Origin of the sequence: Microcella alkalica (assembly GCF_014595885.1) — a bacterium.
GTDB lineage: Bacteria > Actinomycetota > Actinomycetes > Actinomycetales > Microbacteriaceae > Microcella > Microcella alkaliphila_B.
In genome coordinates this window covers 623,060-677,242 of sequence record NZ_JABUKC010000002.1, presented here as the reverse complement: position 1 = coordinate 677,242, position 54,183 = coordinate 623,060, and the positions used below count along the sequence as shown (strand labels likewise).

The 54,183-nt window shown below is 72.8% G+C and carries 57 protein-coding genes and 1 pseudogene (1 of these 58 running past the window's edge); 30 read left to right on the top strand and 28 right to left on the bottom strand.

All coding sequences use genetic code 11. The features are described from left to right. Positions 1-313: 313 nt before the first annotated feature. Positions 314-880: a LysR substrate-binding domain-containing protein gene (locus tag ID804_RS07740; RefSeq protein ID WP_169078661.1), complete on the bottom strand. Its 567-nt coding sequence runs from the start codon at positions 878-880 to the stop codon at positions 314-316. A 54-nt stretch (positions 881-934) separates the two neighbouring features. On the opposite strand from ID804_RS07740, the gene ID804_RS12200 reads away from it, so the two are divergent. After that, positions 935-1,348 carry a DUF5997 family protein gene (locus tag ID804_RS12200; protein ID WP_223159065.1) on the top strand — a complete coding sequence of 138 codons (414 nt, stop codon included), beginning with the start codon at positions 935-937 and terminating at the stop codon, positions 1,346-1,348. A 195-nt stretch (positions 1,349-1,543) separates the two neighbouring features. On the opposite strand, the pseudogene ID804_RS07735 reads toward ID804_RS12200, so the two are convergent. The 5 genes and pseudogenes from ID804_RS07735 to ID804_RS07715 all read right to left on the bottom strand — a co-directional run. Next, positions 1,544-1,987: pseudogene (locus tag ID804_RS07735) on the bottom strand (NAD(P)H-dependent oxidoreductase); the annotation flags it as partial. 13 nt (positions 1,988-2,000) lie between these two features. Continuing rightward, positions 2,001-2,963, bottom strand: coding sequence for a serine hydrolase domain-containing protein (locus ID804_RS07730; protein WP_169078659.1), 963 nt, complete (start codon positions 2,961-2,963; stop codon positions 2,001-2,003). A 73-nt stretch (positions 2,964-3,036) separates the two neighbouring features. Next, positions 3,037-3,591, bottom strand: coding sequence for a peptide-methionine (S)-S-oxide reductase MsrA (gene msrA / locus ID804_RS07725; RefSeq protein ID WP_188219178.1), 555 nt, complete (start codon positions 3,589-3,591; stop codon positions 3,037-3,039). Between the two features lie 2 nt (positions 3,592-3,593). Next, positions 3,594-4,058 carry a peptide-methionine (R)-S-oxide reductase MsrB gene (gene msrB, locus ID804_RS07720; RefSeq protein ID WP_169078657.1) on the bottom strand — a complete coding sequence of 155 codons (465 nt, stop codon included), beginning with the start codon at positions 4,056-4,058 and terminating at the stop codon, positions 3,594-3,596. Between the two features lie 126 nt (positions 4,059-4,184). Continuing rightward, positions 4,185-5,192, bottom strand: coding sequence for a DMT family transporter (locus ID804_RS07715; protein WP_169078655.1), 1,008 nt, complete (start codon positions 5,190-5,192; stop codon positions 4,185-4,187). A 94-nt stretch (positions 5,193-5,286) separates the two neighbouring features. Here ID804_RS07715 and ID804_RS07710 point away from each other — a divergent pair, with 94 nt between their 5' ends. Beyond that, positions 5,287-5,748 (top strand): VOC family protein, encoded by a 462-nt coding sequence (locus tag ID804_RS07710; protein WP_169078653.1) that lies wholly within the window; start codon positions 5,287-5,289, stop codon positions 5,746-5,748. Positions 5,749-5,758: 10 nt separating this feature from the next. Here ID804_RS07710 and ID804_RS07705 read toward each other — a convergent pair whose 3' ends face one another. Continuing rightward, a complete protein-coding gene (locus ID804_RS07705) occupies positions 5,759-6,352 on the bottom strand; it encodes a GNAT family N-acetyltransferase (RefSeq protein ID WP_169078651.1) in 594 nt (197 codons plus the stop codon). Between the two features lie 36 nt (positions 6,353-6,388). Then, the gene (locus ID804_RS07700) at positions 6,389-6,547 is read right to left on the bottom strand and encodes a hypothetical protein (protein ID WP_169078649.1); all 159 of its coding nucleotides are present in this window, start codon (positions 6,545-6,547) and stop codon (positions 6,389-6,391) included. A gap of 138 nt (positions 6,548-6,685) precedes the next feature. Between ID804_RS07700 and argG the strand changes: the two genes are divergently transcribed. Then, positions 6,686-8,128, top strand: a complete 1,443-nt coding sequence (gene argG, locus ID804_RS07695; protein WP_169078647.1) for an argininosuccinate synthase — start codon at positions 6,686-6,688, stop codon at positions 8,126-8,128. A gap of 69 nt (positions 8,129-8,197) precedes the next feature. Here the strand turns inward: argG and ID804_RS07690 are convergent, their stop codons facing one another. Next, positions 8,198-8,335: a hypothetical protein gene (locus ID804_RS07690; RefSeq protein WP_169078645.1), complete on the bottom strand. Its 138-nt coding sequence runs from the start codon at positions 8,333-8,335 to the stop codon at positions 8,198-8,200. Between the two features lie 224 nt (positions 8,336-8,559). Between ID804_RS07690 and ID804_RS07685 the strand changes: the two genes are divergently transcribed. Continuing rightward, entirely contained in the window at positions 8,560-9,033 is a 474-nt protein-coding gene (locus ID804_RS07685) for an alpha/beta fold hydrolase (protein ID WP_169078643.1), read from the top strand. Between the two features lie 37 nt (positions 9,034-9,070). Here the strand turns inward: ID804_RS07685 and ID804_RS07680 are convergent, their stop codons facing one another. Genes ID804_RS07680 through ID804_RS07670 form a run of 3 tightly spaced genes read right to left on the bottom strand, consistent with a single transcriptional unit; the run spans position 9,071 to position 11,364 of the window. After that, positions 9,071-9,241, bottom strand: a complete 171-nt coding sequence (locus ID804_RS07680; RefSeq protein ID WP_169078641.1) for a hypothetical protein — start codon at positions 9,239-9,241, stop codon at positions 9,071-9,073. Between the two features lie 8 nt (positions 9,242-9,249). Beyond that, the gene (locus ID804_RS07675) at positions 9,250-9,456 is read right to left on the bottom strand and encodes a hypothetical protein (protein ID WP_169078639.1); all 207 of its coding nucleotides are present in this window, start codon (positions 9,454-9,456) and stop codon (positions 9,250-9,252) included. Between the two features lie 42 nt (positions 9,457-9,498). Beyond that, entirely contained in the window at positions 9,499-11,364 is a 1,866-nt protein-coding gene (locus ID804_RS07670) for a DEAD/DEAH box helicase (RefSeq protein ID WP_169078637.1), read from the bottom strand. An 81-nt stretch (positions 11,365-11,445) separates the two neighbouring features. Here ID804_RS07670 and ID804_RS07665 point away from each other — a divergent pair, with 81 nt between their 5' ends. Genes ID804_RS07665 through rlmN form a run of 3 tightly spaced genes read left to right on the top strand, consistent with a single transcriptional unit; the run spans position 11,446 to position 13,599 of the window. Then, positions 11,446-11,817: an ArsR/SmtB family transcription factor gene (locus ID804_RS07665; protein WP_169078634.1), complete on the top strand. Its 372-nt coding sequence runs from the start codon at positions 11,446-11,448 to the stop codon at positions 11,815-11,817. A 40-nt stretch (positions 11,818-11,857) separates the two neighbouring features. Continuing rightward, positions 11,858-12,352 (top strand): SRPBCC family protein, encoded by a 495-nt coding sequence (locus tag ID804_RS07660; RefSeq protein ID WP_169078632.1) that lies wholly within the window; start codon positions 11,858-11,860, stop codon positions 12,350-12,352. Positions 12,353-12,372: 20 nt separating this feature from the next. Continuing rightward, positions 12,373-13,599, top strand: a complete 1,227-nt coding sequence (rlmN, locus tag ID804_RS07655; protein WP_169078630.1) for a dual-specificity RNA methyltransferase RlmN — start codon at positions 12,373-12,375, stop codon at positions 13,597-13,599. Between the two features lie 6 nt (positions 13,600-13,605). On the opposite strand, the gene ID804_RS07650 is transcribed toward rlmN, so the two are convergent. Beyond that, positions 13,606-14,055 carry a YciI family protein gene (locus ID804_RS07650; RefSeq protein WP_169078628.1) on the bottom strand — a complete coding sequence of 150 codons (450 nt, stop codon included), beginning with the start codon at positions 14,053-14,055 and terminating at the stop codon, positions 13,606-13,608. A 141-nt stretch (positions 14,056-14,196) separates the two neighbouring features. Between ID804_RS07650 and ID804_RS07645 the strand changes: the two genes are divergently transcribed. The 4 genes from ID804_RS07645 to ID804_RS07630 all read left to right on the top strand — a co-directional run bounded on the left by ID804_RS07645 (position 14,197) and on the right by ID804_RS07630 (position 18,018). Beyond that, entirely contained in the window at positions 14,197-14,535 is a 339-nt protein-coding gene (locus ID804_RS07645) for a hypothetical protein (RefSeq protein WP_169078626.1), read from the top strand. Between the two features lie 106 nt (positions 14,536-14,641). Continuing rightward, positions 14,642-15,790 (top strand): zinc-dependent alcohol dehydrogenase, encoded by a 1,149-nt coding sequence (locus tag ID804_RS07640; RefSeq protein WP_169078624.1) that lies wholly within the window; start codon positions 14,642-14,644, stop codon positions 15,788-15,790. A gap of 31 nt (positions 15,791-15,821) precedes the next feature. Beyond that, positions 15,822-16,385 carry a hypothetical protein gene (locus ID804_RS07635; RefSeq protein WP_169078622.1) on the top strand — a complete coding sequence of 188 codons (564 nt, stop codon included), beginning with the start codon at positions 15,822-15,824 and terminating at the stop codon, positions 16,383-16,385. Positions 16,386-16,560: 175 nt separating this feature from the next. Then, positions 16,561-18,018 carry a glyceraldehyde-3-phosphate dehydrogenase gene (locus tag ID804_RS07630; protein ID WP_169078620.1) on the top strand — a complete coding sequence of 486 codons (1,458 nt, stop codon included), beginning with the start codon at positions 16,561-16,563 and terminating at the stop codon, positions 18,016-18,018. Between the two features lie 464 nt (positions 18,019-18,482). Here the strand turns inward: ID804_RS07630 and ID804_RS07625 are convergent, their stop codons facing one another. Further along, the gene (locus ID804_RS07625; protein ID WP_169078618.1) at positions 18,483-19,646 is read right to left on the bottom strand and encodes an acyl-CoA dehydrogenase family protein; all 1,164 of its coding nucleotides are present in this window, start codon (positions 19,644-19,646) and stop codon (positions 18,483-18,485) included. 68 nt (positions 19,647-19,714) lie between these two features. Between ID804_RS07625 and ID804_RS07620 the strand changes: the two genes are divergently transcribed. Then, the gene (locus tag ID804_RS07620) at positions 19,715-20,896 is read left to right on the top strand and encodes a CaiB/BaiF CoA transferase family protein (RefSeq protein ID WP_169078616.1); all 1,182 of its coding nucleotides are present in this window, start codon (positions 19,715-19,717) and stop codon (positions 20,894-20,896) included. 117 nt (positions 20,897-21,013) lie between these two features. Beyond that, positions 21,014-22,384 carry an NAD-dependent succinate-semialdehyde dehydrogenase gene (locus ID804_RS07615; protein ID WP_169078614.1) on the top strand — a complete coding sequence of 457 codons (1,371 nt, stop codon included), beginning with the start codon at positions 21,014-21,016 and terminating at the stop codon, positions 22,382-22,384. Positions 22,385-22,462: 78 nt separating this feature from the next. On the opposite strand, the gene ID804_RS07610 is transcribed toward ID804_RS07615, so the two are convergent. Together ID804_RS07610 and ID804_RS07605 are read right to left on the bottom strand one after the other, a co-directional pair. Next, on the bottom strand, positions 22,463-23,851 hold the full coding sequence (locus ID804_RS07610; RefSeq protein ID WP_169078612.1) for an FtsX-like permease family protein: 1,389 nt from the start codon (positions 23,849-23,851) through the stop codon (positions 22,463-22,465). After that, positions 23,848-24,618 (bottom strand): ABC transporter ATP-binding protein, encoded by a 771-nt coding sequence (locus ID804_RS07605; RefSeq protein WP_169078610.1) that lies wholly within the window; start codon positions 24,616-24,618, stop codon positions 23,848-23,850. The genes ID804_RS07610 and ID804_RS07605 overlap by 4 nt, the downstream gene beginning before the upstream one ends. Positions 24,619-24,791: 173 nt before the next feature. Here ID804_RS07605 and ID804_RS07600 point away from each other — a divergent pair, with 173 nt between their 5' ends. Together ID804_RS07600 and ID804_RS07595 are read left to right on the top strand one after the other, a co-directional pair. Further along, entirely contained in the window at positions 24,792-26,072 is a 1,281-nt protein-coding gene (locus tag ID804_RS07600; RefSeq protein ID WP_169078608.1) for a sensor histidine kinase, read from the top strand. Then, the gene (locus tag ID804_RS07595) at positions 26,069-26,755 is read left to right on the top strand and encodes a response regulator (RefSeq protein WP_169078606.1); all 687 of its coding nucleotides are present in this window, start codon (positions 26,069-26,071) and stop codon (positions 26,753-26,755) included. Before ID804_RS07600 ends, ID804_RS07595 begins: the two co-directional genes overlap by 4 nt. Here the strand turns inward: ID804_RS07595 and ID804_RS07590 are convergent. Next, complete coding sequence (locus tag ID804_RS07590) at positions 26,716-27,603, bottom strand: EI24 domain-containing protein (RefSeq protein ID WP_317451219.1); 888 nt, start codon at positions 27,601-27,603, stop codon at positions 26,716-26,718. The genes ID804_RS07595 and ID804_RS07590 overlap by 40 nt on opposite strands. Before the next feature lie 80 nt (positions 27,604-27,683). On the opposite strand from ID804_RS07590, the gene ID804_RS07585 reads away from it, so the two are divergent. After that, positions 27,684-27,830: a flavodoxin domain-containing protein gene (locus ID804_RS07585; RefSeq protein ID WP_169078604.1), complete on the top strand. Its 147-nt coding sequence runs from the start codon at positions 27,684-27,686 to the stop codon at positions 27,828-27,830. A gap of 33 nt (positions 27,831-27,863) precedes the next feature. Here ID804_RS07585 and ID804_RS07580 read toward each other — a convergent pair whose 3' ends face one another. From ID804_RS07580 to ID804_RS07560, 5 genes are read right to left on the bottom strand one after another with little or no spacing between them, the layout of a single operon-like run. Then, a complete protein-coding gene (locus ID804_RS07580) occupies positions 27,864-29,225 on the bottom strand; it encodes an FAD-binding oxidoreductase (protein ID WP_317451218.1) in 1,362 nt (453 codons plus the stop codon). Next, complete coding sequence (locus ID804_RS07575; protein ID WP_169078602.1) at positions 29,222-29,917, bottom strand: hypothetical protein; 696 nt, start codon at positions 29,915-29,917, stop codon at positions 29,222-29,224. The genes ID804_RS07580 and ID804_RS07575 overlap by 4 nt, the downstream gene beginning before the upstream one ends. Before the next feature lie 9 nt (positions 29,918-29,926). Further along, positions 29,927-31,396, bottom strand: coding sequence for a glycosyltransferase family 2 protein (locus tag ID804_RS07570; RefSeq protein ID WP_169078600.1), 1,470 nt, complete (start codon positions 31,394-31,396; stop codon positions 29,927-29,929). Next, positions 31,393-32,235, bottom strand: a complete 843-nt coding sequence (locus ID804_RS07565) for a HEAT repeat domain-containing protein (RefSeq protein ID WP_169078598.1) — start codon at positions 32,233-32,235, stop codon at positions 31,393-31,395. The genes ID804_RS07570 and ID804_RS07565 overlap by 4 nt, the downstream gene beginning before the upstream one ends. Beyond that, entirely contained in the window at positions 32,232-32,603 is a 372-nt protein-coding gene (locus tag ID804_RS07560) for a response regulator transcription factor (RefSeq protein WP_169078595.1), read from the bottom strand. Before ID804_RS07560 ends, ID804_RS07565 begins: the two co-directional genes overlap by 4 nt. A 103-nt stretch (positions 32,604-32,706) precedes the next feature. On the opposite strand from ID804_RS07560, the gene ID804_RS07555 reads away from it, so the two are divergent. The 3 genes from ID804_RS07555 (at position 32,707) to ID804_RS07545 (ending at position 36,203) form a co-directional block, all read left to right on the top strand. Then, positions 32,707-34,737, top strand: coding sequence for an ATP-binding protein (locus ID804_RS07555; RefSeq protein WP_169078592.1), 2,031 nt, complete (start codon positions 32,707-32,709; stop codon positions 34,735-34,737). A 118-nt stretch (positions 34,738-34,855) separates the two neighbouring features. Continuing rightward, on the top strand, positions 34,856-35,149 hold the full coding sequence (locus ID804_RS07550) for a Fe-S cluster assembly protein HesB (protein WP_223158993.1): 294 nt from the start codon (positions 34,856-34,858) through the stop codon (positions 35,147-35,149). A gap of 97 nt (positions 35,150-35,246) precedes the next feature. Next, a complete protein-coding gene (locus ID804_RS07545; protein ID WP_169078591.1) occupies positions 35,247-36,203 on the top strand; it encodes an L-lactate dehydrogenase in 957 nt (318 codons plus the stop codon). Between the two features lie 22 nt (positions 36,204-36,225). Here the strand turns inward: ID804_RS07545 and ID804_RS07540 are convergent, their stop codons facing one another. Then, positions 36,226-36,609 carry an RNA-binding S4 domain-containing protein gene (locus tag ID804_RS07540; RefSeq protein ID WP_317451217.1) on the bottom strand — a complete coding sequence of 128 codons (384 nt, stop codon included), beginning with the start codon at positions 36,607-36,609 and terminating at the stop codon, positions 36,226-36,228. An 83-nt stretch (positions 36,610-36,692) separates the two neighbouring features. Here ID804_RS07540 and ID804_RS07535 point away from each other — a divergent pair, with 83 nt between their 5' ends. Then, on the top strand, positions 36,693-37,121 hold the full coding sequence (locus tag ID804_RS07535; protein ID WP_169078588.1) for a DUF6098 family protein: 429 nt from the start codon (positions 36,693-36,695) through the stop codon (positions 37,119-37,121). Between the two features lie 43 nt (positions 37,122-37,164). Here ID804_RS07535 and ID804_RS07530 read toward each other — a convergent pair whose 3' ends face one another. Next, the gene (locus tag ID804_RS07530) at positions 37,165-38,139 is read right to left on the bottom strand and encodes a DNA topoisomerase IB (RefSeq protein ID WP_169078586.1); all 975 of its coding nucleotides are present in this window, start codon (positions 38,137-38,139) and stop codon (positions 37,165-37,167) included. Positions 38,140-38,143: 4 nt separating this feature from the next. Next, on the bottom strand, positions 38,144-39,988 hold the full coding sequence (locus ID804_RS07525; RefSeq protein ID WP_396790176.1) for a glycoside hydrolase family 15 protein: 1,845 nt from the start codon (positions 39,986-39,988) through the stop codon (positions 38,144-38,146). A 40-nt stretch (positions 39,989-40,028) separates the two neighbouring features. On the opposite strand from ID804_RS07525, the gene ID804_RS07520 reads away from it, so the two are divergent. Both ID804_RS07520 and ID804_RS07515 read left to right on the top strand, forming a co-directional pair. Beyond that, positions 40,029-41,396, top strand: a complete 1,368-nt coding sequence (locus ID804_RS07520) for a glucose-6-phosphate dehydrogenase (protein WP_169078582.1) — start codon at positions 40,029-40,031, stop codon at positions 41,394-41,396. Positions 41,397-41,400: 4 nt separating this feature from the next. Beyond that, positions 41,401-42,159: an SDR family NAD(P)-dependent oxidoreductase gene (locus ID804_RS07515; protein ID WP_169078580.1), complete on the top strand. Its 759-nt coding sequence runs from the start codon at positions 41,401-41,403 to the stop codon at positions 42,157-42,159. Between the two features lie 7 nt (positions 42,160-42,166). Here the strand turns inward: ID804_RS07515 and ID804_RS07510 are convergent, their stop codons facing one another. Beyond that, positions 42,167-42,637, bottom strand: coding sequence for a hypothetical protein (locus ID804_RS07510; protein WP_169078578.1), 471 nt, complete (start codon positions 42,635-42,637; stop codon positions 42,167-42,169). Between the two features lie 70 nt (positions 42,638-42,707). On the opposite strand from ID804_RS07510, the gene ID804_RS07505 reads away from it, so the two are divergent. The 4 genes from ID804_RS07505 (at position 42,708) to ID804_RS07490 (ending at position 45,208) form a co-directional block, all read left to right on the top strand. After that, entirely contained in the window at positions 42,708-43,364 is a 657-nt protein-coding gene (locus ID804_RS07505) for a CDP-alcohol phosphatidyltransferase family protein (RefSeq protein WP_317451216.1), read from the top strand. Beyond that, a complete protein-coding gene (locus ID804_RS07500; protein ID WP_169078576.1) occupies positions 43,357-43,848 on the top strand; it encodes an FHA domain-containing protein in 492 nt (163 codons plus the stop codon). The genes ID804_RS07505 and ID804_RS07500 overlap by 8 nt, the downstream gene beginning before the upstream one ends. Beyond that, the gene (gene ftsR / locus ID804_RS07495; RefSeq protein ID WP_169078574.1) at positions 43,848-44,558 is read left to right on the top strand and encodes a transcriptional regulator FtsR; all 711 of its coding nucleotides are present in this window, start codon (positions 43,848-43,850) and stop codon (positions 44,556-44,558) included. The genes ID804_RS07500 and ftsR overlap by 1 nt, the downstream gene beginning before the upstream one ends. A 107-nt stretch (positions 44,559-44,665) precedes the next feature. Then, entirely contained in the window at positions 44,666-45,208 is a 543-nt protein-coding gene (locus tag ID804_RS07490; RefSeq protein WP_169078572.1) for a MerR family transcriptional regulator, read from the top strand. 100 nt (positions 45,209-45,308) lie between these two features. Here the strand turns inward: ID804_RS07490 and ID804_RS07485 are convergent, their stop codons facing one another. Beyond that, entirely contained in the window at positions 45,309-46,115 is an 807-nt protein-coding gene (locus tag ID804_RS07485) for a ParA family protein (RefSeq protein WP_169078570.1), read from the bottom strand. A 123-nt stretch (positions 46,116-46,238) separates the two neighbouring features. On the opposite strand from ID804_RS07485, the gene ID804_RS07480 reads away from it, so the two are divergent. The 3 genes from ID804_RS07480 to ID804_RS07470 all read left to right on the top strand — a co-directional run bounded on the left by ID804_RS07480 (position 46,239) and on the right by ID804_RS07470 (position 51,534). Next, positions 46,239-49,637, top strand: a complete 3,399-nt coding sequence (locus tag ID804_RS07480; protein ID WP_169078568.1) for a pyruvate carboxylase — start codon at positions 46,239-46,241, stop codon at positions 49,635-49,637. A gap of 78 nt (positions 49,638-49,715) precedes the next feature. Beyond that, positions 49,716-51,026: a MinD/ParA family ATP-binding protein gene (locus tag ID804_RS07475; protein WP_169078566.1), complete on the top strand. Its 1,311-nt coding sequence runs from the start codon at positions 49,716-49,718 to the stop codon at positions 51,024-51,026. Positions 51,027-51,036: 10 nt separating this feature from the next. After that, positions 51,037-51,534 carry a peptide deformylase gene (locus ID804_RS07470; protein ID WP_169078564.1) on the top strand — a complete coding sequence of 166 codons (498 nt, stop codon included), beginning with the start codon at positions 51,037-51,039 and terminating at the stop codon, positions 51,532-51,534. 124 nt (positions 51,535-51,658) lie between these two features. On the opposite strand, the gene ID804_RS07465 is transcribed toward ID804_RS07470, so the two are convergent. Beyond that, positions 51,659-53,485: an AMP-dependent synthetase/ligase gene (locus tag ID804_RS07465; protein WP_169078562.1), complete on the bottom strand. Its 1,827-nt coding sequence runs from the start codon at positions 53,483-53,485 to the stop codon at positions 51,659-51,661. 100 nt (positions 53,486-53,585) lie between these two features. On the opposite strand from ID804_RS07465, the gene ID804_RS07460 reads away from it, so the two are divergent. Continuing rightward, on the top strand, positions 53,586-54,183 hold the 5' portion of the coding sequence (locus ID804_RS07460) for an ROK family glucokinase (protein ID WP_169078560.1). 368 nt of this gene lie beyond the right edge of the window; the window shows 598 of its 966 coding nt (coding positions 1-598); it begins with the start codon at positions 53,586-53,588; the stop codon falls past the right edge of the window.

The window sequence follows — 54,183 nt, the reverse complement described above, 5'->3', positions numbered from 1 at the left end:
GCACCTGTGCGGCGGCGGCGGTGTTCCCACCGAGTTCGACCGTGAGCCCATGGATGTAGCCGATTGCCGGGCACACGCCCGATGTGCAGCCGCTCAGCCCAAGCGCCAGCACGAGACCGGCGGCGATGCTCGTTGCGCGTATGCGTGATTTCCTCATTGATGTCACCTCGCCCAGGTTACTCGTCTCGCTTCGCCAGGGCGCGGGGTGCACGCAGACACCGCGCGACTCCGTGGCGGCGTGCGCGGTCTCAACGGTCCCGAATGAGACGGCGCATGTGGAGGACGGCCGCCTTCAGGGGCATCGTCGCGTCCGTCACCGCGAGCTGTTCGCCGTGCGCCCCCGAACAATGCCGATGAACACCTCGCACAGTGGGTGAGCCTTCACCGTCGGCCAGACGAGCGACACCCCGGTGTCGGGTGCCCCGACGACCGGCCGCGCGACGACATCCTTCCGCGAGTGCACCCGTGCGACCGACTGCGGCATGACGGCGATGCCGACGTTCGCGGCCACGAGTTCGACAACGTCGGCGCCGGTGCCCTCGACGAGGTCGACCTCGAGCAGCGGCAGCCCCTCCACGTCGCGCAGCTCGTCGAGGGTGAGCCCGCCGATCTCGGCGACCTCCGACCCGCGGGGCGCCACCACGACGGGTGTCTCGCGATACAGCGGGATGGCGTGGAACTCGTCGTCTGCCGAGGTGTCGCGCAGCAGCGCCATGTGAGCGGTGCCGTCGGCGAGCGCACGCCGAGCATCCGCCTGCGTCATCGGCAGCAGTTCAAGGCGGCCGCCGGGGCGGCGCTCGCGCCAGATGCGCTCCCACTTGCCGGGGGTGACGCCGGGCACGAAGGCCACGCGCAGGGGTTCGGGGCGCGCATCGGGCATGGGGCCAGGCTACCGGCGGGCCGCGCGGGCGCCGCCGTCGCCTACGCTCGAGGCATGACCGACGAGCCCCGCGAAGACCGCCGCCAGCAGCCGAAGCCGAAGAAAGAGCAGCTGCTGAGCCCGAAGACGGCGGCCCAGAAGCTGGGCGTGTTCCTGCCGGCCACACCGGAGGAGTTCCGGGCGAACCCGATCTCGCGCACCGAGCTGCAGGCGATGCAGGATGCTCCGCCGCAGTGGCTCGTCACGCTGCGGCGTGAGGGCCCGCACCCGCGCGATGAGGTCTCGCGCCGCCTGGGCGTGTCGAACTCGGCGCTCGCCCGCGCCGGGGTGAGCGACTCGATGACGACGGCGGAGATCCGTGCCCTGCTCGACGAGATGCCCGAGTGGCTCGTGGAGGAGCGGGAGAAGAAGCAGCCGGGGTCGGGGCGCGCACCGGGCACCGCGGTGGGGGAGCGCCCGACCGCCTGACGTGGCGCTGCGCCACTCTGCGCGGCGCTGCGCCGCGAGCCCGATGCGGTGGGCGTCGGCGGTGACGTCGGCGAGCCACTGGCGCCGGGCATCCGCATCGGAGTCGGTGACGGTGCGCAGCACGCGACGTTCGGTGTGCGGCTCGCCGAGATAGTGGCCGACGCAGCGCGCCCAGATGCTCTGCAGCGGGTCGCCGAACAGGTCGTGCTCGCGGTCGGCGGGCGTGTCGGAGGTGTTGACGACGTAGAGGGCGCGCAACGGCAGCAGGCTCGTGGGTGCTCCGGCAGGGTCGTCGAGTGTGTAGGCGACGCCGGGGATGAGCACGCGGTCCATCCAGCCGGCCATCATCGCCGGCGGCTTGCCCCACCAGTTCGGATGCACGACGGCGAGCACGTCGGCGCTGGCGAGCTCGCTGCGGTGGCGCAGCACGAGATCGTCGCCGTCGGCCAGGTGCCCTGCGGGCGGGCGCGTCGTGTCAGCTTCGGCGGCCGTGAGCAGCGGGTCGAAGCCCTCGGCGTACAGGTCATGGGCGTCGACGTCGAGCCCGGCGGCCGCGAACCCGTCGGCGACGGCCTCGGCGAGCGCGTGCGTGAAGCTGCCGGGGCGGGGGTGAGCGACGACGACGAGGGCGCGGGGCATGGGGCCTTCCAGGTCAGGCGGCGGTGTGCTCGCGGAGCAGCGCGAACCCGGCCGGGTCGAGGAAGCGGTTGCGCGCCGACAGCACGATCACGCCGACGCTGGCGTCGCGGTCGAGGCCCATCCAGCTGCGGAACCCGCCGGTGGCCCCGTTGTGCCACGTGATCGTGCGACCGTGCTGGGTGGAGGTGAGCCAGCCTGATCCGATGCGGATGCCCGGCGAGAGGCTCGTCGTCGCGTCGAGTGCGCTAACCCCGGGGGCGGAGCCGTCGAGCGTTCGCGCGAGCAGCGAGCTCATCGTGCCGATGGTCGTCCGGATCCCGCCTGCCGGCGCGAGACCCTCACCCACCCATGGGTCGCGCGGGCGGCCCCGCCCGGTGGCCCCGGTGAGGCTCGTGGGTCGCAGCTCGGCGACGGTGGAGGGCGCCCACAGGTCGAGCGCGAAGGTGCGCGGCAGCAGGTCGGCGTAGCGTGCGCCGGCGGCCGCGGCGACGGCATGCCCGAGCAGCTGGAACCCGAGGTTCGAGTATCGACCGCGGGTACCGCCGAGCCTGATGTGGCGCACCTGCTCGAGCAGCTCAGCGAGCGAGTCGCCGTAGGGGTTCGCGCCGTGCCGCCACAAGGCCCAGGTGCGTCGCACGGGCTGCATGCGGGGTGGGAGGCGGGGGAGCCCGGAGCGGTGGGTGGCGAGCGACTCCAGGGTGAGGTCGGCGACCGGCCCGTGCCCCGCGAGGGGGAGCAGCTCGCCGAGGGCGGTGGTCGGTGCGACGCGGCCGTGCTCGACGGCGTCGCGGTAGAGCATCCCCGTGATCGGCTTCGAGAGGGAGCCGATCTCGAAGTCGGCGTCGGTCGAGGTGCCGATCGTCGCGGTCGAGGCACCGTGCGGCCCGACGAGCGCGACCGCTGCGACGGGGTGCGCCGGCCCGAGCAGTCGGGCGGCCGACGCCGCGAGGCTCTCGTCGCCCGACCAACCCGTCATGGATCGAGGCTAGTGGGCGCCGACGACGAAGGGCGAGGCGAGCATCCACTCGCCCCGCCCTCGTGATCGGCGCCTAGCTGGCCGCCGCCTCGTCGCGCCGCGGCAGCACCCAGTTCGGCCGCGGGTAGTGGCACGTGTAGCCGTTGGGGTGCTTGATCAGGTAGTCCTGGTGCTCCTCCTCGGCCTGCCAGAACGGGCCCGCCTGCTCGATCGTGGTGACGGCGGGGCCCGGCCAGCGGCGGGTGGCGTCGACGTCGGCGATGGTCTCTCGGGCGACGTGCTCCTGCTCGGGGGTGAGCGGGAAGATCGCCGAGCGGTAGCTGGAGCCGATGTCGTTGCCCTGGCGATCCTTCGTCGACGGGTCGTGGATCTGGAAGAAGAACGCCAGGATGTCGCGGTACGTCGTCACGGTCGGGTCGAAGACGATCTCGACCGCCTCGGCGTGGCCCGGGTGGTTGCGGTAGGTGGCGTGGTCGTTGCGGCCGCCCGTGTAGCCGACGCGCGTGCTGATGACGCCCGGCTGGCGGCGGATCAGATCCTCCATGCCCCAGAAGCAGCCGCCGGCGAGCACGGCCGTCTCGGTGCCGGGGGTGCGGGTGATCTCGCCCTTGTCGAGGTCGATGGTCATGGTCAGGCTCCGTTCGTGGGGGTGTCGATGATCTGGTCGCGGTACTCGCCGTAACCCTCGGCCTCGAGCTGGTCGACGGGGATGAACCGCAGCGCGGCCGAGTTCATGCAGTAGCGCAGGCCGCCGGCATCGCGCGGGCCGTCGTCGAAGACGTGCCCGAGGTGGCTGTCGGCGTGCGCCGAGCGCACCTCGGTGCGGGTCATCCAGAGGGTGCGGTCGGTCTTGGTGGTGACTGCGTCGGCGCTGATCGGCCTCGTAAAGCTGGGCCACCCGGTGCCGCTGTCGTACTTGTCGCGGCTCGAGAACAGCGGCTCGCCCGAGACGACGTCGACGTAGAGGCCCTCGGCCTTGTTGTCCCAGTACTCGTTGCGGAACGCCGGCTCGGTGCCGTCATTCTGCGTGACCTTGCGCTGCATCGGGGTGAGGCGGGCGATCGCCTCGGGGGTGGCGCGGTACTCGCGGGTCATGGCGGCTCCTTCGTGCGGGTGACGCGGGCGGCGACGCTGGAGTGCGGCGCCACCAGGGTCAACACTGCTCGGCGCTCCTGCGTTCCCGCCGCGCCGAGCCTGAACGGCTGCCGGGCGGCGCGCCGGCTACCGCACGATCGGCTCGGTGGGCGGCACCGGCTCGTCGAGCGCCTCATCGAGCGTCGGATGCCCGGTGCCGGTCGACGGCGCGGCCCCGGCAGCGGCATCCACCGCCTGATCGTCGGCCCCGGCCTGCTCGGCGGTGCGAGCCGCGCGCGGGTCGGGACGCGTCACGAGCGCGCAGCCGGCGAGGATCGCGACGAAGCCGACGAGGGTCCAGACGGTGATCTGCTCGCCGAGGAAGAGCGCGCCAGCGACGACCGCGACGGCCGGGTTGACGTAGGTGATCGCCGACATGCGGATCGGCCCGACCTCGGCGACGAGCGCGAACATCAGCAGGAAGGCGACCGCGCTGCACAGCACGGCGAGCACGATGACCGACACGATCGTCATCGTCGACGGCATGACCGTCGGCCAGCCGCCCGTGATCGCGACGACCGGCACGTAGGCGAGGGCGCTGACGCCGAGGGCGCAGGCGATGACTCCGACACCGGGCAGGTCGTGCAGGTGCCGGGCGAGGATCGCGGGCCCGATCGCGTAGCCGACGACCGCGACGGCGAGCTCAGCGACCGCGAACAGGTCGCTGCCGCCGACGTCGAGGCCCACGATCGCGGCGACGCCGGCCATGCCGAGTACGACCCCGATGAGGTTGACGCCGGTGAGCCGATCGCGTCGGCCGCCGAGGAAGGCCACCGCCATCGCCACGAGGGGGATGCTCGCCAGCAGCAGCCCGACCGTCGAGCTCGGCAGCGTGCGCTCGGCGGCGTTGATGAAGTACCAGGCGAGCACGATCTCGAACAGGGCGAAGGTCAGCAGCGGCTTCCAGCGACGCAGCACGGGAACGATCGCGCGGTGGCGGGCCGCGATCGGCAGCAGCAGCGCGGCCGCGAGCGTCGTGCGGGCGAGCACGAGGAACTCGGGGCTCAGCTCGGCGATCGCGATCTTGATGAACAGGTACGGGATGCCCCAGATGATGCCGAGCGAGACGAACAGGATGAGGCCGCGGCGGGTCATGGGTTCATTCTGGCGGGCGCGAGCGTCGCCGCCGTGCGCCGAGCCTGTGCACGTCGACTCGAGCGCCGGCGCGACCGGACGTACGGTCGCGAGCATGAGCATCGTGCCGTGCCTGTGGTTCGAGTCGGAGGCGGTCGAGGCCGTCGACTTCTACGTGAGGCTGCTCGCCGATTCGCGCATCACCGGGCGGATGGACGGCCCGCCCGGGCAGCCGCCGATCAGCGTCGACTTCGAGCTGCAGGGGCAGCGGATGCTCGCACTCAACGGCCGTCCCGCTGACCAGCCTGGGTTCACCGACGCGATGTCGCTGCAGGTCGAGGTCGACTCGCAGGACGAGATCGACCGGCTGTGGGATGCCCTCACCGGCGACGGCGGAGCGCCGGGGCTCTGCGGCTGGCTGCGCGACCGCTGGGGCGTCGCCTGGCAGATCGTGCCGAAGCGATGGGCGGCGCTGCTGCAGCAGGAGGATCCCGCGGCAGCCGCGCGCGTCATGGAGGCCATGATGGGGATGCGCAAGCTCGTCATCGCCGAGCTCGAGGCGGCCGCGCGCGGCTGAGCGGGCCGGCTCAGTCGAAGTCGAGCCGCATGACCACGCGGCGCTTCGTCGGCCGGCTCACCTCGGCGAAGCCCGCGGCGAGGAACGGCCCGACCGGGGCGACGCTGAGCTCGTCCCACGTGACCTCGGCACCGCCGGTCAGCATCGGGTAACCCTCGACGGCGAGCGCACCCTGCGCGCGGGCGTGCTCGGCGGCCGCCGCGACGAGCGGGTAGGTGAGCCCCTCGCGTCGGAATCCGCGTCGCACCACCAGGCACGCGATTGCCCACACGGTCTCGTCGTCCTTCGCCTCGTGCCGCCCCGACCAGGCGACGGGCGAGTTGCGGATGCGCGTGTACGCGGTGCGCCGATCGACCGCGACCCAGCCGACCGGCTCGTCCTCGAGCCAGGCCACGAGGCCGACCGTCGACGTCGCGCGCGGGTCATCGCAGCCGACCGCCTCGCGCAGCACCGCGCCCCGCGCCTCGGGCGGCAGCGCGTACCAGTCGTGGTCGCCGAGCCGCTGCCGCGTGCACTGGCAGCGGGCGGCGGTGCCGGTGAGGATCAGCTGCAGCTCGCTCCAGCTCGCCTCGTTCGCGGGCCGGATGCGCAGCGCTGCGGTCATGCGCCGAGGCTAGCGACCCGGCCGGCCCCGGCGCGCCTAGTCGCGCCCGGTGCGCCGCTTGAGCCAGCCCCACGCGACGGTGGCGACGAGCAGGATGAGCCCGATGAACGCGAGCCACAGCAGCCCCTCGACGACGAAGCCGACGACGGCGAAGACGGCCCACAGGACCAGCAGCACGATGATGAGAGTGGTCATCCGGCGACGGTAGTCGAGGGGTGCGGATGCCCGCCGCGGGCGTCCACGGACGCGACCGAGCCGACCCGAGCATCCGTCGCCCGCTCACGTCGCCCGCGGGCGCGGGGCCGCACCGGCGCGCCGATAGAATCGGGGATCGTGTCCAAGGTCCTGACTTCCCTGCCCGTCGGCGAGCGCGTCGGCATCGCCTTCTCCGGGGGTCTCGACACCTCCGTCGCCGTCGCGTGGATGCGCGACAAGGGCGCGATCCCGTGCACCTACACGGGCGACCTGGGCCAGCCCGACGAGCCCGACGTCGCCGCCGTTCCCGGCCGCGCGAAGGAGTACGGCGCCGAGATCAGCCGCCTCGTCGACGCGAAGGCCGCCCTCGTCGAGGAGGGGCTCGTGGCGCTGCAGTGCGGCGCGTTCCACATCCGCTCCGGCGGCAAGGCCTACTTCAACACCACGCCGCTCGGCCGCGCCGTCACCGGCACGATGCTCGTGCGCGCCATGAAGGAGGACGGCGTCGAGATCTGGGGCGACGGCTCGACCTACAAGGGCAACGACATCGAGCGCTTCTACCGCTACGGCCTGCTCGCCAACCCCCGCCTGCGCATCTACAAGCCGTGGCTCGACGCGCAGTTCGTCACCGAGCTGGGCGGCCGGAAGGAGATGAGCGAGTGGCTCGTCGCCCACGGCTTCCCGTACCGCGACTCGGCCGAGAAGGCCTACTCGACCGACGCCAACATCTGGGGCGCCACGCACGAGGCGAAGACGCTCGAGCACCTCGACGTCTCGCTCGAGACGGTCGAGCCGATCATGGGCGTGCGCTTCTGGGATGAGTCGGTGCAGATCGAGACCGAGGATGTCCGCATCGCGTTCGTCGAGGGCCGCCCGACCGCGATCAACGGCGTCGAATTCTCGGATGCCGTGCAGCTGGTGCTCGAGGCGAACCGCATCGGCGGCCGCCACGGCCTGGGCATGAGCGACCAGATCGAGAACCGCATCATCGAGGCCAAGAGCCGCGGCATCTACGAGGCCCCCGGCATGGCGCTGCTGCACATCGCCTACGAGCGGCTGCTGAACGGCATCCACAACGAAGACACGATCGCGAACTACCACGCCGAGGGCCGCCGCCTCGGGCGCCTCATGTACGAGGGCCGGTGGCTCGACCCGCAGTCGCTCATGCTGCGCGAGAGCATCCAGAAGTGGGTGGGCTCGGCCGTGACCGGCGAGGTGACGCTGCGTCTGCGCCGCGGCGACGACTACACGATCCTCGACACGACCGGCCCCGGCCTGTCGTACGCGCCCGAGAAGCTCTCGATGGAGCGCGTCGGCGACGCCGCCTTCGGCCCCACCGACCGCATCGGGCAGCTCACGATGCGCAACCTCGACATCGCCGACTCGCGCGCCCGCCTGGAGCAGTACGCGGCGCAGGGCATCATCGGCGGCGCGACCGCGCAGCTCGTCGGCAGCATTACCGCCGGCCACGCAGACGAGGTCGTCGAGCACGCGGCGCCGCTGTCGGCCGACCGCGCGGCGCTGGCCGAGGCGCTCGACGCCGCGGGGGAGAGCGCAGCGTTCGACTTCGGTTCGGACTGACGCGGGCCGCACGCGCGCCGCGCGCCGCACGCCGCGCCGCGTGTCGGGCTCGGCGGGCCGCCCTCGGCGTCAGTCGACGGGCAGGCTGACGGTGCCGAGCACGCGCCGGCGGGCACCGTCGGGGTGCGCCGTGCGCTCGGCCAGGGGTGCGATCGCGGCTCGGATGGCCGCCGCGACCTCCCGCCATTCGTCGTCGGTCGCGTGCACGGCGACCTGTCGGAAGCCGACGAGATCCTCCTCAAGGCTCGTGCGCGGGGCGGCGAGGTAGGCGTCGAAGGCCGTGGCGAGCGAGGCGAGGTAGGCGAGGAACCCGGCGCGCAGTCGTGCCGGGTCGGCGAGCCCCGCATCGTCGGGGTCGACGCTCGTGCGCGTGAGGTCGAGGCGCAGCGCGCGCTCGACGGTGCCGCGGCTACGCCCGCTCGGGCCTGGAGGTGCTGCGCTGGCAGTCGCGCGCCCTCGCGACCGACGTGCCCGCGCTCGTGCGCGGCGTGCTGCGCCTGCTGCGCACCGACCTGGAGGCCCAGACCGAGAAGAACCGGCAGCGCCTGCTGCGCACGACGCGCGACGTCGAGCGCATCGGCGGCGCGCGCGTCAATGCGCGCTGGTTCCGAGAGTTCATGGCGCACGACCCGCGCGTCGACCTCGACGCCTTCACGGCGCCCGTGCTCGCCATCACCGGCGGCTTCGACCTGCAGTCGCCGCCGGAGGATCTCGACGTCATCGCGGCGCGATCCGGCGGGCCGACGCGCACCGTCCTGCTTGACGGCGTCAGCCACATCCTGCGCGCTCAGCAGCGCGCGACGCTGCGCACCTACCGAGCGGATGCCCGGCGCCCGATCGACGAGCGCGTCGTGTCGCTCATCGCCGCGTGGTGGAGCGACGTGCGCGAGGGCCGCGCGCGCTGAGCCGGGCGCCGCGGCCGGCCGCGCGGGGTGCCCTGCGTCAGCGGCGCGACCTCCGCCGGAGCATCCGGTCGAGCACGATCACGATCACGACGATGACCGCGATCGCCGCAGCGAACTGCAGCACCAGGTCAGCGCGGTCGCCGAGGAGGTCGGCGGTGTCGTCGCAGCCGGGCAGGTCGGCCGCGCAGGCCTCGAGGATGCGGCGCATCGGCCGGCTCAGCTGTCTTGTGCTTGGTCGGCGCGACGTCGCTCACGTCGGGCGACGAGGCGCGCCGCGACGATCCCGATGAGCAACACGGTGACGACGGCGAGCACGAACGGCAACCAGAAGCTCACGGGCGTGCCGATCACGATCTCCTGCGTGTCGTCGCAGTACGCGCTCGGTTCGACGCAGCTCGCGAGCAGCTCCTCGACCAGCCTCATGCGCTCAGGCTAGGCGCGTCGGAGCGCACCCGAGGTCACGATTCAGTGTCGAGGTTTGCGCGGCTTCCGCTCGGTGCGGTCATCGCGCGCGGGGCGATCATCCCGTGCCGGACGCTCGTCACGCGCGGGCCGCTCGTCGCGCGCGAACCGCGGCGCCCGCTCGTCACGCGAGAACCGCCCAGCCCCGCCGCCGCGCGGCCCCCGGTCGGGCTTGAGCTCGATGAGCTTGCCGCTGATGCGCGTGCCCTCGAGCTTGCGCAGCGTCGCCGGCGGCAGCTCAGCCGGCAACTCGACGATCGAGAAGTCGGGCCTGATCGTGATGGCGCCGAAGTCGTCGCGCGAGAGCCCGCCCTCGTTGGCGAGCGCGCCGACGATCTGGCGCGGCTCGACCCGCTGCCGGCGGCCGACCTCGATGCGGTACGGCGCGAGCGCCGGTCCGCCCTCGCGACGGCGGGGCCCGCGCTCGGCGCGCGAGCCGTCACCCGATCCGCCCGACGCGCCCCGGGCATCCCGCGCGTCACGTGAGAACGAAGGCAGGCGGATGTCCTCCTCGTCGAGCAGCAGCGGCTCGCCTCCCTGCGCGACGACCGCGAGCGCGGCCGCGACATCGGCCTCGGGCACGTCGTGGTGCTGCACGTAGTGGTCGATGATGCCGCGGAACGTCTCGATGAGCTCGCCGTTCGCGAGCGCCGTCGTGATGGCGTCGTCGAAGCGCGCGAGGCGCGTGGCGTTGACGTCGTCGATCGTCGGCAGGTGCATCTGGGTGAGCGGCTGGCGGGTCGCCTTCTCGATCGCGTCGAGCAGGCGGCGCTCACGCGGCGTGACGAAGCTGATCGCGTCACCGGCGCGACCGGCGCGGCCGGTGCGACCGATGCGGTGCACGTACGACTCGGTGTCGACGGGGATGTCGAAGTTGACGACGTGGCTGATGCGCTCGACGTCGAGCCCGCGGGCGGCGACGTCGGTCGCGACGAGGATGTCGAGCGCGCCCGACTTCAGCTGGTCGACGGTGCGCTCGCGCTGCGCCTGCGGGATGTCGCCGTTGATCGCCTGCGCCGAGTAGCCGCGGGCCCGCAGCTTCTCGGCGAGCGTCTCGGTCTCGTTCTTGGTGCGGACGAACACGATCATGCCCTCGAAGTTCTCGACCTCGAGGATGCGCGTGAGGGCGTCGACCTTCTGCTGGTACGACACTACGAGGTAGCGCTGCGTGATCGTCGACGACGTCGTCGTCTTGCTCTTGACGCTGATCTCCTCCGGGTCGCGGAGGTACTGCTGCGAGATGCGCCGGATCGACGCGGGCATCGTCGCCGAGAACAGGGCGACCTGCTTGTCGTCGGGCGTCTCGGCGAGGATCGTCTCGACGTCCTCCGCGAAGCCCATCTTCAGCATCTCGTCGGCCTCGTCGAGCACGAGGTGGGTGAGCTCGCTGAGGTCGAGCGTGCCCTTCTCGAGGTGGTCCATGATGCGGCCGGGCGTGCCGACGATGATGTGCACGCCGCGGCGCAGCGCCGACAGCTGCACGCCGTAGCCCTGGCCCCCGTAGACGGGCAGCACGTGCACGCCGGGCAGGTGGGCGGCGTAGCGCTCGAAGGCCTCGCAGACCTGCAGGGCGAGCTCGCGGGTGGGGGCGAGCACGAGCGCCTGCGGCACGGCGCGCGCGGTGTCGATGCTCGACAGGATCGGCAGCGCGAACGCCGCGGTCTTGCCGGTGCCGGTCTGCGCGAGGCCGACGACGTCGCGCCCGGCGAGCAGCGGCGGGATCGTCGCCGCCTGGATCGCCGACGGCGTCTCGTACCCGACGTCGTCGAGGGCGCGCATGACCGCGTCGCTGAGCCCGAGCGATGAGAAGGGGATGCTCGGGGCGGCGCTGTCGCCGTCGGTCGCGGTGGTCTCGGCGTCAGGCGTCATGCCTCAACGGTAGGCCCCCGCGCGCTCGGGCGCGCACGCGGCCCTTGACGGCGGGGGAGAGCGGGCGTAACGTGCAACCATATGGTTGTAGAAATGCTTTCCGAGACGGACGTCGATCGCCTGTTCCAGGCGCTCGCCGACGCGACGCGCCGCGACATCCTGCGCCGAGCCGTCACCGGTGAGCACTCGGTCTCGCAGCTCGCCGCGCATTACGCGATGAGCTTCGCGGCCGTGCAGAAGCACGTCGCCGTGCTCGAGCGCGCCTCGCTCGTCACGAAGACCCGGCGGGGGAGGGAGCAGCTGGTGACCACCGATCCGACCGCCCTCGCCCGGGCGCGCGAGCTCCTCGAGCAGGTCGAGGACCTGTGGCGGCACCGCGTCGCCGCGATCGACGACCTGCTCGCCGAGGAGGCGACGGGCGCGCCCGGCCGCACCGGGCATCCGCAGCACTGACCGCAGCACGCACCGCAGCACCGACCGAAGGGAGCGGGCCATGCCCGTCATCGACACCGAGATCGACCGCGAGGGGCTGACCCTCACGGTCACCGCCGAGTTCATCGCCACCCCCGAGCGCGTGTGGCAGCTGTGGGCGGACCCGCGGCAGCTCGAGCGCTGGTGGGGCCCTCCCGGCTGGCCGGCGAGCTTCCCCCGCTACGAGTTCGAGCCGGGCGGCGAGGCGCGGTACTTCATGACCGGGCCGCAGGGCGAGCGCAGCGCGGCGTGGTTCCGCTTCGAGACCATTGAGGCGCCGCACCGCATCGAGCTCGTCGACGGGTTCTCCGGCGACGACGGCGAGCCGACCGATGCGATGCCGAGCATGCGCATGGTCGTCGAGATCGAGCCGTCGGGAGGCAGCGACGGCACGGTGACGACCATGAGCATCCGCACGATCGTCGACTCACTCGAGCACCTCGAGCAGATCACGAGCATGGGCATGGTCGAGGGCATGACGGCGGCGATGAACCAGATCGACGAGCTCGTCGCCTAGCCCCGCGTACCCTGGAGGGCATGGCAGGCATCCGCAACAACGGCTCGACGCGACCGACTGCGGATGCTCGCCCGCAGGTTCGCCCGGCGACCGAGGGCTGGCAGCAGCAGCGTGACGCCGAGGGGCGGCCGCTGCTGCAGTTCGCCTCGCCGAAGCGCGGCAAGCCGCCCGTGCACTGGGCCGACCTCTCGGTCGACGAGCGCACCGCCGCCGTCGTCGAGCGCGGGCTGCCGGCGTTCCGCGCCAAGCAGCTCTCGACGCACTACTTCACGCACTACTCGGCCGACCCGGCGACGATGACCGATCTGCCCGCCGCGGGGCGCGACGAGCTCGTCGCCGGGCTGCTGCCGCCGCTGCTGACCGAGGTGCGCCGCCTCACGACCGACAACGGCGACACGATCAAGTTCCTCTGGAAGCTGCACGACGGCGCCCTCGTCGAGAGCGTGCTCATGCGCTACCCGGGCCGCATCACGCTGTGCGTGAGCTCGCAGGCCGGCTGCGGCATGAACTGCCCCTTCTGCGCTACCGGCCAGGCGGGCCTGACCCGCAACATGTCGGCGGCCGAGATCGTCGACCAGGTCGTCGCCGCCAACCGCGCCCTCGCGCGCGGCGAGCTCGGCGGGCGCAAGAAGGGCGACGAGACGCCCGACCGCGTCAGCAACATCGTCTTCATGGGCATGGGCGAGCCGCTCGCCAACTACGCCCGCCTCATGACCGCGGTGCGCACGATGGTCGCGCCGCAGCCGAACGGCCTCGGCATGAGCGCGCGCAACATCACCGTCTCGACGGTCGGCCTCGTGCCCGCGATTCGCAAGCTCGCCGACGAGCAGGTGCCCGTCACCTTCGCCCTCAGCCTGCACGCGCCCGACGATCAGCTGCGCGACGAGCTGATCCCCGTCAACTCCCGCTGGAAGGTCGACGAGGCGCTCGACGCCGCGCGCGAGTACTTCGACAAGACCGGGCGACGGGTCTCGATCGAGTACGCCCTCATCAAGGACATGAACGACCACGCCTGGCGCGCCGACCTGCTCGCGCAGAAGCTGCTCGAGCGCGGCCGGGGCTGGGTGCACGTCAACCCGATCCCGCTCAACCCGACGCCCGGCTCGATCTGGACGGCGTCAGAGCGCGACGTGCAGAACGAGTTCGTGCGCCGCCTCAACGACGCGGGCATCCCGACGACGCTGCGTGACACCCGCGGCAAAGAGATCGACGGGGCCTGCGGGCAGCTCGCTGCCGGCGACGGCTGAGCCGGCCTACCCCTCGCGCTCGGCCCGCTTCTCGGCGAGCTCGGCCGCCCAGCCCTCCTCCTTCTGCAGGTACTCGTTGTCGGCGTAGTCGGCGAAGTCGCTCTCGTCGGTGATGCGCCGCACCTCGATCGCGTTGCCCGGGCCGAGCGGGCACTGCTTCGCCCACTCCACGGCCTCCTCAAGTGAGGCGGTCTCGATCGTCCAGTAGCCGTTGAACAGCCACTCGGTCGGCCCGTAGGCGCCGTGCTCGATCGCCGCGGCGGCGCCGCTCTCGCCGAAGCGCACCACGGCGCCCTGCGCGGCGTCGGAGAGCCCGGCACCGCCGGTCATGACGCCGGCCTCCATCATCGACTCGTTGTACTTGCCCATGGCCGTGATGACGGCGTCGAAGTCGACCTCCTTCGAGGCGGCGAGCGCCTCGTCGGTCGAGCGCATGATGAGCATGAACTGGGGCATGGCGGCTCCTTCGTCGCGGTGAAGCTGGTGGGGGATGCCCGGCGCGAGCCGGGCTCGCAGCGCGCCCCCACACTCTGCCGCAGCGACGCCCGCAGCGGAACCGGGCATCCCCCGAGCGCGACGCGGAGTACCGTGACCGCCATGAGCACGCCGCCCGACGACCGCGACCCCTGGGAGGTCGACCCGACGCTCGTGCGCAACCAGGGCGCGCTCACCACGAGCGAGGGCACCGTGTGGATCGCCTCCGCCGCGGTCGCCGCAGCGCTCGTCGGGGCGATGCTGCTCGCGCTGTGGTGGCAGCTCGGCTCGGGCCTCGCGCTCGTCGGCGCGCTCGCCACCGTCGCGCTGCTGCTCGTCATGATCGTCGTGCGCTACGCCGCGCGACGCCGGCGCACCCGCCTCGCGACCCTCGCGGCCCTGTTCTGGCTCATGGTGCTCGCCGACTTCGGCATCGTGCTCGCCGTCGCGCTCGGAGGGTAGGCCGCGCGCGCTCCGCTGCCTAGCCCCTGGTCGGCCTCTCTCGGCCGCCGTACGGTCGCACGATTCCGTGAACGACCGCGCAGTGCGAACGAAGCAGGGGGAGCCGATGAGAGCGATGGAGTACCGCGGGCCGTACAAGGTGCGCGTGACCGAGAAGGAGATCCCGCGCATCGAGCACCCCAACGACGCGATCGTGCGCGTGACGATGGCGGCGATCTGCGGCAGCGACCTGCACCTCTACCACGGCATGATGCCCGACACCCGAGTCGGGTCGACCTTCGGCCACGAGTTCGTCGGCATCGTCGAGCAGGTGGGGCCGTCGGTGCAGCACCTGCGCCCCGGGCAGCGCGTCATGGTGCCGTTCAACGTGTACTGCGGGTCGTGCTTCTTCTGCGCTCGCGGCCTGTACTCCAACTGCCACAACGTGAACCCGAATGCGACCGCCGTCGGAGGCATCTACGGCTACTCGCACACGTGCGGCGGCTACGACGGCGGCCAGGCCGAGTTCGTGCGCGTGCCGTTCGCCGACGTGGGCCCGGGGGTGATCCCCGACGACATCTCCGACGAGGATGCCCTGCTCATGACCGACGCGCTGTCGACCGGGTACTTCGGCGCCCAGCTCGCCGACATCGCGCAGGGCGACACGGTCATCGTCTTCGGTGCGGGGCCCGTCGGGCTATTCGCCGCGCGCTCGGCGTGGTTCATGGGCGCAGGCCGCGTCATCGTCGTCGACCACCTCGACCACCGGCTGCAGGCGGCGCGCGACTTCGCCCTGGCCGAGACGGTGCACTTCGGCGAGGTCGACGACGTCGTGCTGCACCTCAAGCGCCTCACCGGAGGGCTCGGCGCCGATCGCGTCGTCGAGGCCGTCGGCGCGGAGGCTGACGGCGGCCTGCTGCAGCACATCGCCGGCGCCAAGCTCAAGCTGCAGGGCGGCTCGCCCGTCGCCCTCAACTGGGCGATCGACAGCGTGCGCAAGGGCGGCACCGTCGCGGTCGTCGGCGCGTACGGGCCCGTGCCCGCGGCGATCAAGTTCGGCGACGCCGTGAACAAGGGTCTCACTCTGCGCATGAACCAGGCGCCCGTGAAGCGGCAGTGGCCGCGCCTCATGGAGCACATCCGCGCCGGCCACTTCCGGCCGAGCGAACTGCTCACGCACCGGTTCCCGCTCGAGCACATCGCAGAGGGGTACCACGTGTTCTCGTCGAAGCTCGACGACATCATCAAGCCCGTCATCGTGCCGACGGCCGCCTGAGCCGCGCATCCGCCACCGATCGGAGACGACCATGCCGTACACCGCCACCCGCCCCGTGCCCGCGCCGACGCCCGACGAGCTGCGCTCGCGCGTGCCCGGCTGGGGCGCCGACCTCGACCCCGCTGACCGCCCCGCCGTGCCGCGCGAGCGCCACGACCTCGAGTCGGGCGCCCACTGGCTGGAGCCGGAGCAGCAGCCGGAGCTCACGCCGCGCGAGCGCTCCATCGAGCACGAGCGGCTCACGCCCGTGTTCGGCACCGCCCAGCCGCCGAAGGGCCTCTCGGGCGCGCTCAAGCGACTCGCCTACGCGCGCTTCAGCGAGGGACGCAACGCCCACTGGCTGCTGCTCGTCGCGAGCGACCGCGTCGACGCGATCGAGAGCCACCTCGCCTCGCTCGTCACCGCCCGGCCCGATGAGCCCCTGACCCAGTCGGGCGTGCGCGCCGAGCTCACGCACCACGGCTGGCGGTCGCGCGTCGGGCGCGGGCGCGTCGACGTGAAGCACGCCTGGCTCGACCCGGTGATCGTCGCCGGGCCGTGGGTGCTCGCGGGGGCGCTCGCGGTCGCGGCGACCCGAGTGGCGCTGCGGCGCTGAGAGGCGAGGCGGGCGAGCGGGCGTCGCCTTCACGCCCGCGAAAGAAAGCCGCTTCTTGCGGGGGATGCCCGGCCCGATCTTGGCGCTGGGCGGGGTTGTCGTCGCTACGATCGCTTCGACCCCGCCCCTGAGTTCCGGCCGCGCGCGACCCGCGAGGCCGCGGAAGAGTGAACGCATGACCGACGTCGTCGCCGCCCACCGTGACGCCTGGAAAGCCCGAGAGACCCTCGCCGAGCAGCTGATACCCCTCATCGGGCGGCTCTATCGCGAGCACGGGGTCGTGACGAGCATCCACGGGCGCCGCCTCATCAACCAGTCGGCGATCGGCGTGCTCAAGGCGCACAAGTACGCCGAGCACGTCACCGGCGAGCCGCTCGCGCTCGACGACACGCAGCGCGTGCTCACCGTCCTGCTCGAGATCGGGCCGCGCCCCGCCTCGCTCGACATCGCGCGCCTCATCACCGGCTTCGCCGAGTCGGCGGCCGGGCGCTCGCTCGTGGAGTACGTCCGCGACGAGCTGGGACCCGTCGGCACCGCTGCGGCCGAGGGCGACGAGTCCGGCGGCACCGATGTCGTGCTGTACGGCTTCGGGCGCATCGGGCGGCTGCTCGCGCGCATCCTCATCGCCCACGCCGGCAACGGGGAAGGGCTGCGCCTGCGCGCGATCGTCGTGCGGCGCGGCAGCGAGAACGACCTGGTCAAGCGCGCCAGCCTGCTGCGGCGCGACTCGGTGCACGGGCCGTTCGAGGGCTCGATCTCGGTCGACGAGGAGGCGAACACGATCCTCGCCAACGGCACGCTCATCCAGGTCATCTACTCGGACTCGCCGACGAGCGTCGACTACACCGCGTACGGCATCCACGACGCGATCGTCGTCGACAACACCGGCCGCTGGCGCGACGAGGAAGGGCTCGCGCAGCACCTGCAGTGCCCGGGCGTCGCGAAGGTGCTGCTCACCGCCCCGGGCAAGGGCGCGCTGAAGAACATCGTGCACGGCATCAACCACGACACCATCTCGCCGGAGGACCGCATCGTCACGGCCGCCTCGTGCACCACCAACGCCGTCACGCCCGTGCTCAAGGTCATCGACGACGCGTGGGGCATCCGCCACGGCCACGTCGAGACCGTGCACTCGTACACGAACGACCAGAACCTCATCGACAACTTCCACAAGGGCGACCGGCGGGGGCGCTCAGCGGCGCTCAACATGGTCATCACCGAGACCGGCGCCGCGAAGGCCGTCGCGAAGGCGCTGCCCGAGCTCGCCGGCAAGCTCACCGGCAACGCCATCCGCGTGCCCACGCCCGACGTGTCGATGGCGATCCTCAACCTGCAGCTCGAGCGGCCGGCCACGCGCGAGGAGGTCAACGAGCACATCCGCCAGATGTCGCTGCACAGCGACCTGCGGCAGCAGATCGACTACATCGAGAGCCCCGAAGTCGTCTCCAGCGACTTCATCGGCAGCCACCGCGCCGGCATCGTCGACGGACTCGCCACCATCTGCACGGGCGACTCGGTCATCGTCTACGTCTGGTACGACAACGAGTTCGGCTACTCGTCGCAGGTGATCCGCGTGCTCGAGACGATGGCCGGATCGCACCCGCGCGTCGTGCCGGCGCGCGTGCGGGCGTAGCGCGGCGCAGGTCGGGCATCCGGGGCCGCCCTACGCGCCGTGCGCTGCGCGCCGTGCGCGGCTCACGGCGCGCGCCGGCCGCGCCGCGTCGCGGGTGCCGCGCCGCGCCTGCCGCGCGCCGGGGACGCCGCGCCGGCACGGCGCGCGCGGGCTCGCGGAACGCGGGCGTGCGGCGAAGGTGGCGCGGGTCTGGTGTCATGGCGCTGTATCAAGCCCGCGCCACCGCACCGAACCTGCGCCACGTCGGGCCGCAGCGCTCGACGACCGAAGCGAGTCGGCCGCACGTCGACGCGGAGCCACGTCGCGCAACAGGTGCCGGTGCGAACCGACACCATCTGCGCGACGCGCCGCCTCCTGACCTGACCGGCCGGCGAGACTCGCGGCGCCGGCCCACGAGTCGCAGCCCCGGCCGCTGCCCCGGCCGCCGCGCCGGCCCACGAGGACCGGCCGCGGCCGCGCCCGGCCTACCGGAACGCCGGGATCCCCGTGATCGCGTTGCCGAGGATGAGCGTGTGCACCTCATCGGTGCCCTCGTAGGTGCGCACCGACTCGAGGTTGTTGGCGTGCCGCAGCGGCGAGTGCTCGAGCGTGATGCCGTTGCCGCCGAGCATCGCGCGGGCCTCGCGGGCGATGCCGATCGCGACGCGCGCGTTGTTGAGCTTGCCGACCGAGATCTGATGCGGCTGCATCTGGCGGGCGTCCTTGAGGCGGCCGAGCTGCAGGGCGAGCAGGAATCCCTTGTCGATCTCGAGCGCCATGTCGACGAGCTTCTGCTGGGTGAGCTGGTACGCGGCGACCGGCTTGCCGAACACCTGCCGCTCCTGCACGTAGGCGAGCGCGGCACGGTAGCTGTCGAGGGCGGCGCCCATGACGCCCCAGACGATGCCGTAGCGCGCCTGGTTGAGGCACGTGAACGGCCCGCGCAGCCCCTCCGCGCCGGGCAGCTGGGCTGAGGCGGGCACGCGCACCTCGTCGAGCTCGATGTCGCACTGGATCGACGCGCGCATCGACAGCTTCTGCCCGATCGGCGTCGCCGTGAACCCGGCCGACGAGGTCGGCACGAGAAATCCGCGGATGCCCGCCTCGGTGTTCGCCCAGATGACGGCGACGTCGGCGATCGACGCGAGGCCGATCCAGCGCTTGCTGCCCGTGATGACCCAGTCGTCGCCGTCGCGGCGCGCGACCGTGCGCATCGAGGCGGGGTCGCTGCCGGCGTCGGGCTCGGTGAGGCCGAAGCATCCGATCGCCTCACCGCGCGCCATGCGCGGCAGCCATTCCTGCTTCTGCTCCTCCGACCCGAAGGTGTGGATCGCCGTCATCGCGAGCGAGCCCTGCACCGACACGAAGGTGCGGAGGCCCGAGTCGGCGGCCTCGAGCTCGGCCGCGGCGAGCCCGTACTCGACGGCCGAGCGTCCGGCGCAGCCGTAGCCCTCGAGGTGCATGCCGAGCAGTCCGAGCTCGGCCATGGGCCGGATGACCTCGGTCGGGAACACGCCCCGCTCGTACCAGTCGGCGATGCCGGGCCGCAGCTCGGCGTCGACGAAGGCCCGCACCCGGTCGCGCGTCGCGCGCTCCTCCTCGCTGAGCAGGGCGTCGAAGCCGATGAGGTCGAGGGGCGAGTCGGTCATGGCGATCCTTCCGGTCATCCTCATCGTGGCCCTGCCACGCGCGTTTTGTCCACTTGTACAGTTGCCTCATGATCCGCCCCCTCGACGGGATGCTCGTCGCCGACCTCAGCCGCGTGCTCGCCGGCCCGACCGCCGCCGTCATGCTCGCCGACCTGGGCGCGCGCGTGGTCAAGGTCGAGCGCCCCGGCGTCGGCGACGAGACGCGCGGCTGGGGCCCGCCGTGGGCGGGGTCGTCGAGCTCGTACTTCGAGGCCGCGAACCGCTCGAAGCAGTCGATCGCGCTCGACTTCGCCGACGACGCCGACCTCGAGGTCGCGCGCGCGCTCGTCGACCGCGCCGACGTCGTGCTCGAGAACTACCGCACGGGGGCTCTGTCGCGCTTCGGCCTCGACGCCGAGAGCGTGCTGGCGCGCAATCCGCGCGCCGTCTACTGCTCGATCACGGGTTTCGGCTCGAGCGGCGAGGGCGCGGGCCTGCCCGGCTACGACTTCCTCGTGCAGGCGGTCGGCGGGCTCATGAGCATCACGGGCGACGCCGGCGGTGAGCCTCGCAAGGTGGGCGTCGCGGTGGTCGACCTGCTCGCCGCGAACCACGCAGTCATGGGCGTGCTCGCGGCGCTGCTGCAGCGCGAGCGCGGCGGAGCCGACGGCCGCGGCCAGCACGTCGAGGTGTCGCTGCTGGGCAGCGCGATCGCCTCGCTCGCCAACCAGGGCAGCGGCTACCTCGCGACGGGGGTCGATCCGCGCGCGCTCGGCAACCGTCACCCCTCGATCGCCCCCTACGAGACGCTGCGCTGCCGTGACGGGATGCTCGCCCTCGCCGTCGGCAACGACGCCCAGTTCGCGGCCCTCTGCCGGGCGCTCGGCGAGCCGGGTCTCGCCCTCGACGCGCGCTTCACGACCAACGCGGCGAGGGTCGAGCACCGTGACGAGCTGCAGGCGGCGCTGGAAGCGCGGCTGAGCACCCGCGACGCCGCCGACTGGGCGGCGCTCCTGCTCGCGGCCGGGGTGCCGGCCGGCACGGTCAACGGCGTGGGCGAGGCGCTCGCGCTCGCGAGACGCCTGGGGCTCGAGCCGACCGTGGCGGTGGGAGCCGGGCATCCGGATCAGCTGGCGCATCCGGTGCGGTACTCCGGGTTCGCGCCCGTCGTGCCCGGCGCCCCGCCGGCGCTCGACGAGCACGGGGCGACGATCCGCGCGTGGCTGCTCGGCGACGGCGATGCTGTACACGGCGGCGATCCGAGCCCATGAATCCGCCGAGGGGGAGTGCCGCACGCACGCTCGCCCCTTCTAGGCTGGGGGCAGGTGTGCACCGCTGCCGACCTCACCCGGAATCGATGCGTGCACCGTGATCCCTCAAGGAGCCTCATGAGCAAGTACGCAGTGATCAACCCGGCGACGGGTGAGAAGGTCAAGGAGTACGCGACCGCGACCGACGCCGAGATCTCGGCCGCGATCGACGCCGCCCACGCCGCCGCGCGCGGCTGGGCTCGCTCCACGACGCGCGAGGAGCGCGCCGCCCTCATCACCCGCGTGGCCGAGCTGCACCGCGAGCGCCGCCAGGAGCTCGCCGAGATCATCGTGCGCGAGATGGGCAAGCCCATCGGCGACGCCCTCGGCGAGGTCGACTTCTCGGCCGACATCTACCAGTACTACGCCGACAACGGCCCCGCCCTGCTCGCCGACGAGCCGGTCGACCTGGCCGAGGGCAGCGAGGGCTCGGCGTTCATCCGCAAGGGCCCGCTCGGCGTGCTGCTGGGCATCATGCCGTGGAACTTCCCGTACTACCAGGTGGCCCGCTTCGCCGGCCCGAACCTCGTGCTGGGCAACACGATCATCCTCAAGCACGCGGCGCAGTGCCCCGCGTCGGCGGAGGCGATCCAGCGCATCTTCCTCGACGCCGGCTTCCCCGAGGGCACCTACGTCAACGTCTACGCGACGAACGACCAGATCTCGACGATCATCGCCGACCCCCGCGTCGCGGGCGTCTCGCTCACCGGCTCGGAGCGCGCCGGCGCGGCCGTCGCCGAGCAGGCCGGCCGTCACCTGAAGAAGGTCGTGCTCGAGCTCGGCGGAAGCGACCCCTTCATCCTGCTGTCGACCGACGACCTGGATGCGACGGTCGAGATGGCCGTCAACGCGCGCGTCGACAACAGCGGCCAGTCGTGCAACGGCGCCAAGCGCTTCATCGTCGTCGACGAGCTCTACGACGCCTTCCTCGAGAAGTTCGTCGCCAAGATGGGCGAGGTCGGCCCGGGCGACCCGATGGCGGGCGAGGCCGCCTACGGCGTGCTGTCGTCGGCGCAGGCTGCTGAGACGCTCGAGGGCCAGGTGAAGAAGGCCGTCGACGGCGGCGCCCAGGTGCTCGTGGGCGGCACGCGCGAGGGCACGTTCTTCTCGGCGACGGTGCTCGCGAACGTCAAGCCCGGCAACCCCGCCTTCTACGAGGAGTTCTTCGGCCCCGTCGCGCAGGTGTTCAAGGTGGCCGACGAGGCCGAGGCGATCCAGCTCGCCAACGACACCCCGTTCGGCCTCGGCTCCTACCTGTTCACGACCGACTCCGAGCAGGCGGCGCGCGTCGCCGACCAGATCGACGCCGGCATGGTGTACGTCAACTGCGTGCTCGCCGACAGCCCCGAGCTGCCCTTCGGCGGCATCAAGAACTCGGGCTCCGGCCGCGAGCTCGGCACGCTCGGCATCGACGAGTTCGTCAACAAGAAGATGATCCGCATCGCCTAGTCCGGCGACGCGCGCAGAACGGCCGGGTGCGGATGCTCCGCCCCGGCCGTTCCGCGTCTCCGGCCGCGCCGCTCGGCCTCAGGCGCGCGCGAACGCCCGCATGGGCGAGTCGGCGAGCACGAAGCGCATCGGCGCGATCGTGGAGAGCGCCGTGAGCACGAGCGCGACGGCGGCGATGACGCCGACGAGCAGCACGGGCACGACGGGCGTCACGAGCTGCGACTGCAGCGTCGACCCGAGCACGCTCTGCGCGCCGACCCAGCCGAGCACTGAGCCGACGGCGAGGCCGCTGAGCGTGGCCGCCGCGCTCGTCACGGCCCCCTCGATGAGGATCGCGCGCGCGGCATCCCCCCGGTTCTGCCCCAGGATGCGCGTGGTCGCGATCTCGCGCGCCCGCAGCCGCGTCGACAGGGCGACCGTCGTCGACAGCCCGATCGCGGAGATGACGGCGATGACGCCCGTGAGCGCGCCGACGACGGCGAGCACGACGAGCATGATCTCGGTGACGACGACCGCGTCGGTGGAGCCTTCGTACTCGATCGCCTGCGAGGTCGCGACGCTCGCCGTGGCGACGACGAACATCGTGACGATCGCGACGCTGATGACGACGCCGAGCGCGGCCCGGCTGGTGCGGGCGGGGTGCTCCCGCAGGGCGTGCGCGGCCGCTGCTGCGGGCCCAGTGCGCGGCAGCGCCCGCGCGATGAGCGCGGTGACTCGGGGCAGCAGCGCGTTCGAACCGGTGAGGATGCCCACCGCGAGCACGGTGCCGCCGGCGAGCCCCACGAGCACGGCGAGCGGGGTGAGCATGCCGCCGATCGCGGCGACGACGAGCAGCACGAGGCCCGTGAGCAGCAGCGCCGCCGCGGCCGGGCGCAGCCGCGTGCTCTCGAGCCCCCCGGTCTCCTGGGCGGTGGCGAGGCCGAGCGCCTGCACGGGCGAGGCGTCGAGCACGGCGGCGGAGCCGCGCCACGCGGCGAGGGCGGTGCTCGCGATGAGCGCGACGAGGGGCACGATCGCGCCGGGGTCGACGAGGTCGGCCGCGCTCGCGCCGTCGAGCATGCCGCCGTCGCCCGCGTTCGCGGCGAACACCGCGAGGGCGATGCCCGCCCCGACGGCGATGCCGACCGCTGTGCCGAGCAGGCCGAGGCGGGCGCCCTGCGCGGCGATCCGTCGGCGCTCGCGACGTGCCGACGCCCCGAGCAGGCGACGGAGCGCGATCTCGCGGATGCGCGTGGCCGTGACGAGCGCGAACGCGTTCGTGACGACGACCGTCGACACGACGAGCGCGACGATCGTGAACGACACCGCGAGGATGCCCAGCACGAGCTCGGGCGTCTCACCCTGCCCGAACGGGGTGCGCGCGAGGCCCGCCCGCAGCAGCGAGGTCAGTGAGGTGAGCAGCACGATGTAGGCCGCCGAGAGCGCGATGACGGCGAGCGCGGCGAGGGTGCCGGTGCGGGCGCTCATCGGGCGACCGCGTCCTCGAGCATCGCGGCGGCGATGTCGGCCGCCGACGAGCGCTCGCTCTCGCGCACGACGCGGCCGTCGCGCATCGACAGCACCCGGTCGGCGTAGCTCGCCGCCGTCGGGTCGTGCGTGACCATGACGACGCCGCAGTCGCTGCCGCGCACGAGCTCGGCGAGCAGCTGCAGCACGTCGCGCCCGGTCGTGATGTCGAGGTTGCCGGTCGGCTCGTCGGCGAACACGACCGCGGGCCGGTGCGCGAGGGCGCGGGCGATCGCGACGCGCTGCTGCTGCCCGCCGGAGAGCTCGGCGGGGCGCCGCCCGAGCATCCCGGCGAGACCCAGGCGGTCGATGAGCGACGCCTCCCATTCGCGGTCGTGCGGTCGGGGTCGCGCGCCGAGCTGCTCGGGCAGACGGATGTTCTGCAGCGCGGTGAGCGCGGGCATGAGGTTGAACGACTGGAAGACGAAGCCCATGCGCTCGTGCCGCAGGGCCGCGAGGGCGCGCTCGTCGAGCTCGCCGAGCGCGTGCCCGTCGAGCTCGACGTCGCCCGAGGTGGGGTGGTCGAGGCCGGCGAGCAGGTGCATGAGCGTCGACTTGCCGGAGCCGCTCGGGCCGACGATCGCGGTCAGGCGCCCGCGCTCGAACGCGACGGTGACGCCGTCGACGGCGGCCACGCGCGCGCCGTCGGTGCCGAACTCGCGGCGCAGCGCGCGGGTGCGGGCGACGACGGCGCCGGCGAACGGGGAGGCGGGGGAGGAGGTGGTCATGCCCTCACGCTAGGTAGCGACGACGCGCCGGCGCGTCGGTCGGTCGGTGCTGGCGTGCGCGACGTTCGGCGGGCATGCTCGGCCCCTCGGTGCCGTGACGACCGGTACGGACGGACCATCCGATCGACCGAGCGGCGGATGCCCGGCGCGCCGGTCGCGGGCAGACTGGTGACATGACCGCCCCGCGACAGCGCCGCACCGGTGCGACGCTGCTCGCCGACGGCCTGGGCGCGCTCGTGTTCGGCGGCCTAGTGCTGTGGCTCGGTCCGCTGAGCGCGACCGAGGCCTCGCCGCCCGACCCGGTGTGGCGCGCGGCGTTCGCCGCGTCGGCGCTGCTACTCGCGGCGGCGATCGCCGTGCGTCGCGTGCGGCCGGGCGTCTCCCTCGCGCTCGCCTGGGTCTCGACCCTCGTGCACCTGGCGGCTGTGCTCGACGTCGCCGCAGCGCAGCTGGGCCTGCTCGTCGTGCTGTACTCGACCGCACGCCACGGCTCGCCGCGCGTGCTGCGCCTCGCGGGCCTCTCGGCGGGCGTCGGCGCGGTCATCGCCATCGGGTACCTCCTCGCGATCGAATCGTGGGCGACGCTGGTCTTCCCCTTCGCGTTCGGCGGCAGCCCCGTCACGCAGCTGCTCGCCTTCGTCGCGCTCGTGGGGGCGGCCCTCGCCGTGCCGTGGCTGCTCGGTCTCCTCGTGCGCACGCTCGGCGCCGCCCGGGAGGCGCGCGAGCGTCGTGCCGAGGCTGAGGTCGAGGCTCGCCGGGCGCAGCAGATCGCCGAGCTCGAGCGCGCCCGCACCGAGCTCGCGCGCGACGTGCACGACATCGTCGGGCACTCCCTCGCGGTCATCATCGCCCAGGCGGAGTCGCTGCGCTTCCTGCGCGACGGCGCCGAGGCCGCGGACGGCCGGCACGACCCAGCCTCGGCCGCGGCCGAGGCCGTGACCGCGACGATCGCCGAGACGGCTCGACGCTCCCTCGCCGATGTGCGCCGTGTGCTCGAGCGGACGACCCCGGTGGAGGCCGCCGCGCTGCCGGACCTCGACGAGCTCGTCGGGGAGGTCGCTGCGGCGAGGCCCGGCGTCGCCTCGAGCGTCACGGGCGACGCCCGCCCGCTCGGCGAGGAGGCGAGCGTCGCGGCCTACCGCGTGGCGCAGGAACTGCTCACCAACGCGCTCAAGCACGGCGACCCGGCCGGTGCGATCACGATCGTGCGGCACTACTCGGCCGCCGAGCTCGAGATCGTCGTCACGAACGCCGTGGCGGACGGCGCGGCCGGAGCTGCCGGAGCCACCGCAGCCGACGGCGCGGCCGCCGCGCCGGAGGGGCGGGGACTCGGCGGCGTCCGCGACCGCCTCGCCGCGATCGGGGGCCGGCTGCGCACCGAGCGGACCGGCGAGGGCTTCGTCGCGCGCGCGAGCATCCCCCTGCAGCCGGTCGAAGCGGGGGCGCCCGCGTGACCGAGACGATCCGCGTCGCGCTCGTCGACGACCAGCCGCTCTTCCGCAGCGGGGTCGCCGCAGCCGTCGACGCGCAGCCCGACCTGACCGTCGTCGGCCAGGCGGGCACGGGCGCCGAGGCGCTCGCCCTGCTCGACGGCACCGAGGCCGACGTCGTGCTCATGGACCTGCGGATGCCGGAGATGGACGGCGTCGAGGCCACCCGTCGACTGCTGAGCCCCGGCCGGGCGGCGGCGCGACGCTCGCCGCTGCGCGTCATCGTGCTCACCACCTTCTCGCTGGACGAGAGCGCGCGGGCCGCCATCCGCTACGGCGCGAGCGGCTTCCTGCTCAAGGATGCGAGCCCCGAGCTGCTCATCGCCGCGATCCGCAGCGTGCACGGCGGCGGCGCCGTCGCCTCGACCGGCGACCTGGCGTCGCTGCTGCAGCCCAGCGCGCCGCTGCTGCCGCCGCCGCCGGCGGGGTTCGATGCGCTCACCGAGCGCGAGCGCGGCGTCTTCGACCTCGCCGCGAGCGGGCTCACGAACGCCGAGATCGGGGCGCGACTGCACCTGAGCGAGTCGACGGTGAAGACCCACCTGAGCTCGGTGCTCGCGAAGCTCGAGCTGCGCGACCGCGTGCAGCTCGTCATCGTCGCCCACCGTCACGGGCTCGCGCCCGAGGCGGCACCGCCCTCCGGCTGAGTCGTCATCGTCGCGGCGTCGCGCGCCGCCGCGCGGCCCAGCAGCTCGCGCGCGAGGAGCGTCGAGCCGACGACGGCGGCGGGCATGACGACGATCGCACCGCCCGGCACGAGGAAGCACAGCTGCGTCATGACGCCGAACCCGAGCTCGCGGGCGCGCGAGCCGCGCAGCAGGCGGCGCCGAGCATCCCCTCGCAGCCCCCTCGCCTGGAACGGCCGCTGCGTCAGCTCGCGCGCGAGCAGGTGGCCGCCCAGCAGCGCCCCGGTCACCGGGCCGAGCACCGAGCCCACGACGGGCACGAGCCCGGCCGCGAACGTCAGGAGGCCGTAGCCGACCGCGCGCAGAACGAGCAGCACGCTCTCGCCGACCGAGCGCCAGAAGCCGACCGGGGCGGGCTCGAAGTCACCGAGGTCGGTCTCGGCGCGGCGCCAGATGCGCTCGTAGAAGGGGTCGCCGACGATGAGCGTGAGGGTGGTGAACGTGTAGAAGGCGAGTACGAGCACGCCGACGACGACGATGGCGCCGGCGGCGCCGCGCACGAACTCGCGCTCGGCCTCGCCCCACGCGTCGGCGAAGGGGGTGAGCCACGCGGCGATGCCCGACAGGTTGGCCGCCAGCAGGCTGACCGCGAGCACCACGACCGCGAGCACGATCGCCGCGGGAACCATGCCGAGCGCCATGACGCCGGGCCTCGTGCGCCAGAGCCCGAAGCCTCGCCACAGAAGGCGTGCGCCGCCGAGCAGCTCGGCGACCACACCGGGTCGACTGCGGCCCTGCCGCTCGACGCGCCGATCGCGGCGATCGCGCCGATCGCGCTGTCGCGGGGCGGATGCTCGGTCTCGGGCCACCCGATCACCCTAGTGAGCGCACCTCGCCACCGGGACCTTCGGCCCTGCTGGCCCGCGTCGCGCGGGCTTACCCTCACGGCATGACCGTGCTCGTGGTGTTCGAGTCGCACTGGGGCAACACCGAGCAGGTCGCGCACGCCGTCGCGGCCGGGCTCCGCGACGAGCGCGTCGAGGCGCTCGTGGTGAGCGTCGCGCAGGCGCCCCGCACGCTGGACGTGAGGTCGTGACCTGGCGGCGCACGTGCCGCCGGCCGCGCGCCCCTAGAACACCTTCCCGGGGTTCAGGATCCCGAGCGGGTCGAACACCGCCTTGATGCGCCGCTGCAGCTGCAGCTGCGGCGCGCCGAGCTCCTCCTCGAGCCACTGCCGCTTGAGGGTGCCGACGCCGTGCTCGCCCGTGAGGGTGCCGCCCAGCCGCACGGCCGCCCGGAACAGCTCGCCCGCGGCCTCCCACACCGCCGCGGGCGGCTCGTCGCCGGTGAACAGGAAGTTGGGGTGCAGGTTGCCGTCGCCGGCGTGCGCGACGGTCGGGATCTCGAGCCCGAACCGCGCGCCGATGGCGCGGATCTCGGCGAGCATCGCCGGCAGTGCCGAGCGGGGCACGGCGACGTCCTCGATGAGCACTCCGCCGGTGGCCGCCATGGCCGGGTGGAACGCGCGGCGCACGGCGAGCATCCGCTCGCCCTCGTCGACGTCGGTCGTCAGACTCGCCTCGCCGCCGTGCTCGCGCACGAGCTGCAGGGCCCGCTCGGCCTCGGCGAGGGCGCTCGCGCCGTCGGTCTGCACGAGCAGGTAGGCGCTGCCGGGGGCGCGCTCGGGCAGGCCGAGGTGGCGCAGGATGCGCGCGAGCGCGACCTCGTCGATGAGCTCCATCGCGGCGGGGCGCAGCCGCTCGGCCGTGATGGCGGCGGATGCGGCGGCCGCGGCGACGACGGAGGGGAAGTACGCGCCGATGGTCGCCGGCGATCCCGTCGGCAGCGGCACGAGCTTGAGCGTCGCCTCGACGACGATGCCGAGCGTGCCCTCCGAGCCGATCATGAGCGCGGTGAGGTCGAGGCCCGTGACGCCCTTGACGGTGCGGTGGCCGAGCTCGAGCAGCGTGCCGTCGGCGAGCACGACCTTCAGGCCCAGCACCGCCTCGCGCGTGACGCCGTACTTGGCGCACAGCAGGCCGCCGGCGTTGGTGGCGATGTTGCCGCCGATGGTCGAGATCGCCCGGCTGGCTGGGTCGGGGGCGAAGAACAGCCCGTGCGGTGCGAGCTGGGCGTTCAGGTCGGCGTTGATGACGCCCGGCTCGACGACGGCGAGCTGGTCGGCGGGCGAGATCTCGAGAACGCGCGTCATGCGGGCGGTTGACAGCACGAGCTCGCCGGCGCCGCCCATCGCCCCGCCGGTGAGCCCCGTGCCGGCGCCGCGTGGCACGACCGGCAGTCGGTGCTCGCTCGCGATGCGCAGCGCGGCCTGCACGTCGCCGGCCGTGCGGGCGTGCACGATCGCGAGCGGGGTGCCCTCGCGCCGCAGCCCCGAGTAGTCGGAGCGCATCGCCTCGAGCTCGCCGGCCTCGGTCGAGACCGCGTCGCCGAGCGCCGACCGCAGGGCGTCGAGCGCGGGATGCCCGCTCACCGGTTGCGCGTGCGGTCGGTGAGCCAGAACAGGCCCGCGATCATCGCGAACGTCGCCGCGACGAGCAGCGCGGTCGTGGGCGAGGCCGTTGACGCCTCCGGGATCTGCCCGGGCAGGGTCTCCGGCCCGACGAGCACGAGGCGCAGCGTGCCGAGCGCGATGCCGACGGCGGCGACGCCGAACCCGAGGGCCATGCCGACGATCGTGATGCCGCGGTCGGTGCCGGCGGCGAGCCGCTTCACCCGCGTGCGTGTCCACTGGGCGGCGGCGGCGATCCAGAGCGTGAAGGCTGCCGTGAACGGGTCGAGCAGCGTCGAGGCCAACGGCTCACCCGAGACGAGCATCCGCGCCCCGATCGAGACGGCGGAGGCGACCATGGCGGCGACGAGCACCCAGCGCAGCCGCTGATCGATCGCGCGCCAGCGCAGCGCGTGCACGATGAGCGGCGCAGCCACGAACCACAGCACGGGGGCTACGTCGACGAACAGCAGCACCACCTGGCCGGGGCGGTCGAACGAGGTGTCGCCGAGCCCGAGCTGGAAGGCGAGGCCGCCGATCACGGTGGCGAGCAGCGCGCCGAACAACAGCGACTGCAGCACGGAGACGGGGCGAGGCGGCCGTATCGGCTGGTCGAACTCGGGGGGCCGCGCCTCGTCGGGCCGGGCATCCGCTCTCGCTGCGTCGTCGCTCACGCGGAGATGCTACGCCGCCTGCCCGGGAGCCTCCGCGCGCTGCGCGAAGCCGGCGCGCTGCTGCGCGCCCCACTCCGACGGCGTCGACCGGATTGCCCGCCACAGCCCGATCGAGCGCCAGAGCGCGTGCGGCAGGTAGAAGAGGATCGGCTCGAGCAGTGCCGTGCCGATGAGGAGACGCATCGACCTCCCGGTTCGGTAGTCGCTCGTCGCGCCGAGCTCGATGGCGATCGCGAGCAGCGAGGTCGCGACGGCGACGAGGTACGAGATGAGCAGCGCAAGACCGATGGCGAGCCACGGGATGAAACCGAAAAGCCCGGCGAGGGCCGTGACGATCATCGCGACGCCAACCAGCGGCGCCCCCCACTGCTCGAAGAGCCAGAAGTACGGAAGCGTCACGAGCCCGAGAGAGCCGTAGCGCGGCCGGAGCATCATGTCGCGGCACCCGCGCAGCAGCTCGCCGAGCCCTTGAGCCCAGCGCTTGCGCTGCCGCGAGACGGCCGACCATGTCGCCGGCACCTCCGTCCAGCACACCGGGTCGGCCACGAACACGATGCGGTACGGCTCGCGCTCCGTGCGGTGGTGGCGATGGGCGGCAACGACGAGCTCCGCGTCCTCCGCGAGGCTCTCGGCGTCGAGGCCACCGAGCTCGACGAGCGTGTCGCGCCGGAAGACGCCGAACGCTCCCGAAATGATGAGCAGCCCCTTGATCGCCGACCAGCCGGCTCGTCCGACGAGGAAGGCCCGCAGGTACTCGAGCACCTGGATGCGTTCGATGAAGCGGCGCGGCATCTCCACCCGGTCCACCTCCGCCTCGATGAGCGTCACCCCGTTGGCCGGGCGCACGATGCCCCCGGTGGCGACGACCGTCGGGTCGTCGATGAAGGGCTGCACGACGCGCAGCAGGGCGGTCGGCGAGAGGATCGAGTCGCCGTCGATCATGCACACGAGCTCGTGCCGCGCGAAGCGCAGGGCCGCGTTCACGGCGTCGGCACGGCGCCCGACCGAGCGCTTGCGCACCAGCAGGGCATCGTGGCCCTCGAACCGGTGCACGCTCTCGATCTCGCCCTGCACCTCAATCGGCGAGAGCGGCTCCTCGTCCGTGAGGGTCATCGGGAAGTGCTCCCGTAGCACCTCCGATGTGCCGTCGGTCGAGCCGTCGTCGACGACGATCACCTGCACCTTCGGGTACTGCAGACGCAGCAGCGACTCCACGCACGCGATCGATCCCGCGCTCTCGTTGTGGGCCGGCACGAGCACGCTGACCCCGGGGGTGAGGGGGCTCGCGAATGTGCCGGAGAGCAACTCGTCGGACGCCCAGCGACGCTCCTCGGCGATCGAGCCGATCGCGCGCACGACGATGAGCAGGTAGGTGAGCTGATAGAGACCGAAGTAGATGCCGAACCCGATGGTGATCGCGACGAAGCTCGACTCGAGCACGGCGACGAAGCCCGGATCGAGGAGGCCGGTGTGGATCATCGCGCACTCCCGCCGAGGGCGACGATGGTCTCGTCGAGGTGCCGGCGCGCGATCGCGTTGCTCTCCTGCTGGGCGCGAGCCAAGAGCGGCTCGAGCGCGCGCCGCGTGCCGACTCGGCGCAGTGCGTCGGCGGCGGCGATGCGCACGAGCGCGTCGTCGTGGTCGAGCGCCGCGATCGCGTGAGGCGCAACTCCGGCCAGCCCGGCGGCGCTGCCCGTGCCGAGTGCGACGCGCAAGCCATCCGGATCCCGCGTGCTCCACGCCGCATGCAGCTCGCCGACGTCGAGCAGGCGGCAGCGCATGATCGCGATCGAGGCGACGAGCGGTGGCAGCCGGAGGTCGTCGCGGCAGGCGGCGGCGAGCACGGGCGCGATGGCGTCGCTCGAGCCCGTCGAACCCCACTCCAGGGCCGCCACGGCGCGCACCCGCGGGTCGGGGTCGTCGAGCATCCGCCCCATCAGCTGCGACGAGGGGGTCGGCGTGGTGCGCACGTAGAGACGGATGCCGCGCGCGCGCTCGAGCGGCTGACGAGCCCGCATGCCCCGTCGGGCGAGCTCGACCGCGCCGTGCCGCTCGAGCCAGCGCTGCAGCGCCTCTCGGTCCTCGCCGTGCACGCGCGCGACCACCGACGCCACGGCGTGCAGCGTGGACTCCCGGCGCGGCGCGGGCGCGTCACCCTCCTCCACGAGCAGGGCGCGCAGGATGCCCGACACCTCGGTGCGCTGCCCGCGGGAGCGGGCGTCGAGCCGCGCGATGCGCGCGCGCACCACGAGCACGACCACGAGCAGCGTCAGGCACAGGCCGGCGGCCGCCGCGGTCGCGATGAGCAGTGCGATCATCGCGCTCGCGACAGCAGTGTCGTGACCCGCAGCAGCAGCTCGCGTGGACTGAAGGGCTTGGTGATGTACTCCTCAGCGCCGGCGGCGAAGGCGCGCTCGACGTCGACCTCCTGCGCCCGCGCGGTCAGCATGAGGATGCGCGTGCCGGCGAGCGTCGGATCCGACCGCACCTCGCGGCAGACCTCGAGACCGTTGCGGCGCGGCAGCATCCAGTCGAGCACGATGAGGTCGGGGCGCTCGCCGGTCGCGAGTGAGAGCGCGGTCTCGCCGTCGATCGCGCTCAGCACCTCGTGCCCCGCGGCTTCGAGCTTCATCGTCACGAGATCGTTGAGGTCCTGATCGTCGTCGGCGACCAGAATGCGTGCCACGTGCCTACCCCCGTTCGGTGGTCGACGGCTGCGACGCCGCCGTGTCACGCCGTCGGCGTGCTCCCCGCTTTGACGATAATGCTTCGGAGCAGAGGAGGGCGCCATGGTCGGTGCGAGTCTGGCGGCGCGTTCCCGACGGTGGAGCGGCCGTGCGCGAGCGCTCGCCCTCGTCCTGGCGATCGTGGCGACGACGGCGAGCTCGGCCGCTTCGGCTGTGCTGCTGGACGAACCGGGGCGCACCGCACCGTGGGCGCCGGCGGTCGGCATCGCCGGTGCGCTCGCCCTCATGACGAGCGGTCGCTGGCGGTGGGGCTTCATCGTGCTGGGCAGCCTCGCGATCATGACGGGCAACCTCCTCGTGGGCAGACCCTTCGACTTCGCGCTCGTGACGGCGGCGCTCCGTATCGTCGAGTTGGGCGTGCTGTGCGCGGTCGCGAGCCCCGGTCGGGCCCTCATGCGGCTGGACACGCTGAAGCGTTCGCTGCGGTTCGTGGCGGCCGTGTTCCTCTCGGCACTCGTCTTCAGCGCGGGTGTCAGCGCCTACCGCGCGGCGATCGGCATGAACGGCCCCGACGCCGTCGCGATCGACTCGTTCGCCGCGCACGCCGTCGCGCTGCTCGTCGTCACTCCGCTCGCCTTCGCCCAGTCGGACCACGGCGGGCGGGCGCGCTCGCTCGAGACCGCCGTGCAGTGGGCGCTTCTCGCGCTCGCGATCGGTGTCGTGTTCTCCCCGGGGAACTCGCTGCCGCTCGCGTTCCTCCCGCTGCCGCTGTTCGCCTGGGCAGCCCTGCGTCTCTCGGCCCTTACCATCGTGAGCCAGCTCGTCGTGGTCTCGATTTACACCGCGGTCGTGACCGCCTTCGGCTGGGGACCTTTCGGTGCCACGCTGGGGTCGCCACGAGGATCGATCGTCCTCCTCAGTGCCTATCTGGCGGTCTTCGCGGGGTCGACGATCGTGCTCTGGTCGAAGCGGGTTGAGAGCGAGATGGTCGCGGACCGCGCGGTCGCGCAGGACCGCATCCTGCGTCGAGCGGTCGAACAGGCGCAGACCGCCTTCCTGCTCGTGGAGCGCCTCGGCGACAGCTTCGTCGTGCTCCAGGCCAACGACCATGGTCTGCGCGCGCTCGGCATGGACCCGTCGAACCCGTTCTTCGCCGGTTCCTCCGACATCAACATCGCCCTTCCCGCCGACCATCCGCTCGTTCCAGGTCTGCTCGCCGTCTCGCAGGGGGCGAGCGGGTGGCGCGGCGAGCTCGTGCTCGACGCCTTCAACGGTCGAGCCGACGCCGACGTCTCGATGGAGCGAGGCGCCGGGGAGGCCGGCGACATCATCTCCGTCGAGCTCACCGACATCACCGAGCGACGCCGCGAGGATCGCCGCCTGCGCGCCCTCGTCGAGCGCGAGCGCGCCCTCGCGACGCAGTACCAGGAGCTCTCCCGCCAGAAGGACGACTTCGTCGCCTCGATCAGCCACGAGCTGCGCACGCCGCTCGCGAGCATCGTCGGCTACGCCGAGACGCTGGAGGAGACGGAACTCGACCCGATGCAGCGGCGATTCGTCGACACCATCACACGCAACGCCGGGCGTCTGCAGGAGCGGGTGGAGGAGCTGCTGTCGGCGGCGAAGCGCGCGGCCGACTCGGTCGACGACCCGCACCCGCTCGCGGTGTCGCCGATCCTCGACGACGTCGCGGACGACCTGCGCCCCGTCGCGGCGGCCCGCCGCGTGCAGATCGTCATCGAGGAGTCGGCTGCGGCGCTGCCGGAGGTCATCGGCACAGAGGACGCGGTGACGCGCGTGCTGACGAACATCGTCGGCAACGCCGTGAAGTTCTCGCCCGACGGCGGTACCGTCGCGGTGAGCGCGCTCGCCGACGACGTCGCCGTGGAGCTGTTCGTGCGCGATCAGGGGCCGGGCATCCTGCCCGCCGATCAGGAGCGCGTGTTCGACCGCTTCTATCGCACGGAGGACGCGACGGCGAACGCCACCCCCGGCACGGGCCTCGGCCTCTCGATCGTGCGCACCCTGCTCGAGGGCATCGGGGGGTCGGTGCTCGTGGAGAGCGACGGCGTCTCGGGTAGCACCTTCGTCATCCGGCTCGCGCGGGCGCGCGACCTCGAGCCGCACGCCTGACACCGCAAAGGCTCCGGAACGACCCGTGTGAGTCGCCTGGCAATGGCGGCGCACGGGTTGATGTCGCTGTGCATTCTCGGCATCGTGGCTGGCTCGACGACCGACAACAGGAAGGGGCATGCTCATGCTCACACTGACGCCGACCGCCAGCACCGTCATCGAGAGCCTCGTCTCGCGCCAGGCCGATCCGCAGAGCGCGGGCCTGCGCATCGACGGCGCGGGGCAGCGCAACGAGTTCGCCGTCACCGTCGAGCCCGCGCCCCTGCCCGGCGACCACGTCGTCGAGGCCGGCAGCGCCCGCGTGTTCCTCGAGCAGCACGCCTCGGTCGCGCTCGACGACAAGATCCTCGACGCTCAGGTGAGCGACGAGGGAGCCGTTCGCTTCGCGATCGGCGACCAGCAGGGGCTCTAGCCCTTCGTATCCGCGACGGCCGCACCCTCGGTTCAGGGTGCGGCCGTCGTCGTGCGCGGCCAGCCCGCGCGCGCTCGATCTCTGCCAGAGTCGAGCCATGCCCGTGATCGAGAACTCCCGCCTCGCCGTCATCGGCGCAGGAGCCGTCGGCTCCTCGCTCGCCTACGCCGCCCTCATCCGGGGCTCCGCCCGCGAGGTCGCGCTCTACGACCTCGACGCCGCCCGCGCCGAGGCAGAGGTGCTCGATCTGGCCCACGGCACCCCGTTCACCGGGTCGAGCCGCATCACCGGCGGCGGCGACCTCGACGTCGTCGAGGGCGCCAACATGGTCGTCGTCACCGCCGGCGCGAAGCAGCACCCCGGCCAGAGCCGCCTCGACCTCGCGGCGACGAACGTCGGCATCCTGCGCGAGCTCATGCCCGAGCTCGTCGCGCGCGCCCCGCACGCCGTGTTCATGCTCGTGACGAACCCGTGCGACGTGCTCGCCGTCGCCGCGCAGCGCTTCAGCGGGCTCGACCCGGCCCGGGTGTTCTCCAGCGGCACCGTGCTCGATTCCTCCCGGTTGCGCTGGCGGCTGGCCGAGCGCCTCGGGGTGGCGCCGTCGAGCGTGCACGCGGCGATCGTGGGCGAGCACGGCGACAGCGAGTTCCCGCTGTGGTCGCAGTCGCGCATCGGTCCGATCCCGATCCGCGAGTGGCGCGACGAGCACGGGGCGGTGCTGTCGACCGACGAGCTCGACGCGATCGCCGACGAGGTCAAGAACGCGGCCTACACGGTGATCGCCGGCAAGGGTGCGACGAACTACGCGATCGGCCTCTCCGGAGCACGCATCGTCGAGGCGGTGCTGCGCGACGAGAAGGCGGTGCTGCCGGTCAGCAGCGTGCTCGACGGCTACCACGGGGTCAGCGGCGTGGCCCTCTCGGTGCCGAGCATCGTCGATGCCGGCGGCGTCTCGCGCGTCATCGACGTCCCGTTCTCCGACGACGAGGAGCGGGCGCTGCAGGCGAGCGCCGAGGCCATCCGCCGATCGCTCGCCTCGCTCGGCCTCGACTGAGACCCCGGGGGCGGCGGATGCCTTACTCCCGCCCGCGCCAGCGCTCGATGAGCCGCCGATCCCGCTTGGTGGGCCGGCCGGCGCCGCGCTCGCGCACGATGTCGAGCACCCGCTCCTCCTTCGGCGGCGGCGGGGGAGTGCGGTCGTCGTAGTGCTGCTGCGCGATGGTCGCGCTCGTGCGCTTCACGATGAGGCCGGTCACGGCGACGATGCGCTCGCCGCCGGCGGTGTAGGCGCGCACGACGTCGCCGACCTTGACGGTCTGCGCCGGCTTCGCCGTCGCGCCGTTGATCTTCACGTGGCCCGCCTTGCACGCCGCGGTCGCCGCCGAGCGCGTCGAGTAGAGCCTGATCGCCCACACCCACTGGTCGACGCGCGCGGTAGTGGGGGTCGGGGCGGGGCTCACAGCGACCAGGGTAGACGCGGCGAGCAGCGCGGCGACTGTCAAGCCGGTCGTCGCGGCTCGAGCAGCGGCCTAGCGTCGGCGGCATGACCGGCACACCGCGGCTGCGCTCGCTCGACGAGGTCGAGCGTCTCGTGCGCGAGCATCCGGAGGCCTGCGTGCGCTACGGGGCTGACCCCCGCACGGAGGGCGGCCGCGGCAGCCTCGACACCGAGAGCGGGCTCGAGCTGCCGGGCCTCTCGGTGAATCCGCTCGGCGCCGAGGCGTGGTGGTCGCGCCCCCTCGGCGACTGGATCGCGCGGCAGCTGTGCCAGTACCGCCACCTGGCCGACGATGGCGAGGATGACCGGCGCGCGTTCGTGCTCGCCGGCCGGCAGGTGGGCCGCGGCCCCGACTGCGAGCCGCTGCTCGCCGACGTCGAGGTGCTCGGGGTGATCGATCTGCTCGCCCTCGACGAGGCGGAGCAGCGGTACCAGCAGGCGTTCGACGCCCGGCAGGGGCCGGAGGACGAGTGACCGAGGCTGCGACGCCGGGAGACGGCGTTCTCGCCGGCGCCGGTCAGCTCAGCAGCTCGACTAGCGCCGCATCGCTCACCCGCCCGCGGCTGAGCGCGGCGGTGCGCCCGCGGCGGTAGCGCTCGATGACGAGCGGGTCGATGTACGAGCTGCGCGCGACCGCGGGCGTGTTGCGCAGCCCCTCCGACACGGCGACGACCGCCTCCCGGATGGCCCGCTCCTGCTCCTTCTTCGTCGCCGCGGGCCCGCACCGGGCCAGGTGCTCGGCCGCGAGGCGCGAGCCGAGCAGCGTGCGGAGGTCCTTCGGCGTGATCGAGCATCCGGTCGCCTGCTGCAGGTACGCGGTCAGCTGGGCCGAGTGCACGCGGTGCACGCCGGCGGCGTCGATCCACTCCGTGAGCCGCTCCGCCCGCTCGTCCGCGGGCCCGCGGGCTGAGCGGGCCGCCCGCAGCGCGGCGGCGAGGTCGACGTCGACGTGCTCCGCCTCCCAGCGCACGCCAGACTTCGCGGGGAAGTCGAACGCGGTGCGGTCGCCGTGGATGCGCACGTGCTCCCAGGCGAGGGTGAGCGCGCCGATCGTGCCGCGCTCGAGCGCGTAGCGCTCCTCGCCGACGCGCACGCCGAGCGCGTCGATGATGCGGGCCGCGATCGCGAGCGCCCGCGCCTGCGGGTCGTCGCCGCGCAGGTCGCGCGTCACGCGCGCGCGCATCGCGGTCGTCGCGGCGGCGAGCTCGCGCACCCGCGCGAACTTCCGCACCCCCGCCCTGCGCGTCCACTCCTCGTGGTAGCGGTACTGGCGTCGGCCGTCGGCGTCGACGCCCATGGCCTGCACGTGGCCCCGCTCGTCCGGGCAGATCCACACCTCGTTCCACGCCGGCGGGATCGCGAGGGCGGCGATGCGTCGACGCACCTCCGCATCCGAGACCGCTCGGCCCCGGGCATCCACGTACCGGAAGCCCCTGCCGTGCCGCAGCCGGCGGATGCCGGGGCCGTCGGGGGAGGAGCGTCGCAGTCGCATCCAGTCAGGATGCCCGAGCCGGCACCGACTGCGGCACCCTCTTGCGCGCCGTCGCGATCGCGTCCGCTGCGCGCACGAGCGCGAGGTGCGAGAGCGCCTGCGGGGTGTTGCCCATGTGCCGGTCGTGCTCGACGTCGAATTCTTCCGAGAGCAGGCCGACGTCGTTCGCGAGCCCGACCAGCCGATCCATGAGGGCTTCGGCGTCGGCGAGTCGGCCGCCGTGGGCGAGGTTCTCGACGAGCCAGAACGCGCAGGCGAGGAACGGATGCTCGTCGCCGGGCAGCCCGTCGACCCCCGACTCGGTGCGATAGCGCAGGGGCAGCCCGCCGCGCAGCAGCGTGCGCTCGATGCGGTCGACCGTGGCGAGCATCCGCGGGTCGTCGTAGGCGACGAAGCCGATGTGCGCCAGCTGCAGCAGCGAGGCGTCGACCTCGTCGGTCTCGTAGTGCTGCCGGAACCAGCCGCCCTCGGCGACCCCGTGCTGCTCGATCTCGACGCGCAGCCGATCGCGGATGCTCGCCCAGTGCTCGGCGTCGCCCGAGAGCCCGTGCTCGCGCACCGCGTGCACGCCGCGGTCGAACGCCGCCCACAACATCGCCCGCGAGTGCACGAAGGTGCGGTGCGGTCCGCGGATCTCCCAGATGCCGTTGTCGCGCCGATCCAGGTGCCGCTCGGCATAGCGCAGCAGCTCGGTCTGCAGCGCCCACGAGACGTCGTCCTCCTCGACGCCGAGCCCCCGCGCCTGGTCGAGCGCGATCATGACCTCGCCGAAGATGTCGCCCTGGAACTGCGTGAACGCCCCGTTGCCGACGCGCACCGGGCTCGAGCCGCGATAGCCGGGCAGCGAGTCGAGCTCCACCTCGGTGAGGCGGCGCTCGCCCGCGAGGCCGTACATGATCTGCAGGTCGTCGAAGTCGCCGGCGATGGCCCGCAGCAGCCAGTCGCGCCAGTCGGCGGCCTCCTCGCCGTAGCCGTGCAGCATGAGCGATTCGAGCGTGAGCGCGGCATCCCGCAGCCAGACGTAGCGGTAGTCCCAGTTGCGGCTGCCGCCGAGGTCCTCCGGCAGGCTCGTCGTGGGGGCGGCGACGATGCCGCCGGTGTCCTCGTGCGTGAGGGCGCGCAGCACCAGCAGCGAGCGCCGCACGTGCGCGTCGTAGGCCCCCGCGGTGGCGCACGGCCTCGCCCAGTCGCGCCACCAGCGGCGCGTGCGGTCCAGCTGCTCGTCGACCTCGAGCGGCGGCGGTGTCGCGCGGTGCGACGGGAACCAGGTCAGCACCGTGTCGACGACCTCGCCCTCGCGCACGACCGTCTCGGCGCGGTGCGCGTGGTCGACGGGCCGGAAGCGCGGCCCGCGCACGACGATCGCGTCGGGGCCGGCGATCGCCACGAGCGAGGGATGCTCCTCCGTCCCCGTCTGCCGCACCCACGGCATCGCGCTCGCGTAGTCGAAGCGGATCCGCAGCTGCTGCTCGACGCGCACCTCGCCGCGCACGCCGCGCACGCGCCGCACGAGGTCGGCCCGGCGGTCGCGCAGCGGCATGAGATCGGTCACCTCGATCTCGCCCGTCGGCGTGCGCCACCGCGTGACGAGCACGAAGGTGTCCTCCTCGTAGCGGCGCTCGACGCACTCCGCCTCGCCGACCGGTCGCAGCAGCCACTGGCCGTGCCCCTCGTCGCCGAGCAGGGCGCCGAACACCGACGGCGAGTCAAATCGCGGCAGGCACAGCCAGTCGATCGCGCCGGAGCGGCTGACGAGGGCGGCGGTGTGGAGGTCGCCGATGAGCGCGTAGTCCTCGATGGCGTCGGGCATGCTCCCAGCCAACCTGAGCTTCCTCCGAGCTTCGTGCACATCCGGCCGGTCGCACCCGTCGCCCGCCTAGCGTGGGGGGATGCCCACCGACCGCACGATCATCGTCCTCGGCGCGACGGGCGACCTCGCCGAGCGCCTCCTGCTGCCCGGCCTCGCGAGCCTCGTCGGGCTCGGCCGCGCTCCGCGGCTCCAGCTCATCGGGGCGGGCGGCTCCGACTGGAGCGACGACGACTGGCGCGACCTGCTGGGCCGCACGATGGCCGAGCGGGCGGGCGAGGCGCTGCCGAGCATCCTCGAGCGGGCCCGATATGTGCGCACCGACGCGACCGACGCGGATGCCCTGCGCGCCCTGCTCGCCGCCGCGACCGCCCCGCCGCTGCTGTACCTGGCCCTGCCGCCCTCGGTCGCGCTCGACACCGTCGCCGCGCTCGCCGCCGTTGAGCTGCCCGACGGCACGCAGCTCGCGCTCGAGAAGCCGTTCGGCGTCGACGCCGCGAGCGCCGCGGCCCTCAACGAGCGCCTCGCCGCCCTGCTGCCGCAGGAACGCGTGTTCCGCATCGACCACTTCCTCGGCATGTCGACGGTCGCGAACCTCATCGGTCTGCGCGCCGCGAACCGTGTCATCGAGTCGGTCTGGAACCGCGACAGCGTCGAGCGGCTCGAGATCGTCTTCGACGAGTCGCTCGCCCTCGAGGGGCGCGCCGGCTACTACGACGGGGCGGGCGCGCTCGTCGACATGATCCAGAGCCACCTGCTGCTCGTGCTCGCCCTCGCCACCATGGAGCTGCCGTCGAGCCTCGACCCCGCTGACCTGCACGGCGCGATGCTGCAGGCCCTGCGCGCGACCCGCGTGCGCGGCGACGACCCGCTCGTCTCGAGCCGGCGGGCGCGCTACACCGCCGGCGAGGTCGAGGGCCGACGCGTGCCCGACTACGCCGACGAGGAGGGCGTCGACGCGGCCCGCGGCACCGAGACCCTCGCCGAGCTCGTGGTCGACGTCGCCACGCCGCGCTGGGCCGACGTGCCGATCGTGCTGCGCAGCGGCAAGGCTCTCGGCGCGACGGCGGCCCACGTGCGCGCCGTGCTGCGCGAGCCCGCCCACCTGCCGCGCGGCATCTCGGCGGCGCCGGGCGCGCCGGCGATCACGATCGACCTCGCGCCGGAGCGCCTCGCGATCGACCTCGACATCACCGGCGAGGGCGACCCCTCGGTGCTCTCGCGCGTTGCGCTGACCGCGGCCTTCGCGGCGGGTGCGCTCGAGCCCTACGGCGAGGTGCTCGGCGACGTGCTCGCGGGCGATGCGACCTTCACAGTCGCGGGCGAGGTCGCCGAGGAGTGCTGGCGCATCGTCGAGCCGGTGCTCGAGGCGTGGCGCGCCGATCGGGTGCCGCTGCAGTCGTACCCCGCCGGCTCGCAGGGCCCGGAGGGCTGGGCGCCGCTACCGTAGCCGCATGACGACCGCTCTCATCACGGGCGCGACCGCCGGCATCGGCGCCGAGTTCGCCCGCCAGCTCGCCGCGCGCGGCACCGACCTCGTGCTCGTCGCCCGCGACGCCGACCGCCTCCAGCGCACGGCCGACTTCCTGCGCGGCGAGCACGGCGTCGAGGTCGAGACGATCGAGGCCGACCTGGTCACCGAGCCGGGCGTCGCCGCGGTCGAGGCCCGCCTGCGCGACGACGCGCATCCTGTCGATCTGCTCGTCAACAACGCCGGACACGGCCTCGTGACCGACTTCGCCGCGTCGTCGCTCGACGACGAGGTGCGCCACCTCGACCTGCACGTCGGCGTGCCGCTGCGGCTCACGCACACCGCGATGCAGGGGATGCTCGCTCGCCGTCGCGGCCGCATCGTGCTGATTTCGAGCGTCGCGGCCTTCACCCCTCGCGGCAGCTACGGCGCCGCCAAGGCGTGGGGCGTCTCGTTCGCACGGTGGGCGAACCTGCGGTACCGACGCCGCGGTGTGAGCGTCACGGCGGTCGCGCCGGGCTTCACCCGCACCGAGTTCCACGAGCGCATGGGCGTGAGCACCGACGGCATCCCCGCGTTCCTCTGGCTCGACGTGCGCGACCTCGTGCGGCTCGCGCTGCGCGACATCGACCGGGGCCGCTCGGTGTCGATCCCGACCCTGCGGTACAAGGTCGTCGCGGGCCTCGCGCGCATCCTGCCGGCGCGCGTTGCGGCGGCGGGCAGTCTCGCGCCGAACGACTGAGGGCCGGCTAGACCCCGACGGGCTGCGGCGCGTCGGCTTCCGCGGCGAGCTGCGCCTTCCAGGCCACGAGCCGGCGCACGGTCTCGCTGTCGTCCTCCGCGAGGCGCTCCATGGCGTCGGCGGGCACGAAGTAGTTGATGGCGACCCAGCCGCGCACCGTCTCGTCCGGGTCGCTCGCGAGCTCGCGCAGGATGTCGCACGGCGTGTGCTCGTTGCGCGCGACGCACGCGCGCACGCTCGCGACGGCGTCCTTCGCGAGGGTCGCGTACACCTCGACGGGGGCGTGGTACGACAGCGCCGCGCTCTCGCGGATCTTCGGGTTGGGGTCGCTCGCGAGCCGACGGATGCGCGCGATCTTCGACTCCGTCACGCTCGGCGAGAGGAACTGCGCCACCGGGTCCGGTGAGCTCGTCATGACGGGGGCGCTCTCGGCGAGCTGCCGGCGCTGCGCGGGGGTGTTGAAGCGGATGCACGACATGCGCGGCAGACTAACCCCGGCCCCGAGCATCCGCCGCATCTGACGCACCGTGCGTCATTACACTGTCAGCGTGACCGAAGCGGATGCGCGGCCCGAGGCGATCCGCCCGCAGGTCAGCACGCGTGTGCTGACCGTGCCGAACGCCCTGAGCGCCCTGCGGCTCGCGCTTGTGCCGGTGTTCCTTGTGCTCGTGCTCACGGGGCAGGATGTCGCGGCCCTGCTCGTGATCGTCTTCTCGAGCGTCTCCGATTACGTCGACGGCATCATCGCCCGCCGTTTCGGGCAGATCACGCGGCTCGGGCAGCTGCTCGACCCCGCTGCCGACCGCCTGTTCATCTTCGCCGCGGTGTTCGCCCTCGCCGTGCGCGAGGTCGTGCCGTGGTGGCTCGTGGCGGTCATCGTCGGCCGCGACGTCATGCTCGTCGTGCTCGGGGTGGTGCTCGCGCAGCACCGCTACGGGCCGCTGCCCGTGCATCACCTGGGCAAGTTCGCGACCTTCGCGCTGTTCTACGCGCTGCCGATCCTCGTGCTCGGGCAGGCCTTCCCCGACATCCGGGCGGTCTCCGACCCGATCGGCTGGGCCTTCGCGCTGTGGGGCGCGTTCCTCTATTGGTGGGCCGGTGCGCTCTACCTGCGACAGACCCTCGAACTGGTGGGGAATCGGCCGGAGGGCGGCTCCGCGGCATCGGATACGCTGAACTCCCTGAGGAGGTCCGACCATGGCTGAGCACCCGTCCGCCCACCCCGCCGAGGGCGAGGGGCAGACCGCTGCGCCCGCGTACAACTCGTCCGAGACGACCGTGCACTACGGTCCCGACTTCGTCGCGCAGCTCGCCGCGATGGAGGCCGGCGTCTCAGTCGAGGAGCAGGAGGCCATCGCCGCTCTGCCCTCCGGCTCCGCGCTCCTCATCGTCCGCCGTGGCCCGAACACGGGGGCCCGCTTCCTGCTCGACGCCGACGTCACGATCGCTGGTCGTCACCCTGACGCCGACATCTTCCTCGACGACGTGACGGTCTCGCGCAAGCACGCGGAGTTCCGCCGCGAGGGCACGAGCTTCACCGTCCGCGACCTCGGCTCGCTCAACGGCCTCTTCTTCAACGGTGAGCGCGCCGACGGCCCCATGGCCCTCGTCGACGGCTCCGAGGTGCAGGTCGGCAAGTTCCGCCTCACCTTCTACGCGTCGCGCGCCGACCGCCGCCCGGTCGCGTAGTGGCGTCGCGCTCCACCGCCGCCGAACGCCGCCCCGCAGCCTCGACGGCCTCGCTCCTGAGCATCGGGCAGGTGCTCGCCAAGCTCAGCCCCGAGTTCCCCGACCTCACGCCCTCCAAGCTGCGCTTCCTGGAGGAGCGTCAGCTGGTCTCCCCGTCGCGCACCGAGTCGGGCTACCGCAAGTTCTCGCCCGCCGACATCGACCGACTGCGCTTCGTGCTCACGATGCAGCGCGACCACTACCTCCCGCTCAAGGTCATCCGCGGCTACCTCGACGAGCTCGACGCCGGCCGCGCGCCGCAGCTGCCGCTCGGCGGCGCCGTGCCCGCGCCCTCGATGCTCGCCACCGAGCGCCGCTTCAGCCGCGACGAGCTCGTCCGCGAGGCGGGAGCGACGACGGCGCTCCTGGGCGACGCGGTCAGCGCATCCCTCATCGCCCCGGCCGACACGTACGGCGATGAGGCGCTGCAGGTGCTGAAGGCGCTCGTCGAGCTGCAGCGCTCGGGCATCGAGCCGCGGCACCTGCGCGGGTTCCGCGCAGCGGCCGAGCGCGAGCTGGGTCTCATCGAGAGCGCGCTCATCCCGGTCTCGCGTCGCAATGACCCCTCCTCCCGCGCGCGGGCGGCCGAACTGGCGCTCGAGATCGCCGGTCAGCTCGAGATCGTGCGATCGAGTCTGATCCGTTCGGCCCTCGGGCGGCTACAGTCGTAGCAGGGCCGACACGCCGCACCGGAGGTCGACGACGGCAGTCGTGAGGCTCGCTAGTCTGGGGGCGTGACCGAAAGTGTCACGTTAACGATGAAGGTTAGGTAGAGGCCATGAGCGACGTCAGCCGCGGCGAACGGTACGACCTCGGCCTGCTCTTTACCGACGGGCTGCCCGAGCTCGACGACCAGGCCGGCTACCGCGGCGCCGTCGCCGCTCGCGCCGCCGGCATCTCCTACCGCCAGCTCGACTACTGGGCGCGCACGCAGCTCGTCGAGCCCACCGTGCGCGGTGCGGCCGGCTCCGGCACGCAGCGCCTCTACGGCTTCCGTGACATCCTCGTGCTCAAGCTCGTCAAGCGACTGCTCGACACCGGCATCTCGCTCCAGCAGATCCGCACGGCCGTCAACCAGCTCCGGGAGGCCGGGGTCAACGACCTCGCCCAGACCACCCTCATGAGCGACGGCGCGAGCGTGTACCTGTGCACGTCCGACGACGAGGTCATCGACTTGGTCAGCCGCGGCCAGGGCGTCTTCGGCATCGCCGTCGGCAAGGTGCTGCGCGAGGTCGAGAGCTCGCTCGTCGACCTCGACTCCTCGGCTGCGGCCGACCCCGCCGACGAGCTCGCCGCTCGTCGCGCCACGCGCGCGAGCTAGCGCCCGACCCCAGCGGCGGCGCGGCGTCGAGACGTCGACGAGCGCGCGCTGGGCATCCGCCCGCTGGGCGCCGCGCGCCCGAGACCGACGCGTCGTCGGCTCAGCGGGCCTGCGCGTACTCGCCGAGCCGGCCCGTGCGCATGATGCGCTCCAGCAGCTGGTCGAAGTTGCGCGCCATCTCCTGCGCGCTCTCGCCCGGCCAGATGTGCAGGGGCTTCGCGGCGCCCTGCGCCTGCTGCAGCGAGGTGCGCTCGGGCAGCTGCGGGGCGAGCACGAGCGGGCCGAACATATCGCGCAGCTCCTTGATGCGGAACTGGTGCTCGAGGCTCTGCACGCGCGCGCGATTGACGATGATGCCGAGCGGCTGGAGGCGGGGGGAGAGACCGCGACGGATCTCCTCGATCGCGCGCAGCGCCCGATCAGCGGCCGCGACCGAGAACAGGCCGGGCTCGGTGACCACGACGACGCGGTCGCTCGCCGCCCATGCCGTGCGGGTCAGCGCGTTGAGCGAGGGCGCGCAGTCGATGAGCACGAGGTCGTAGTCGCTCTCGACGTGCGCGAGGGCCTCCTCGAGCTTCCAGATCTCGCGGATGCTCGGGTGCGGGCCGTCGTAGTTGATCGCACTGGGGCTGCCGATGAGCACGTCGACGGTGCCGGAGCGGCCGCGGGTCCACCCGGAGGGGGCGATCGCCTGCCGCACCGTCTTCTCCTTCGGGGAGGCGAGCACGTCGGCGACGTTGAGGCGGCCGGCCACCTGGATGTCCATCCCGGTCGAGGCGTCGGACTGCGGGTCGAGGTCGACGACGAGCGTTCGCAAGCCGCGGGAGAAGGCCGCGGATGCCAGCCCGAGCGTCACCGTGGTCTTCCCCACGCCTCCCTTGAGGGAGCTGATGCTCAGTACGTGCACGATCAACGACCCTACCTTCACTAGTCTTGAGGTGCGTCATCACGCGCCCACCACTCGGTATGCCACCACAGATCCGGAGCGGGGCTTCCGCCTTGCGCGCTCCCGGTCGCCTGAGAGGAATCGATGTTCCGCAAGATCCTTGTCGCCAACCGCGGAGAGATCGCGATCCGGGCCTTCCGGGCCGCGTACGAGCTGGGTGCGAAGACGGTCGCCGTCTTCCCCTACGAGGATCGCAACTCGATGCACCGCCTCAAGGCCGACGAGGCCTACCAGATCGGTGAGCCTGGCCACCCCGTGCGGGCCTACCTGGACGTCGCGGAGATCATCCGCGTGGCGAAGGAGAGCGGCGCCGACGCCATCTACCCCGGCTACGGCTTCCTCAGCGAGAACCCCGATCTCGCGCAGGCCGCGGCCGACGCCGGCATCGCGTTCATCGGCCCGCCCCGCGAGGTGCTCGAGATGGCGGGCAACAAGGTCACGGCGAAGGAGCGCGCGATCGCCGCGGGCGTGCCGGTGCTCAAGTCGAGCCCCGCGACGACCGACATCGAGGTGCTGCTGGCCGCGGCCGACGAGATCGGCTTCCCCGTCTTCGCGAAGGCCGTCGCCGGCGGCGGCGGCCGCGGCATGCGCCGGGTCGAGCGCCGGGAGGATCTGCGCGCCGCGCTCGAGGCGGCCATGCGCGAGGCCGACAGCGCCTTCGGCGACGCGACGATGTTCGTCGAGCAGGCCGTCGTGCGCCCCCGCCACATCGAGGTGCAGATCCTCGCCGACGCCACGGGCGAGACCGTGCACCTGTTCGAGCGCGACTGCTCGGTGCAGCGCCGGCACCAGAAGGTCGTCGAGATCGCGCCGGCGCCGAACCTCGACGAGAGCGTGCGGCAGGCGATGTACCGGGATGCGGTCGCCTTCGCCCGCTCGATCGGCTACGTCAACGCCGGCACGGTCGAGTTCCTGCTCGACACCGCGGGGGAGCGCGCGGGCGAGCACGTCTTCATCGAGATGAACCCGCGCATCCAGGTCGAGCACACCGTGACCGAGGAGGTCACCGACGTCGACCTCGTGCAGTCGCAGATGCGCATCGCCTACGGGCAGACGCTCGCCGAGCTCGGCCTGCAGCAGGAGCAGCTGCACCTGCGCGGCGCCGCCCTGCAGTGCCGCATCACCACGGAAGACCCGGCGAGCGGGTTCCGCCCCGACACCGGCAAGATCACGACCTACCGCTCGCCCGGCGGCGCCGGCGTGCGCCTGGACGGCGGCACGATCGCCTCCGGCGCGCAGATCTCGCCGCACTTCGACTCGATGCTCGCGAAGATGACCTGCCGCGGCCGCGACTTCGGCGCCGCCGTCGCGCGCGCCCGCCGCGGCCTGGCCGAGTTCCGCATCCGCGGCGTCACCACGAACATCCCCTTCCTGCAGGCCGTGCTCGACGACCCGCAGTTCCAGGCCGGCGACCTCAGCACCTCGTTCATCGACGAGCGCCCCGAGCTCGTGCGCGCCAACGTCTCGAAGGATCGCGGCACGAAGGTGCTCACCTGGCTCGCCGACGTGACGGTGAACCAGCCGCACGGCTCGGGCGCCGGCACGATCGACCCCGCGACGAAGCTGCCCGCGATCGACCTCGAGGCGCCCGCGCCCGCCGGCTCGCGGCAGCGACTGCTCGAGCTCGGTCCCGTCGGGTTCGCGAGCGCGCTGCGCGCCCAGACAGCCCTCGCGGTGACCGATTCGACCTTCCGGGATGCTCACCAGTCGCTGCTCGCCACCCGGGTCCGCACGCGCGACCTCGTGGAGGTCATGCCGCACGTGGCCCGCATGACGCCGCAGCTGCTCAGCGTCGAGGCCTGGGGTGGCGCGACCTACGACGTCGCGCTGCGCTTCCTCGGGGAGGACCCGTGGCAGCGCCTTGCCGCGATGCGCGAGGCCCTGCCGAACGTCGCCATCCAGATGCTTCTGCGCGGGCGCAACACGGTCGGCTACACGCCCTACCCGACGGAGGTCACCGACGCCTTCGTCGCCGAGGCCGCCGCGACGGGCATCGACATCTTCCGCATCTTCGACGCGCTCAACGACGTCAGCCAGATGCGCCCCGCGATCGATGCCGTGCTCGCCTCGGGCACGGCCGTCGCCGAGGTCGGGCTCTGCTACTCGGGCGACCTGCTCGACCCCGCGGAGGACCTCTACACGCTCGACTACTACCTGCGCCTGGCGGAGCAGGTCGTCGAGGCCGGGGCGCACATCATCGCCGTGAAGGACATGGCGGGTCTGCTGCGCGCCGGCGCGGCCGAGAAGCTCGTCGCGGCCCTCCGCGAGCGCTTCGACCTGCCGGTGCACCTGCACACGCACGACACCGCGGGCGGCCAGCTCGCGACGCTGCTCGCGGCGTCGCGCGCGGGCGTCGACGCCGTCGACGTGGCGAGCGCCCCCATGGCCGGCACGACCTCGCAGCCGCCGCTATCGGCGCTCGTCGCCGCGCTCGCGCACACCGAGCGCGACACCGGCCTGAGCCTCGCGGCCGTGAGCGACCTCGAGCCGTACTGGGAGGCCGTCCGCCGCGTCTACGCCCCCTTCGAGTCCGGCCTCTCCGGCCCGACCGGGCGGGTCTACCACCACGAGATCCCCGGCGGTCAGCTGTCGAACCTCCGCCAGCAGGCGATCGCGCTCGGGCTCGCCGACCGCTTCGAGCTCATCGAGGACTGGTACGCGCACGCCAACCGCATCCTCGGTCGCCCCACCAAGGTGACCCCCTCGTCGAAGGTCGTCGGCGACCTGGCCCTGCAGATGGCGGCCGCGGGCGCCGACCCGGCCGACTTCGAGGCGAACCCCGAGAAGTACGACATCCCCGACTCGGTGATCGGCTTCATGGCCGGTGAGCTCGGCGACCTCCCCGGCGGGTGGCCGGAGCCGTTCCGCTCCAAGGTGCTCGCGGGCCGCCAGGTGAAGATCGGCACGACGCCGCTCACCGACGAGCAGCGCGCCAAGCTCGCCGGCTCCACCGACGACCGCCGCCTCATGCTCAACCAGCTGCTCTTCCCGCAGCCGACGCAGCAGTTCCTGCAGGTGCGCGAGCAGTACGGCGACCTCTCGGTGCTCTCCACGCCCGACTACCTCTACGGACTCAAGCCCGGCGTCGAGCACGTCATCGAGATCGAGCGCGGCGTGAGCCTCTTCGTCGGCCTCGAGGCGATCGGTGAGCCCGACGAGAAGGGCATGCGCAGCGTCATGGCGACGCTCAATGGGCAGATGCGCCCCGTGACGATCCGCGACCGCGCGATCGCGGTCGACGCGGTGCAGGCCGAGAAGGCCGACCCCGCGCAGCCGGGGCAGATCGCCGCGCCGTTCATGGGCGTCGTGACGCTCCAGGTCGCCGAGGGCGACGTCGTCGAGGCGGGCGCCCCGGTGGCGACGATCGAGGCGATGAAGATGGAGGCCGCGATCACGTCGCCGGTCGGCGGCACCGTCCGCCGACTCGCTATCCCCGCGACGCAGCAGGTCGAGGCGGGTGATCTGCTGCTCGTCGTCGGCTGAGGCGCCTCGCTCGCGCCCGAGCCGATCGGGCGCGAGCGATAGACTGTGCCGTCCGAGTGTTCGACGAAGGGGACGTGCATGGTGTCCGACCGCGCGCAGAGCGAGAGTGCCGACGTCGTCGACGACCGCGCGCGCACGGTGGCCGAGGGTCTGGAGCCGCTCGGCAATGATGACCTCGTCGCGGCGCTGCCCGAGAGCCTGACGATCGACGTCGCCCTGCCGGCGCCCGTGCACGAGGCCCCGGAGGACGAGACCGCGGTCGCGCTCGTCGACACCGGCATCGACCCCAGCATCGTCGAGGTGCTCGAGACCGGCACCACGACCATCGCGCTCAGCGAGCCCGCAATCATCGCGGCGACGACGCCCGCGAGCCCGGCCGACACCGGCTCGATCGCCGTCGCCGACTACTCCCGCCGTGAGCGGATGGCGGGGGCGGATGTCGGGCCCGAGTCGGCCGCGATGCTCACCGCCGATCGCCTCATCGACCCGCGTCGCGGCCCTCGCTCGGCGCCCGAGGGCGCCTGGCCGCGCTTCGTGTACCGGGCCACGTTCCACCGGGTCAACCTCGGCGATTCGGCGCGCGTGCGCGCCCGCAAGGAGCTCGATGCCCGCATCGATGCCGTGCTCGAGGGCGGCGCCCGCTTCGTGCCCGTGCTGACCCGCAAGGGCGGCGTCGGCAAGACGACCATCACGACCCTGCTCGGCATGGCGCTCGCCTCCGTTCGCGAGGATCGCGTGATCGCCATCGACGCCAACCCCGACCGCGGCACGCTGTCGGAGCGCGTGACGAAGCAGACGCGCGCGACCGTGCGCGACCTCGTCAACAAGGCCGCGAGCATCCAGGGCTACACCGACTTCTCGAAGCTCGTCTCGCGCGACGCGACGCGACTGGACATCCTCGCCTCCGATACCGATCCGATGCTCTCGGAGGCCTTCGACGAGAACGACTACAACGTCGTCGCCGACCTCGCGGCGCGGTACTACTCGATCGTGCTCACCGACTGCGGCACGGGCATCGTGCACTCGGTCATGCGAGCCACCCTGCAGCGGGCCGACTCGATCGTCATCGTCTCCGGCGGCAGCGTCGACGAGGCCAGGCTCGCCTCCGAGACGCTCACCTGGCTCGAGGCGAACGGCTACGGCGACCTCGTGCGCAACGCGGTGGTCGCGATCAACACGGCGACGCAGGGCACGAACCTGGTCAAGCTCGAGGAGATCGAGGCGCACTTCGCCTCGCGCGTGCGCGCGATCGTGCGGATGCCCTACGACGAGCAGCTCGCCGCGGGCTCGGTCATCCACTGGAACGACCTGCGCCCGCTCACCCGCCAGTCGGCGCGCGAGCTCGCCGCGATCGTCATCGACGGCATGCCCGACCGCGCGGAGGCGTGAGCTCGGCCCCATGACCGTTCGCCCCATCCGCCTCTTCGGCGACCCCGTGCTGCGCTCGCGCGCCGACGAGGTCGTGCGCTTCGACGCGAGCCTGCAGGCCCTCGTCGACGACCTGCTCGACACCGTGCGCGTGCCCGGCCGGGCCGGCGTCGCGGCGCCGCAGATCGGCGTCGGGCTGCGGGTGTTCAGTCTCAACATCGACGGCGACGTGAGCTACGTCGTGAACCCCGTACTCGCCGAGGTGCGCGGCGAGGCCGTGCCGATCGAGGAGGGCTGCCTCTCGGTGCCCGGCTTCGGGTTCCCGCGGCTGCGGCACCCGTGGGCGCGCGTCACGGGCGTCGACGTCACCGGCTCGCCGATCGAGATCGCGGGGGAGGGGCTGCTCGCGCAGGCGCTGCAGCACGAGACCGATCACCTCGACGGGCGGCTCTACCTCGAGGGTCTCGAGCCCGACATCAAGCGCGAGGCGATGCGGGCCGTGCGCCAGGCGGAGTGGTTCGGGCGCTGACCCTGCCTCGGCCGTAGGGGCACGACGGCCCGGGGGCGTACGACGCCCGCGCACCGCGCACGGCGGCCGGAACGCCGACGGGGCGCCGGATCGCTCCGACGCCCCGCCCGCTGCGTGAATCGAGCTACTGCTGCAGCGAGATGCCCTGCGTCGCCGGCGCGCCCGAGTACATGGCCTCGATCGTGGCGGCGAAGTCGCTCATGATGACATTGCGCTTGATGCTCATCTTCGGCGTCAGGTGGCCGCTCGCCTCCGTGAACTCGACCGGCAGGATCGTGAACTTGCGAATCGACTCGGCGCGCGAGACGCGGCTATTCGCGGCGTCGATCGAGCGCTGCACCTCGGCGAGCACCTTGGGGTTCTTGACCGCGTCGGCGAGGGCCATCGTGGCGTCCTCACCGTTGTTGTTGAGCCAGACCGGCAGCATCTCCGGGTCGAGCGTCACGAGGGCCGACACGAAGGGCTTCTGGTCGCCGACGACGACGACCTGGCCGACGATCGGGTTCGACCGGATCGGGTCCTCCAGGGCTGCCGGGGCGACGTTCTTGCCGCCCGCGGTGACCAGGATCTCCTTCTTGCGGCCGGTGATGGTGAGGTAGCCGTCGGCGTCGAGCGTGCCGATGTCTCCGGTCTTGAACCACTCGCCATCCATGACCTCGGCGGTCGCCTCGGGCTTGTTCCAGTAGCCGCCGAAGACGTTGATGCCCTTGACGAGGATCTCGCCGTCATCGTCGATGCGGACGCCGACGCCGGGCAGCGCCGGGCCGGTCGTGCCGATCTTGAACTTGTTGACCAGGTTCACCGTCGCTGGCGCGGTCGTCTCGGTGAGGCCGTAGCCCTCGAGGATGCGGATGCCCAGGCTGCGGAAGAAGTGGCCGAGGCGTGGCCCGAGCGGGGCCGAGCCCGAGACCGCGTACTGCACGCGGCCGCCCATGGCGGTCTTCAGCTTGGAGTACACGAGGCGGTCGAAGAGGGCGAACTGCACCTTGAGGCCGAGCGGCACGTGCCCGGCGTCGAGGGCCTTGGAGTGAGCGACGGCGACGTCGGCGGCGCGGCGGAAGATCTTGCCCTTGCCGCCGGCCTCGGCCTTCTGCTCGGCCGAGTTGTAGACCTTCTCGAACACGCGCGGCACGGCCAGGAGGAACGTTGGCTTGAACGAGCCGAGCGCTGCGAGCAGCTGCTTCGTGTCGGCCTGGTGGCCCACCTTCGCGCCGGCGTGCACGGCGAGGATCGAGATGAATCGGGCGAAGATGTGCGCGGTCGTGATGAACAGGAGCGTCGACGAGCCCGGCGCGACGACCTCCTTCATCGCCACAGCGGCGTTGCGCGAGAGCTCGACGAAGTTCGAGTGCGACAGGATGCAGCCCTTGGGGGTGCCGGTCGAACCGGAGGTGTAGATGAGCGTGGCCAGGTCGGCGCCCGTGGCGATACGGCGGCGCTCCTCCAGCTGCTCGTCGGTCACCGAGCCCGGCTCGGCGGCGAGCTTGTCGAGGTCGCCCAGGTGCATCTGCCATACGCGCGAGACGTGGGGCAGGTCGCCGGCGACCTCGTCGTAGCGCGAGAAGTGCTCCGCGGTCTCGACGATGAGCTCGCGCGCCCCGGAGTCCTCCAGGATGTACTGGATCTGGCTCGGCGAGCTGGTCTCGTAGATCGGCACGAGCACGGCACCGGCGAACCACGCGGCGAAGTCGACCAGGGTCCACTCGTAGCGCGTCTTGCACATGAAGCCGATCTTGTCGCCGGGCTGCACGCCGGCGTTCATGAAGCCCTTGGCGAGCGCCTTCACCTGGCGCAGGAACTCGCCCGAGCTCACGTCGCTCCAGCCGCCGTCGGCGGTCGGCAGGGCGAACAGGGCGGCGTCGGGATCGATCGCGACGCGGTCGACGAGCAGGTCGGTCGCGTTCGCCTCGGGATCGGGCGTCACGACGGCCGGGACGACGAATTCTTGCACGGGGACTCCTTCGGCACCGTCAGGGGCAGGTCAGTGCAGTCACTCTAGTCGGCGGACCCGAACGGATGAGCGGTCTTCGGCACCTCTAGACTCACTCCTCGTGCATGCTGTGGGAATCGACATCGGTGGGACCAAAATCGCGGGCGCGCTTGTCGCCGATGACGGATCGATCGTCGCGGAGGATCGCCAGCCGACCCCCGCCGGCGACCCGCACGCGATCGTCGACATCGTCGTGGAGATGGTGCAGCGGCTCAGCGCGGGCCAGCAGGTCGTCGCCGCCGGCGTCGCCGCGGCCGGCTTCATCGACTCGGCCCAGTCGACCGTCTACTACGCGCCGAACATCAACTGGCGCAACGAGCCCTTCCGCGATCGGCTGCGCGAACGGCTCGGCATCGACGTCACGATCGACAACGACGCCAACGCCGCGGGCTGGGCGGAGTTCCGCTTCGGCGCCGCGCGCGACGTGCGCGACATGACCATGCTCACGATCGGCACCGGCGTCGGCGGCGCGATCGTCACGGGCGACCGACTGCTGCGCGGCGGCTTCGGCACCGCGGGCGAGCTCGGGCACCTGCGCGTTGTGCCCGACGGTCTGCCCTGCGGCTGCGGAGCGCACGGCTGCATCGAGCAGTACGGCTCCGGGCGCGCGCTGCTGCGCATGGCCAACGAGATCGCCGACGCGGGCGGCATCGGCCTCG

What these genes read in the sequence shown, in the direction of transcription:
- ID804_RS07740 (WP_169078661.1), bottom strand. Translation starts at nt 880, where the DNA reads ATGCCCGATGCGCGCCCCGAACCCCTGCGCGTGGCCTTCGTGCCCGGC.
- ID804_RS12200 (WP_223159065.1), top strand. Translation starts at nt 935, where the DNA reads ATGACCGACGAGCCCCGCGAAGACCGCCGCCAGCAGCCGAAGCCGAAG.
- ID804_RS07730 (WP_169078659.1), bottom strand. Translation starts at nt 2,963, where the DNA reads ATGACGGGTTGGTCGGGCGACGAGAGCCTCGCGGCGTCGGCCGCCCGA.
- msrA (WP_188219178.1), bottom strand. Translation starts at nt 3,591, where the DNA reads ATGACCATCGACCTCGACAAGGGCGAGATCACCCGCACCCCCGGCACC.
- msrB (WP_169078657.1), bottom strand. Translation starts at nt 4,058, where the DNA reads ATGACCCGCGAGTACCGCGCCACCCCCGAGGCGATCGCCCGCCTCACC.
- ID804_RS07715 (WP_169078655.1), bottom strand. Translation starts at nt 5,192, where the DNA reads ATGACCCGCCGCGGCCTCATCCTGTTCGTCTCGCTCGGCATCATCTGG.
- ID804_RS07710 (WP_169078653.1), top strand. Translation starts at nt 5,287, where the DNA reads ATGAGCATCGTGCCGTGCCTGTGGTTCGAGTCGGAGGCGGTCGAGGCC.
- ID804_RS07705 (WP_169078651.1), bottom strand. Translation starts at nt 6,352, where the DNA reads ATGACCGCAGCGCTGCGCATCCGGCCCGCGAACGAGGCGAGCTGGAGC.
- ID804_RS07700 (WP_169078649.1), bottom strand. Translation starts at nt 6,547, where the DNA reads ATGACCACTCTCATCATCGTGCTGCTGGTCCTGTGGGCCGTCTTCGCC.
- ID804_RS07680 (WP_169078641.1), bottom strand. Translation starts at nt 9,241, where the DNA reads ATGCGCCGCATCCTCGAGGCCTGCGCGGCCGACCTGCCCGGCTGCGAC.
- ID804_RS07675 (WP_169078639.1), bottom strand. Translation starts at nt 9,456, where the DNA reads ATGAGGCTGGTCGAGGAGCTGCTCGCGAGCTGCGTCGAACCGAGCGCG.
- ID804_RS07670 (WP_169078637.1), bottom strand. Translation starts at nt 11,364, where the DNA reads ATGACGCCTGACGCCGAGACCACCGCGACCGACGGCGACAGCGCCGCC.
- ID804_RS07665 (WP_169078634.1), top strand. Translation starts at nt 11,446, where the DNA reads ATGGTTGTAGAAATGCTTTCCGAGACGGACGTCGATCGCCTGTTCCAG.
- ID804_RS07660 (WP_169078632.1), top strand. Translation starts at nt 11,858, where the DNA reads ATGCCCGTCATCGACACCGAGATCGACCGCGAGGGGCTGACCCTCACG.
- rlmN (WP_169078630.1), top strand. Translation starts at nt 12,373, where the DNA reads ATGGCAGGCATCCGCAACAACGGCTCGACGCGACCGACTGCGGATGCT.
- ID804_RS07650 (WP_169078628.1), bottom strand. Translation starts at nt 14,055, where the DNA reads ATGCCCCAGTTCATGCTCATCATGCGCTCGACCGACGAGGCGCTCGCC.
- ID804_RS07645 (WP_169078626.1), top strand. Translation starts at nt 14,197, where the DNA reads ATGAGCACGCCGCCCGACGACCGCGACCCCTGGGAGGTCGACCCGACG.
- ID804_RS07640 (WP_169078624.1), top strand. Translation starts at nt 14,642, where the DNA reads ATGAGAGCGATGGAGTACCGCGGGCCGTACAAGGTGCGCGTGACCGAG.
- ID804_RS07635 (WP_169078622.1), top strand. Translation starts at nt 15,822, where the DNA reads ATGCCGTACACCGCCACCCGCCCCGTGCCCGCGCCGACGCCCGACGAG.
- ID804_RS07630 (WP_169078620.1), top strand. Translation starts at nt 16,561, where the DNA reads ATGACCGACGTCGTCGCCGCCCACCGTGACGCCTGGAAAGCCCGAGAG.
- ID804_RS07625 (WP_169078618.1), bottom strand. Translation starts at nt 19,646, where the DNA reads ATGACCGACTCGCCCCTCGACCTCATCGGCTTCGACGCCCTGCTCAGC.
- ID804_RS07620 (WP_169078616.1), top strand. Translation starts at nt 19,715, where the DNA reads ATGATCCGCCCCCTCGACGGGATGCTCGTCGCCGACCTCAGCCGCGTG.
- ID804_RS07615 (WP_169078614.1), top strand. Translation starts at nt 21,014, where the DNA reads ATGAGCAAGTACGCAGTGATCAACCCGGCGACGGGTGAGAAGGTCAAG.
- ID804_RS07610 (WP_169078612.1), bottom strand. Translation starts at nt 23,851, where the DNA reads ATGAGCGCCCGCACCGGCACCCTCGCCGCGCTCGCCGTCATCGCGCTC.
- ID804_RS07605 (WP_169078610.1), bottom strand. Translation starts at nt 24,618, where the DNA reads ATGACCACCTCCTCCCCCGCCTCCCCGTTCGCCGGCGCCGTCGTCGCC.
- ID804_RS07600 (WP_169078608.1), top strand. Translation starts at nt 24,792, where the DNA reads ATGACCGCCCCGCGACAGCGCCGCACCGGTGCGACGCTGCTCGCCGAC.
- ID804_RS07585 (WP_169078604.1), top strand. Translation starts at nt 27,684, where the DNA reads ATGACCGTGCTCGTGGTGTTCGAGTCGCACTGGGGCAACACCGAGCAG.
- ID804_RS07570 (WP_169078600.1), bottom strand. Translation starts at nt 31,396, where the DNA reads ATGATCCACACCGGCCTCCTCGATCCGGGCTTCGTCGCCGTGCTCGAG.
- ID804_RS07565 (WP_169078598.1), bottom strand. Translation starts at nt 32,235, where the DNA reads ATGATCGCACTGCTCATCGCGACCGCGGCGGCCGCCGGCCTGTGCCTG.
- ID804_RS07555 (WP_169078592.1), top strand. Translation starts at nt 32,707, where the DNA reads ATGGTCGGTGCGAGTCTGGCGGCGCGTTCCCGACGGTGGAGCGGCCGT.
- ID804_RS07550 (WP_223158993.1), top strand. Translation starts at nt 34,856, where the DNA reads ATGCTCATGCTCACACTGACGCCGACCGCCAGCACCGTCATCGAGAGC.
- ID804_RS07545 (WP_169078591.1), top strand. Translation starts at nt 35,247, where the DNA reads ATGCCCGTGATCGAGAACTCCCGCCTCGCCGTCATCGGCGCAGGAGCC.
- ID804_RS07535 (WP_169078588.1), top strand. Translation starts at nt 36,693, where the DNA reads ATGACCGGCACACCGCGGCTGCGCTCGCTCGACGAGGTCGAGCGTCTC.
- ID804_RS07530 (WP_169078586.1), bottom strand. Translation starts at nt 38,139, where the DNA reads ATGCGACTGCGACGCTCCTCCCCCGACGGCCCCGGCATCCGCCGGCTG.
- ID804_RS07520 (WP_169078582.1), top strand. Translation starts at nt 40,029, where the DNA reads ATGCCCACCGACCGCACGATCATCGTCCTCGGCGCGACGGGCGACCTC.
- ID804_RS07515 (WP_169078580.1), top strand. Translation starts at nt 41,401, where the DNA reads ATGACGACCGCTCTCATCACGGGCGCGACCGCCGGCATCGGCGCCGAG.
- ID804_RS07510 (WP_169078578.1), bottom strand. Translation starts at nt 42,637, where the DNA reads ATGTCGTGCATCCGCTTCAACACCCCCGCGCAGCGCCGGCAGCTCGCC.
- ID804_RS07500 (WP_169078576.1), top strand. Translation starts at nt 43,357, where the DNA reads ATGGCTGAGCACCCGTCCGCCCACCCCGCCGAGGGCGAGGGGCAGACC.
- ID804_RS07490 (WP_169078572.1), top strand. Translation starts at nt 44,666, where the DNA reads ATGAGCGACGTCAGCCGCGGCGAACGGTACGACCTCGGCCTGCTCTTT.
- ID804_RS07480 (WP_169078568.1), top strand. Translation starts at nt 46,239, where the DNA reads ATGTTCCGCAAGATCCTTGTCGCCAACCGCGGAGAGATCGCGATCCGG.
- ID804_RS07475 (WP_169078566.1), top strand. Translation starts at nt 49,716, where the DNA reads ATGGTGTCCGACCGCGCGCAGAGCGAGAGTGCCGACGTCGTCGACGAC.
- ID804_RS07470 (WP_169078564.1), top strand. Translation starts at nt 51,037, where the DNA reads ATGACCGTTCGCCCCATCCGCCTCTTCGGCGACCCCGTGCTGCGCTCG.